Source organism: Kitasatospora sp. NPDC127111 (assembly GCF_042677465.1).
Classification (GTDB): Bacteria; Actinomycetota; Actinomycetes; order Streptomycetales; family Streptomycetaceae; genus Kitasatospora.
Map to the genome: position 1 here is coordinate 1 of NZ_JBHXTG010000065.1, position 52944 is coordinate 52944.

At 72.9% G+C, this 52944-nt stretch carries 46 protein-coding genes, 1 tRNA gene and 2 pseudogenes; 20 read left to right on the forward strand and 29 right to left on the reverse strand.

The features are described 5' to 3' along the window. Positions 1-367 precede the first annotated feature (367 nt). Together ACFVHB_RS30600 and ACFVHB_RS30605 are read left to right on the forward strand one after the other, a co-directional pair. A complete protein-coding gene (locus ACFVHB_RS30600) occupies positions 368-1639 on the forward strand; it encodes a hypothetical protein (RefSeq protein ID WP_380328705.1) in 1272 nt (423 codons plus the stop codon). 258 nt (positions 1640-1897) lie between these two features. Beyond that, positions 1898-2311: pseudogene (locus ACFVHB_RS30605) on the forward strand (AraC family transcriptional regulator ligand-binding domain-containing protein); the annotation flags it as partial. A gap of 298 nt (positions 2312-2609) precedes the next feature. On the opposite strand, the gene ACFVHB_RS30610 reads toward ACFVHB_RS30605, so the two are convergent. Continuing rightward, positions 2610-3113 (reverse strand): hypothetical protein, encoded by a 504-nt coding sequence (locus ACFVHB_RS30610; protein WP_380328785.1) that lies wholly within the window; start codon positions 3111-3113, stop codon positions 2610-2612. Between the two features lie 457 nt (positions 3114-3570). Then, complete coding sequence (locus ACFVHB_RS30615; protein ID WP_380328707.1) at positions 3571-7344, reverse strand: NACHT domain-containing protein; 3774 nt, start codon at positions 7342-7344, stop codon at positions 3571-3573. 115 nt (positions 7345-7459) lie between these two features. Here ACFVHB_RS30615 and ACFVHB_RS30620 point away from each other — a divergent pair. Beyond that, positions 7460-8347, forward strand: a pseudogene (locus ACFVHB_RS30620) (LacI family DNA-binding transcriptional regulator); the annotation flags it as partial. Positions 8348-8476: 129 nt separating this feature from the next. On the opposite strand, the gene ACFVHB_RS30625 reads toward ACFVHB_RS30620, so the two are convergent. The 4 genes from ACFVHB_RS30625 to ACFVHB_RS30640 all read right to left on the reverse strand — a co-directional run bounded on the left by ACFVHB_RS30625 (position 8477) and on the right by ACFVHB_RS30640 (position 10847). After that, a tRNA-Pro gene (locus ACFVHB_RS30625) sits at positions 8477-8550 on the reverse strand. Positions 8551-8650: 100 nt separating this feature from the next. Next, positions 8651-9592: a metallophosphoesterase gene (locus tag ACFVHB_RS30630; RefSeq protein WP_380328709.1), complete on the reverse strand. Its 942-nt coding sequence runs from the start codon at positions 9590-9592 to the stop codon at positions 8651-8653. A gap of 107 nt (positions 9593-9699) precedes the next feature. Then, positions 9700-10131, reverse strand: coding sequence for an SRPBCC domain-containing protein (locus tag ACFVHB_RS30635; RefSeq protein ID WP_380328711.1), 432 nt, complete (start codon positions 10129-10131; stop codon positions 9700-9702). Positions 10132-10136: 5 nt separating this feature from the next. Then, positions 10137-10847, reverse strand: coding sequence for a CGNR zinc finger domain-containing protein (locus ACFVHB_RS30640; RefSeq protein WP_380328712.1), 711 nt, complete (start codon positions 10845-10847; stop codon positions 10137-10139). An 89-nt stretch (positions 10848-10936) separates the two neighbouring features. Here ACFVHB_RS30640 and ACFVHB_RS30645 point away from each other — a divergent pair, with 89 nt between their 5' ends. Beyond that, a complete protein-coding gene (locus tag ACFVHB_RS30645) occupies positions 10937-11392 on the forward strand; it encodes a GatB/YqeY domain-containing protein (RefSeq protein WP_380328714.1) in 456 nt (151 codons plus the stop codon). Between the two features lie 169 nt (positions 11393-11561). Here ACFVHB_RS30645 and ACFVHB_RS30650 read toward each other — a convergent pair whose 3' ends face one another. After that, positions 11562-13781, reverse strand: a complete 2220-nt coding sequence (locus tag ACFVHB_RS30650) for a transglycosylase domain-containing protein (protein WP_380328716.1) — start codon at positions 13779-13781, stop codon at positions 11562-11564. Between the two features lie 522 nt (positions 13782-14303). Between ACFVHB_RS30650 and ACFVHB_RS30655 the strand changes: the two genes are divergently transcribed. Continuing rightward, positions 14304-14627, forward strand: coding sequence for a WhiB family transcriptional regulator (locus ACFVHB_RS30655; protein ID WP_030240986.1), 324 nt, complete (start codon positions 14304-14306; stop codon positions 14625-14627). Positions 14628-14810: 183 nt separating this feature from the next. Here ACFVHB_RS30655 and ACFVHB_RS30660 read toward each other — a convergent pair whose 3' ends face one another. Both ACFVHB_RS30660 and ACFVHB_RS30665 read right to left on the reverse strand, forming a co-directional pair. Further along, positions 14811-16007 (reverse strand): ArsA family ATPase, encoded by a 1197-nt coding sequence (locus ACFVHB_RS30660; RefSeq protein ID WP_380328784.1) that lies wholly within the window; start codon positions 16005-16007, stop codon positions 14811-14813. A 26-nt stretch (positions 16008-16033) separates the two neighbouring features. After that, the gene (locus ACFVHB_RS30665) at positions 16034-17164 is read right to left on the reverse strand and encodes an ArsA-related P-loop ATPase (RefSeq protein ID WP_380328718.1); all 1131 of its coding nucleotides are present in this window, start codon (positions 17162-17164) and stop codon (positions 16034-16036) included. Between the two features lie 231 nt (positions 17165-17395). Between ACFVHB_RS30665 and ACFVHB_RS30670 the strand changes: the two genes are divergently transcribed. The 5 genes from ACFVHB_RS30670 to ACFVHB_RS30690 all read left to right on the forward strand — a co-directional run bounded on the left by ACFVHB_RS30670 (position 17396) and on the right by ACFVHB_RS30690 (position 20169). Further along, positions 17396-17554, forward strand: a complete 159-nt coding sequence (locus ACFVHB_RS30670; protein WP_094743074.1) for a DUF4177 domain-containing protein — start codon at positions 17396-17398, stop codon at positions 17552-17554. After that, entirely contained in the window at positions 17551-18021 is a 471-nt protein-coding gene (locus ACFVHB_RS30675) for a RidA family protein (RefSeq protein ID WP_380328720.1), read from the forward strand. Before ACFVHB_RS30670 ends, ACFVHB_RS30675 begins: the two co-directional genes overlap by 4 nt. Before the next feature lie 155 nt (positions 18022-18176). Continuing rightward, entirely contained in the window at positions 18177-19043 is an 867-nt protein-coding gene (locus ACFVHB_RS30680; protein WP_380328722.1) for an NUDIX hydrolase, read from the forward strand. 131 nt (positions 19044-19174) lie between these two features. Continuing rightward, positions 19175-19351 carry a hypothetical protein gene (locus tag ACFVHB_RS30685; protein ID WP_380328724.1) on the forward strand — a complete coding sequence of 59 codons (177 nt, stop codon included), beginning with the start codon at positions 19175-19177 and terminating at the stop codon, positions 19349-19351. Beyond that, positions 19348-20169, forward strand: a complete 822-nt coding sequence (locus ACFVHB_RS30690) for an MBL fold metallo-hydrolase (protein ID WP_380328726.1) — start codon at positions 19348-19350, stop codon at positions 20167-20169. Before ACFVHB_RS30685 ends, ACFVHB_RS30690 begins: the two co-directional genes overlap by 4 nt. A gap of 63 nt (positions 20170-20232) precedes the next feature. Here the strand turns inward: ACFVHB_RS30690 and ACFVHB_RS30695 are convergent, their stop codons facing one another. Further along, positions 20233-20907: a Crp/Fnr family transcriptional regulator gene (locus ACFVHB_RS30695; protein ID WP_030240972.1), complete on the reverse strand. Its 675-nt coding sequence runs from the start codon at positions 20905-20907 to the stop codon at positions 20233-20235. A 186-nt stretch (positions 20908-21093) separates the two neighbouring features. Next, positions 21094-22101 carry an ArsR/SmtB family transcription factor gene (locus ACFVHB_RS30700; protein WP_380328728.1) on the reverse strand — a complete coding sequence of 336 codons (1008 nt, stop codon included), beginning with the start codon at positions 22099-22101 and terminating at the stop codon, positions 21094-21096. A 162-nt stretch (positions 22102-22263) separates the two neighbouring features. Here ACFVHB_RS30700 and ACFVHB_RS30705 point away from each other — a divergent pair, with 162 nt between their 5' ends. Next, entirely contained in the window at positions 22264-23193 is a 930-nt protein-coding gene (locus ACFVHB_RS30705) for an isocitrate lyase/phosphoenolpyruvate mutase family protein (protein ID WP_380328730.1), read from the forward strand. Between the two features lie 69 nt (positions 23194-23262). Here ACFVHB_RS30705 and ACFVHB_RS30710 read toward each other — a convergent pair whose 3' ends face one another. Then, positions 23263-23928, reverse strand: a complete 666-nt coding sequence (locus ACFVHB_RS30710; RefSeq protein WP_380328732.1) for a TetR/AcrR family transcriptional regulator — start codon at positions 23926-23928, stop codon at positions 23263-23265. Positions 23929-24020: 92 nt separating this feature from the next. Here ACFVHB_RS30710 and ACFVHB_RS30715 point away from each other — a divergent pair, with 92 nt between their 5' ends. Continuing rightward, positions 24021-24962, forward strand: coding sequence for a beta-ketoacyl-ACP synthase III (locus ACFVHB_RS30715; RefSeq protein WP_380328734.1), 942 nt, complete (start codon positions 24021-24023; stop codon positions 24960-24962). Between the two features lie 77 nt (positions 24963-25039). On the opposite strand, the gene ACFVHB_RS30720 is transcribed toward ACFVHB_RS30715, so the two are convergent. The 13 genes from ACFVHB_RS30720 to ACFVHB_RS30780 form a co-directional block, all read right to left on the reverse strand. Continuing rightward, complete coding sequence (locus ACFVHB_RS30720; RefSeq protein ID WP_380328736.1) at positions 25040-26014, reverse strand: DUF2332 domain-containing protein; 975 nt, start codon at positions 26012-26014, stop codon at positions 25040-25042. A gap of 170 nt (positions 26015-26184) precedes the next feature. After that, positions 26185-27492: an ATP-grasp domain-containing protein gene (locus ACFVHB_RS30725; RefSeq protein ID WP_380328738.1), complete on the reverse strand. Its 1308-nt coding sequence runs from the start codon at positions 27490-27492 to the stop codon at positions 26185-26187. A gap of 55 nt (positions 27493-27547) precedes the next feature. Continuing rightward, on the reverse strand, positions 27548-28378 hold the full coding sequence (locus ACFVHB_RS30730) for a phytanoyl-CoA dioxygenase family protein (protein WP_380328740.1): 831 nt from the start codon (positions 28376-28378) through the stop codon (positions 27548-27550). Positions 28379-28396: 18 nt separating this feature from the next. Beyond that, entirely contained in the window at positions 28397-29650 is a 1254-nt protein-coding gene (locus ACFVHB_RS30735) for a hypothetical protein (protein ID WP_380328742.1), read from the reverse strand. Between the two features lie 121 nt (positions 29651-29771). After that, the gene (locus ACFVHB_RS30740; RefSeq protein WP_380328743.1) at positions 29772-30758 is read right to left on the reverse strand and encodes a peptidogalycan biosysnthesis protein; all 987 of its coding nucleotides are present in this window, start codon (positions 30756-30758) and stop codon (positions 29772-29774) included. After that, positions 30755-31996, reverse strand: a complete 1242-nt coding sequence (locus tag ACFVHB_RS30745) for an MFS transporter (protein WP_380328745.1) — start codon at positions 31994-31996, stop codon at positions 30755-30757. Before ACFVHB_RS30745 ends, ACFVHB_RS30740 begins: the two co-directional genes overlap by 4 nt. Positions 31997-32147: 151 nt before the next feature. Further along, complete coding sequence (locus ACFVHB_RS30750) at positions 32148-33242, reverse strand: Gfo/Idh/MocA family protein (RefSeq protein WP_380328747.1); 1095 nt, start codon at positions 33240-33242, stop codon at positions 32148-32150. Between the two features lies 1 nt (position 33243). Continuing rightward, positions 33244-34224, reverse strand: coding sequence for an aldo/keto reductase (locus tag ACFVHB_RS30755; RefSeq protein WP_380328749.1), 981 nt, complete (start codon positions 34222-34224; stop codon positions 33244-33246). Then, a complete protein-coding gene (locus tag ACFVHB_RS30760; protein ID WP_380328751.1) occupies positions 34221-35045 on the reverse strand; it encodes an SDR family NAD(P)-dependent oxidoreductase in 825 nt (274 codons plus the stop codon). The genes ACFVHB_RS30755 and ACFVHB_RS30760 overlap by 4 nt, the downstream gene beginning before the upstream one ends. Further along, positions 35032-35715 carry an RraA family protein gene (locus ACFVHB_RS30765; protein WP_380328753.1) on the reverse strand — a complete coding sequence of 228 codons (684 nt, stop codon included), beginning with the start codon at positions 35713-35715 and terminating at the stop codon, positions 35032-35034. The genes ACFVHB_RS30760 and ACFVHB_RS30765 overlap by 14 nt, the downstream gene beginning before the upstream one ends. A 166-nt stretch (positions 35716-35881) precedes the next feature. After that, positions 35882-37321: an aldehyde dehydrogenase family protein gene (locus tag ACFVHB_RS30770; RefSeq protein WP_380328755.1), complete on the reverse strand. Its 1440-nt coding sequence runs from the start codon at positions 37319-37321 to the stop codon at positions 35882-35884. 69 nt (positions 37322-37390) lie between these two features. Continuing rightward, positions 37391-37567: a hypothetical protein gene (locus tag ACFVHB_RS30775; protein ID WP_380328757.1), complete on the reverse strand. Its 177-nt coding sequence runs from the start codon at positions 37565-37567 to the stop codon at positions 37391-37393. Positions 37568-37820: 253 nt separating this feature from the next. Continuing rightward, positions 37821-38888, reverse strand: a complete 1068-nt coding sequence (locus ACFVHB_RS30780; protein WP_380328758.1) for a LuxR C-terminal-related transcriptional regulator — start codon at positions 38886-38888, stop codon at positions 37821-37823. Positions 38889-39195: 307 nt separating this feature from the next. Here ACFVHB_RS30780 and ACFVHB_RS30785 point away from each other — a divergent pair, with 307 nt between their 5' ends. The 7 genes from ACFVHB_RS30785 to ACFVHB_RS30815 all read left to right on the forward strand — a co-directional run bounded on the left by ACFVHB_RS30785 (position 39196) and on the right by ACFVHB_RS30815 (position 47058). Beyond that, positions 39196-40497 (forward strand): DUF4147 domain-containing protein, encoded by a 1302-nt coding sequence (locus ACFVHB_RS30785; RefSeq protein ID WP_380328760.1) that lies wholly within the window; start codon positions 39196-39198, stop codon positions 40495-40497. Next, positions 40494-41411, forward strand: coding sequence for an ornithine cyclodeaminase family protein (locus ACFVHB_RS30790; protein WP_380328762.1), 918 nt, complete (start codon positions 40494-40496; stop codon positions 41409-41411). The genes ACFVHB_RS30785 and ACFVHB_RS30790 overlap by 4 nt, the downstream gene beginning before the upstream one ends. Further along, positions 41408-42466, forward strand: coding sequence for an HAD-IIA family hydrolase (locus ACFVHB_RS30795; protein ID WP_380328764.1), 1059 nt, complete (start codon positions 41408-41410; stop codon positions 42464-42466). The genes ACFVHB_RS30790 and ACFVHB_RS30795 overlap by 4 nt, the downstream gene beginning before the upstream one ends. Positions 42467-42666: 200 nt before the next feature. Continuing rightward, on the forward strand, positions 42667-43794 hold the full coding sequence (locus ACFVHB_RS30800; RefSeq protein ID WP_380328766.1) for a citrate synthase 2: 1128 nt from the start codon (positions 42667-42669) through the stop codon (positions 43792-43794). Between the two features lie 225 nt (positions 43795-44019). Further along, positions 44020-44982 carry an endonuclease III gene (gene nth, locus ACFVHB_RS30805; RefSeq protein ID WP_380328768.1) on the forward strand — a complete coding sequence of 321 codons (963 nt, stop codon included), beginning with the start codon at positions 44020-44022 and terminating at the stop codon, positions 44980-44982. Beyond that, positions 44979-45713 carry an NUDIX hydrolase gene (locus tag ACFVHB_RS30810; protein WP_380328770.1) on the forward strand — a complete coding sequence of 245 codons (735 nt, stop codon included), beginning with the start codon at positions 44979-44981 and terminating at the stop codon, positions 45711-45713. Before nth ends, ACFVHB_RS30810 begins: the two co-directional genes overlap by 4 nt. A 160-nt stretch (positions 45714-45873) precedes the next feature. Further along, complete coding sequence (locus ACFVHB_RS30815) at positions 45874-47058, forward strand: MarP family serine protease (protein ID WP_380328772.1); 1185 nt, start codon at positions 45874-45876, stop codon at positions 47056-47058. A 137-nt stretch (positions 47059-47195) separates the two neighbouring features. On the opposite strand, the gene ACFVHB_RS30820 is transcribed toward ACFVHB_RS30815, so the two are convergent. The 4 genes from ACFVHB_RS30820 to nhaA form a co-directional block, all read right to left on the reverse strand. Further along, positions 47196-47405 (reverse strand): hypothetical protein, encoded by a 210-nt coding sequence (locus ACFVHB_RS30820; protein WP_380328774.1) that lies wholly within the window; start codon positions 47403-47405, stop codon positions 47196-47198. Between the two features lie 171 nt (positions 47406-47576). Then, complete coding sequence (locus ACFVHB_RS30825) at positions 47577-48635, reverse strand: alpha/beta fold hydrolase (RefSeq protein ID WP_380328776.1); 1059 nt, start codon at positions 48633-48635, stop codon at positions 47577-47579. Positions 48636-48848: 213 nt separating this feature from the next. Then, a complete protein-coding gene (locus ACFVHB_RS30830; RefSeq protein ID WP_380328778.1) occupies positions 48849-49325 on the reverse strand; it encodes a phage holin family protein in 477 nt (158 codons plus the stop codon). Between the two features lie 183 nt (positions 49326-49508). Beyond that, the gene (gene nhaA / locus ACFVHB_RS30835; RefSeq protein ID WP_380328780.1) at positions 49509-51056 is read right to left on the reverse strand and encodes a Na+/H+ antiporter NhaA; all 1548 of its coding nucleotides are present in this window, start codon (positions 51054-51056) and stop codon (positions 49509-49511) included. Positions 51057-51374: 318 nt separating this feature from the next. Between nhaA and ACFVHB_RS30840 the strand changes: the two genes are divergently transcribed. Then, entirely contained in the window at positions 51375-52742 is a 1368-nt protein-coding gene (locus ACFVHB_RS30840; protein ID WP_380328782.1) for a serine hydrolase domain-containing protein, read from the forward strand. Positions 52743-52944 lie beyond the last annotated feature (202 nt).

Genomic DNA, 52944 nt, shown 5'->3' on the forward strand with positions numbered 1-52944 from the left:
GTACTGAACGGGCCCACCTCACCCACTGAGACCGGACCGGCCGCCCGCGCCGTTTTCCGGCCCCTGCCCGGTGCTCCGTGACCACCGTCGGAGGCCTGTGACCTGCGGTGGAGCGGTGCGGTGGCCGGCCGGACGGCGTGGTCGGAAAGTTTTTTGAATCGACCTGCAACCCCGGCGGGGGCCGCACGTCTAGTTCAGTGAGAGGCACGGAAGGGGGCCACCTTCCGAAGGCGGGGGGATCCTCCGTCCGTGACCCGGCAGGTTCGCGGGACGTCTCGGCCACTCACCCACTCATCCAAACGCTTCCAGTGTCGCCACACGCCCCTGTGTTCGGCATGTCCACGACAATTTGTTCCTGGGGGGAACCATGTCCAGCACCATCCGCATCCGTCGTCCGCGCCGCACCGTCGCCGCCGCCGCCACCCTCGGCGTTCTCGCGCTCGGCGGCTCGCTCGCCCTGCTGGCGCAGGCCGCCTTCGCCGACGCCGGGAAGGAGGCGACGTTGAGCGTCCAGGCCCCGGCGTCGGTGGGCTTCGCCGGGCAGCCGGTCGCGTTCACTGAGACCGTGACCAACACCGGCACCGAGACCGCCACCTTCTCGCTCGGGCTGGAGACCAAGACCGAGGCGGGCACGCCGTCGAACGCGATCACGATCGATTACAAGGACCCGGCGACCGGCCGGTGGACGGCGGTGCCGCTGGAGTTCCACGCGGACGCCGAGTCGGCCAGCTACCAGGGCATGGTGCACGACATCACCGTCGCGGCCGGCAAGGCCGTGAAGCTGGACCTGCGCATCGGCGCTCCGATGGGCCTGCCGCACCAGGGCGCGACCAACGGCGGCTTCCACTCGATCAACCTGCGTTCCGGCCTGACCGTGCCGGGATCGCGGGTGAAGGTGGCCGAGCAGTTCAAGACGATCAAGGTCGAGTCCATCCGCGGCTCGCTGGCCCACGTGCCCGCCACGGCCGTCGCCGGCGGGGAGCCGGTCGAGTTCGACGCGGTGCTGGCCAACCCCACCCCCTCCGCCTACGTCAACCTCGGCAACGTGCTCTTCACCGACCCCCACGCCACCGTGCAGGTCCGCAAGGCCGACGGCGCCTGGACCACGCTGAAGAAGGTCTCCGGGGACGCGGGCACGACGGGCGTCTACCTGCAGGGCCGCAACTCCGGCATCGGTGCCGGGAAGACCACGGTGACCCGGGTGCGCGTGTCGTACGACGCGGCCACGCCGCTGGGCGCGACCGAGATCAACCCGTGCGTCTTCGTCAACGAGGGCGACGCGCCGTTCTGGGGGACCACCCTCTGTGGCAAGGGGACCACCATCAAGGTCGTCGCCCCCGCCAAGGCCCCCGCCCCCGCCAAGGCCCCCGCCCCCACCAAGCCCGCCACCGACGTGAAGCCCGCCACCGAGCCGGTGACCGAGGCCGAGCCGGTCGCCGCCGCCCCGGCCGCGCCCGCCGCCCCGGCTGCCGCCTCCTCCGCCGCGCCCGCTACTGCGCCCGCTACCGCGCCCGTCGCGGGTGAGCTCGCCACCACCGGCGCCGAGTCCAACGTGATCCCGGCCGCGGCCGCCGCGGCGCTCGCCACCCTCGGCGCCGGCGCCGTCCTCCTCGCCCGCCACCTGCGCCGCCGCTCCTGAAGCGCCCGCCCGGCCCGCCCGCTCGGCGCCGGCCCAACGGGGAAGGCCTCGGAGAGCTCGCTCTCCGGGGCCTTCCCCGTACGCCGTCTGGCCGACGGATGTCGCCGGGGTCGCCCGCGTCGGCGCTCGACACCTTGCTACGACCTCGACCGTCAGCGTGGGCTGCCCAGGTCGAGGGTCCACAGCAGGCCGTTCGCGCCGGCGTCGGTGCCGACGCCGGTGTCGGTGAACCGGCAGTTCTGGCGAAGCGTCAGCCGCATGAAGCCCCTCACTCGCAACGCCGTGCTCAACGGCTACGTCGGGCTGGTCCGCTCACTGGGAACCGATCCGCGGCCTCTCCTCGCCTCGGCGGGCCTCGACGCCTCCGACCTCGCGATCCCCAACACGTGGATCCCCGTGGACGCGGCGGTCGACCTGATCGAGCTCTCGGCCGCGGCGACCGGCTGTGAGGACTTCGGGCTCAGGCTCGCCGAGAACGGACGCCTGGCCAACCTCGGCCCCATCGGCCTGGCCGCCCGCGAGGAGCCCGACGTCCGAAGCGCGCTGGAAGTGATCATGCGTCACCAGCACCTGCACAACGAAGCCCTGCGCGCAACGCTCACCGAGGCCAACGGACTGGCGACCCTCCAGCTCGGCCTCCAACTCAGTGCCGGGCCAGCCGGCCGCCAGTCCACCGAACTGCTGGTGGGCGCGGCGAGCCGCCACCTGCGCAGCCTCGCCGTCGCGCCGCCGCCGACCTCGACGCCCCCAACCAGCTCTCCGACCCCCTGCTGCTGCCCTACACCCGCCATTACCTCGAAGCGATCGCAGCCCCCGGCCCACAGCCGACGTCGACCGGATCCGGGACCTGATCGACGCGCTGCTCCCCCCGGCCGTTGCTCACTCCAGCAGGTCGCGCACGGCTTCGGCGTCGACCGCAAGACCGTCCACCGCCACCTGGCCCGGTCCGGCGAGACGTTCTCGTCGGTGCTCAACTCGACCCGGGCCCGGCCGGCGCGGCGGCGGGCACGACCGGCGGGACGCTCTTGTGGATGTCCACGCCCTCGGGAGCGGCATCGGGTCCGTGGGTGCACAGACCGTCCGCGGACTTGAGCTCGCCCGCGCAGGCGTCGTTCTCCGGCGCGACGACCAGCCCGGTGTACACCAGTCCCTTGGCCGGGTCGCTCTTCGGAACGGCCGTCAGCGGGACGCGGTTGCCGTTGTCGTGCGCGGGCTTCCCTGACGCGGTCGCGCCTCGGCCGGCCGGTCCCGCCGGCTTGGTGGCCGCCGCCGGATCACCGAGCTGCCCGGGCGGGCTCGCAGCCTCGGTGGCTGTTTCCACGGCCTCGGTGGCGGCCGCCGGGTGGGATTCGAGCGAACCGCTCGCCGCACCGATCCCGACGGCGACGGCTCCCGCCACGACCGCTGCCACCACCAGGGCGAAAGGACGCCGCTGCCGACGCCGGCGCTGGTGGACCGTTTGGTTCTGATCCACGATCACTCTCCCCGCTTCCCGCTTCCGGGACCGGCCCGGGCCGCGGCGTCCGGGCCGCCGCGATGCCGCGTTGCCGTACTTCCGTGCCGACAGACACGACAGAGGCCCTGCCGGATTTCTCCGGCAGGGCCTCTGCATTGGGTCGGGGTGGCGGGATTTGAACCCACGGCCTCTTCGTCCCGAATGAGATCCGGGCGTCCCGGCGGCCTGTGCGCATCCCCGGACTAGCAGGTGGATGCATTGGGTTCTGTTGGCTCCGCGCGGATGAGCAGGGCTAGTGCCGAATGATCCACTCCCGGCTCACTCCCCGCCCGGCGCTGTTGCTCCTGGGCAGTGAACCTGCCTCCCTGCGCGTATCGCACCCCAATGTCGGACCGCAGGGACCAGGGTCCGTCATCACCTACGACAAGGCGAGGAATCCACTAGGAACCGGCAATTCAGCTCTTTCTGTCTGCGGTCAGAACCAATTTTGCTCCTCGGCAATCCTCAGCACTGGCTTCACCGACTTACTCCGCCTTGAGAAATAAATCTCCGTCATCATGAGAATGTCAGACGGCATGTCCCAGGGCCTTTCCAGGACCCTTTCTGCAAGAGGCCGCATAGCCCTCCCAATTTTGAAATGGGAGCGCGGACCAGCTGCGAATGGGAATACTCCCGGCGAATACTGGCGGTCGACTACTGAAATGAAGTCAGAATCGCTGATTGCTCCAGCAAGATACCGCTCCCAAGCATAGTCGATGCATAGGCCAGCCATCTTGGGGTTGTCGCTCATCTTGCCCGCCCGGAGGATGAATGCATCCTTCTCGCTGCCCGGCTCAAGGCGCTCAAAGAAGAGTGCTTGCATCCGGCTGCCAGTGCTCGCAAAGATCTTAATCCCAGGAGCCAATGAAATGGACTTGCGGGAGCGAGGGGAGAATTGCGGAATTATCCTAACGAATCGACAGAGCCTATCGAAATCACCGATATCGAGACTCTCGACTGTAAATTGAATTAGCGGCCAAATCTCGGCGATTGTCTCGGCTTCGGCCCATGCGTATGCGGTAGCAATCGCTGTAAGCTTCTCTTGACCGGATACCGCTGCTGTCAGCTGAGTAGACCACCAGGCAGACTGCTTACCACGCCGCTTGGCGTTCCTCACACGGTCGATAAATGGGAACTTGCTGTCAAAAAGCCTATCAGCGCCAGCTCCGCGTTCCTGCGGGGCCCTCACAGCGCCCGAAACGATGCCAATGCAGAGACCTGCCCAGGTTTCCCCGAATTCGCCCTCCAAGATTTCTAGGAACCCCCTCCAAGGGGCGAGGCTGTTCTCAGACTCGGGCATCCCCATCTGCAGCATCTGCGCAGCCAAGCGAGAGATCGCAGGATACGGCTCCCGACGCTCTTCAGGGTGTGAGTCGCCTAGCACACTTTCCAAGAACCGAAGAACGGAAACAGACGATCGCCCTAGGACATACATCGTCCAGACTGTCGGGTTAACTATGAATGAAAGCCTGTTCAAAAGGCCACTGGGTTTGGCAGCCACAGGATCCGAGAGAACGTATTCAGCCGCCATGCGCCTGATCTCAGTATCGCAACTATCAAACGAGCCGCCGGATTCCACAAGGCTGGGAAGGAGCTCTAGGAGGACGTTCTCATCCTGGTCCAGACTTTCGATCGGAATTTCCGAGTAGACTCCAAGCCATCCACCGATTGTGATCCAATGGGATTTTTCAAAAATCGATTTCTTGGCTTCAAAGCCACGAGCCCACAGCTTGCTCACTGCAATAGATTCGTTCGAATTTTGGCGACGAATAATTTCGCACGCCGCGCGGACACGCTCGCTTGGTCCTTCGGATTCGATAATATGCCACAGCTTATCTACAAGATAGGAGCCGCCGGCCTTATCCACAAGGAAAACGTCCACATCCGACTCATCGAAAATGCCAACGCTAAAACCACGTGTACGGCGCTCTGCCCAACGGATTCCGGCGCGATCGAATAGACTGTCGATTAGACGTTCAGTCGCCGGCACTGACTGGAAGAACACCCAGTCTTGCAGAAGGGACAGGGCTAGTACGCGAGGGTAGTTAAGACCGTGGGATTGTGGCTTCTTGCAGAGAGTTGAGACACGTTCGGCGAGATCCAAGAGCTCGCCCATGGTGAAGCAACCGGCGAAGAAGCGTGTTACGTTCAGCCAGTAGGGGTTTGGGGCGATAGCCTCAAACCGGTCGGGCTTAGTGCCTGATGCTGATTGCGTGGCCGAAATGTAGGGCGCCGTGTCGTAGAGGTACCGGGCAGCAAAATACTCACGAAGTGGCTGCACCTCGAACTCAAAAGTGCCTTCGACTCGCGAGACAAGTGCAACTACCCGCTCGACTCCAGTTAGAAGATCATCGAGCAGGTTTTCAGGCTGCCGCAGAACTCTAAGCCGGTTTCGGATTACTGCGTGAAGGTCGTCTCGGTCGATGCGTCCTGTGGTGCGCTTTCCCTCAGCCCGAGCGTGAATATAGAAGGCAAGGTGCTGATGGATGGAGATGAGCAGGTTTCTATTCTCGCGAACTATCGGACTTTTCTCGACCTCGCGATTGAAGAATGAGTCGATGTATGCGTCGTAGAGTTCCGTCCGCTTATCGGGAAGGCTTGACCCCTTGTGATAGATCAGGCTCAAAAGAATGGAGAGCTGCATTGTATTCTTGGCAAGCTCGGCCATATGTGGCGCTGACATCTTCTGCGACAGAATGTCACGAATTTCGGCAATGTCAAACTCCTTGAGATTACGCGCCTTCCCCCATCGAGTGGCGTACTCAAGAGCGATCTCCTGGGTAATCGCAGCGAGTTTGAGGTGCTGGAACCGCTGACGGGAGAAAGCAGGTGCATTTGACACGGCCGTCGGGCGGCTTGTCGCGAGGAAACGGACACGACGCGCATTATGGCTAAGCCTCGCAGTCGCGGCTGTTACCTCTTCGACCACCTTATTCCGATCTTCGAGATCTGCCACCTCGTCAAGTGCGTCAAGGATAATCAGGACCGGATATTCCTCCACGATGAATGCGACATCGGAAACACTGAAGTCAAGTCCGCCAGAATATCTCTCTACATGCGCAGCAAGCGCCCCTTCGAGGGATTTCTTCCCCTGATGGGGAGTTCCTGCCTTTCCTGACCATGGGTCAAATCCGTTTAGCCAGGAAGCCAGATCGCGGAGTTCAATCTTAAAAGGCATCATGACAGCAGATGACGCGTGCCAGCTGGGCAGTTTTGTATCCGTGTGCTGAAGTAGGCGAGCGCGATGCACCTGGGCGATGTACTGGGCAAGGGTGGACTTTCCTTGCCCAGGCGCACCCTCTAGCACAATCTGGGGGAAGTCATCGATAAACTCTGCATCTAGCAGGAGGTCGGCGCCTCCTATTAGTGGCGATCGAAGCTCGCCCAAAGAGTAGTGCCTTTGCGGCAGGTTATCGGTGGTGTCGCCTCGAAGCGCGCGATAAACAGCTGAGGTGCTTACGGCCGCTCGAGCATCAGGTTGTCGCTCGTCAAACCGAACTCTGCGATTTACCGCTTCAACATAGCACCCGATAGTGTCATCGTTGTCGCGATCTGGGCTAAGAGTCGGTGCTGCTGGAACATCAACGAAGAGGTTGAAGAGTGAGCTGGGTAGAAGATCCGCCTGCTTGAACCTGATCGAGGAGTCCTGTTCAAACTGCTGTGCAAAGTATGAGTTCAGGGCGCGATGCCTGCGACGACGGTTCTCTTCAGGCCCCATTCTTTCGATCATGAGGCGCAGGAGGTCCGCTCCGGAAAGCAAAGACGGATACCTGAGCTTTAGGTCATAATTCGAGTCAAGGCGCCGATCGAGGTCGTCTCTCCACCAGCACTGCGCATCGATTGGGACATGCTCCCGAAGGTATCGATCAACCTTATCGATCGTCCCCGTGTCGAGATTCGCGCTTGCCGCGAGATTGGTTACTAGGAAGTACCTAGTGACGCCCCGTTCTTGGAGGCGCTTAATCTTTTCAAGCTCGCCTTCGATGGAATCAGTAATCCACTTAACCGGATTCTTGATCGAACTGGGCTTGGCTGTAAATTTGACCTGGAAAACTATGTCGGCATGGCCACTAGTGCGAGCGGTCGCATCTCGTCCACCATCAGCCATTCCTACCGGGAAGCACTGCACCCCCGGGTAATCGATCACCAGCAGTGACTGGCAAAGCATCTGGAATCGCTGATTAAGGAGTGACTCGTAGTTGTAGTCCACAGTGGCTCCGCGCTCGGGCTGCCTAAACGGGGCGATCCTACTGGTAACTGCTCTGGTCAGTAGGCAAGTTGACGAAAGATTGTGCAGGCAGGCGCGTACTGGATGGCGCCAGGCCACGGGCAAGCGGTGGGGCGAGCTGGTCGGGCTGGAAACGGAGTACGTCCGGCCCACGAGCGTGCGGATCGAGTGGCAGCTGTACGAGCTGGACAACGGGTAGTTGCACCGCTGCCCGCCCAAGGACGACTCGTACCACACGATCGACACCCCGCCCTTCCTCTCCGTCCTGCTGGCCAGGCAGATCGAGCGGAACCAGCCGAAGCCCTGCGCTTGCCACGGGCGGACCTACGTCTTCAGCGGCCACGGAGCCGCCAACGGCGCGGTGCGCCGCACGGGCGTGAAGCTTGTCGACGTCGCCCAACGTGCCGGGGTCTCTACCGGCACCGTCTCCAATGTGCTGAATCGGCCCGAGACGGTGCCGGAGGTCACGGGGCTGCGCGTCACCAAGGCCATCGCAGATCTCGGTTACCTCCGTAACGGCGCCGGCGGGGAGAACGCGGCGCACTGGCGGCGGAGCGGCTTCGCGCAGTGGCTGTTCCAGCCTGCTGCGACGGGCTGGTACCCCAAGAAGTCGCCGCAGCCTGCGCACCCGGTTCCGGTGCTAGCCGAACCCTGGCCCGGGGTCCCCGCCCGGGGACGAGGCGCGGCGGCACGGGCGGAGGCCTGCTGGCTGCCGATCGCCCGGGGGCTCACAGCGCACGGCGAGCGCCACGCGCACAAGGTGATGCTGGACTGGCTGAAGACGCCCAAGGTGCTGACCGACGAGCGGATGGGCCACCTCGATGGCTCTGTCGGGGCCCGCTACTCCCACGTCACGCAGGAGATGCGCGACGAACTCATGGAGGGGCTGACCCGGATCTGAGAGGAAGCGCTCGCCGCCCGTCGGCGGATGTGTTCCCGATCACCCGTGGCCGCGCTCGACACCCTGCTGAGGGAGAGTCAGTAGAAGCCGCGCCGGAGTGGCCTCCCATGATCCACTCCCCGGCTCACTCCCCAAGGGTCCGCACCAGCGTTGCGAAACCAGTCAGGGCCGGTCTCCCTTGCGGGAGACCGGCCCTGAGCTGGTCTTACTGGGTCGGGGTGGCGGGATTTGAACCCACGGCCTCTTCGTCCCGAACGAAGCGCGCTACCAAGCTGCGCCACACCCCGGTCTTTCTGTTTGTCGCTCCGTCTCCTTCGCGACGAGTAGAACTCTACCGGACGCTCGCCGAGAGACGAAATCCGATTCCCGGCGAGCGTCCGGGGCGGGTCAGCGGGCGGGGGTGAGGGTGAGGAGGGTGGCCTCCGGGGGGCAGGCGAAGCGGACCGGGGTGTAGCGGTTGGTGCCGCAGCCGGCGGAGACGTGGAGGTAGGAGCGGCGGCCGCCGGCCTGGTGGGTGGAGAGGCCCTTGACCCGCTTGGCGTCGAGGTCGCAGTTGGTGACCAGGGCGCCGTAGAAGGGGACGCAGAGCTGGCCGCCGTGGGTGTGGCCGGCCAGGATCAGCGGGTAGCGGTCGGCGGTGAAGGCGTCCAGGACGCGCAGGTAGGGCGCGTGGACGACGGCGAGCGAGAGGTCGGCGTCGGCGGACGGGCCGCCGGCGACCTCGCTGTAGCGGTCGCGGCGGATGTGCGGGTCGTCCAGGCCGGTGAACTCGATGTCGAGGCCGGCGATGTCCAGCCGGCCCCGGGTGTTGGTGAGGTCGAGCCAGCCGGCCGCGTCGAAGCCGTCGCGCAGCTTCTGCCACGGGTTGTGGACGGCGCCGGTGATGCCGCGCCGCGCGGTGCCGTCGGGGTTGTTCATGCCGTGGATGCCGCTGCGCATCGCCTGGAGGTAGCGGGCCGGGTTCTTGCGGGCCGGACCGTAGTAGTCGTTCGAACCGAAGACGTAGACGCCGGGGAAGTCCATCAGCGGCCCGAGCGCGTCGAGGGTGGCGGGGACGCCGAGCGGGTCGGAGAGGTTGTCGCCGGTGTTGACCACCAGGTCGGGGCGGAGACCGGCCAGGCTCTGCAGCCAGCGCTGCTTCTTGCCCTGCCCGCTCACCATGTGGATGTCGGAGACCTGCAGTACCCGGATCGGGCGGGCACCGCGGGGCAGGACGGGGACGTCGACCCGGCGGAGCCGGAAGGAACGGACCTCGTACCCGACGGAGTAGGCGAGGCAGGTGGCGCCGGTGGCGGCGATTCCGAGGGGGACGGAGTACAGCGGTCGCATCGCTCCATGCTCTCAGACGGCGGATCAGCTGGTGAACGCCCGGTGGCCGCACCGGGACACGCCGCCGTACTCCGGGCGCGCGGCGCGGCGGCCCCGGCCGGGCGGCCTCAGCGCGGCGCCAGCCCGGCGGTGACGGCGTCCATCACGGCCCGCCAGTGCTCGCGCTGCCGGGCGCGTTCCGCGGGGTCGTCGAGCCGCTCCTGGTGGAACCGGAGCACGGTGCCGCCGTGGGCGGGGGTGACCGTGACCTGCACCGTGGTGGCGCGGTCCCGGCCGGCCGGCTGCCAGGTGAGCCGGATCCGCGAGCCGGGGTGGAGGCTGCGCAGTTCGCCGGCGGAGCCGTCGGCGGCGGTGACCGGTCCGCCGACCCGTTCGGTGAGGCGGGCGCCGGGGCCGAGCCAGAGCGCGGCTCCGGCGGGCGAGGTCAGCAGCGCCCAGACGGCCTCCGGGGGGTGGGGCAGCGTCCGGGAGACGCCGATCTGGAAGCCGGCGTCCCGGGTGAGGCCCACCGGGCGGTGGCTGGGGGTGCGGTCGGGCATCCGGATCACTCCTCGGTTCGGGCGTTCGGGCCTGCGGGGCCCGCCGGGCCCGCCTGGCCCGCCGGGTCCTCCGGAGCGTCCGGCCGCTCGCGCCGGGCGCGCAGGGCCCGGACCTTGTGGCGGTTGCCGCACCGCTCCATCGAGCACCAGCGCCGCCGCCCGGGGCGCGAGGTGTCCACGAAGATCAGGTAGCAGTCGTGGGCGCCGCACTCGCGGATCCGGTCCGCGTACGGGCCGGTGAGCAGGGCGATCGCGTCGCGGGCGACGGTCGAGGCGAGCTGGTCCCCGTTGGCGGGCAGGGGAGGCGCGGTGGTGCCGTCCGGGGCGATCTGCGGCACCAGTGGCGGGTGGGCGGCGGCCCGGTTGAGGACGGCGTAGTCCCCGGCCGCCCCGGGCTCGCCGTGGGCCCGCGCAGCGGCGAGGCGCCAGAGCGCGTCCCGCAGGGTGCGGACGCCGGCCAGCTGGTCGGGGCTGATGGCGAGGCCCGCCGAGGTGGGATCCGGGCCCGTGCCCTCGCCGGCGGGCAGTCGCAGCCGGGACTGCCCGAGCCACTCGGCCAGGTCCTCCGGCCGGTGCAGCACCTCGTACCGCGCGTAGTCGCCGGGCCCGCCGGTGGTGAGCAGTTCCAGGCAGAGCGCCCCGGGGTCGAAGAGGTACCGCGTCCCCCCGGGCGAGTGCAGGACCAGCCCTGCGGTCGGCTCCTCGGTGGCAGTCACGTAACCACTATAAGGAGTTACCGACGCCCGGAGAAGCCCCCGGCGTTAATGCCGGGCGGCCGAACGCGCCAGGTGGGAGACTCGGGGCCATGACCACGCTCAAGGAGCAGCTGCAGGAGGACCTCACGGCTGCCATCAAGGACCGGGACGAGCTGCGCTCGTCCACCATCCGGCTCACCCTCGCCGCCGTCACCAGCGAGGAGGTGGCGGGCAAGGAGAAGCGCGAGCTCTCCGACGCCGAGGTGCTGAAGGTGCTCGCCCGCGAGGCGAAGAAGCGCCGGGAGGCCGCCGAGGCGTTCGACGGCGCGGGCCGGGCCGATCAGGCCGCGCGGGAGCGGGCGGAGGGCGAGGTGCTCGCCGGCTACCTGCCCAAGCAGCTGACCGACGAGGAGCTGGCGGCGATCGTGGCCGCCGCCGTCGCCGAGAGCGGCGCGACCGGCCCGCAGGGCATGGGCGCCGTGATGAAGCTGGTGAAGCCGAAGGTGGACGGGCTGGCCGAGGGCGGCCGGGTGGCCGCCGCCGTGAAGGCCGCGCTCGCCGGCTGACCGGAACGGCGGGACCGGGCGCTGGCCGGGCCCGGCCGGTAGGGCCCGGAGACGGAGACGGCAGAGCCCGCAGACCCAGGCGCCGTAGGGCCCGGAGGCGGCAGGAAAAGGAGGGGCGCCCACCCGAGCAGTCGCTCGGAGGGCGCCCCTCGTCGTCCGACCGGGCCGGCTAGTGCCTGCCCCCGTTGCCGTTCCCGTTGCCGTTCCCGCCGCCGATGATCCCCGGCGGGAAGGTGAACCCGCCGCCGATCATCCCGCCGCCGGGGTTCCCGCCGCCCGGGTTTCCACCGGGGTTGCCGCCCGCGGCGGCCGCGTCACCGCCCGGCGGCGTGGCCGGCGGGGTCGCGTTCGGGTCGACCTTCGGGGCCGGGTCCGGGATGTTGGCCGTCTGGATCTGCTCCTTCGGCGAGCCCTTGAGGGCCTGGTTCATCGCCATCTGCCAGATCGGGCCGGGGCCGTCGGCACCGAACACCTCCTGGTAGTACTTGCCGCCGATGGTGATGTTCTTCATCTTCACGCCGCCGGCCGGGCCGCCGAGCCAGACCGAGGTGGCGAGCGAGGGGGTGTAGCCGCTGAACCAGGCGGCCTTCTTCTCGTCGGTGGTACCGGTCTTGCCGGCGATCTGCCGGCCGTCGTCGAGGCCGAGCGCGGCCGCGGTGCCCTTCTCGGTCACGTTCAGCAGGACGGTGTTCAGGTTGTCCGCGGTGCTCTCGGAGAAGGCCTGGCTGCAGGTCGACTGCGGGACCTTCACGTCCTTGCCGTCCACCGTGGTGATCTTGTTGATCGCGACCGGGGTGCAGTACTTGCCGCGGGCGGCGAAGGTCGCGTAGACGTTCGCCATGGTCAGCGGGCTGAGCTCCAGCGTGCCGAGGACCATCGAGGGCACCTCCTGGAACGGGTCGCCCTTCGCGGACTGGGTGATGCCGAGCTTGTTGGCCATCTGCTTCATCGCGCAGAGGCCGACCTGCTGCTCCATCTGCACGAAGTAGGTGTTGACCGACAGGGCCATGGCCTGCTTCAGCTCGTACGGTCCGACTTCCTTCTCGGACTCGTTCTTCACCGTGGCCTTGGGCTTGTCGGTGTTCTTCCAGGTGCCCGAGCAGGTGGACATCGACGGGTAGTCGATCTTGTTCTCGGACGGGAACGGCTGGGTGGGCGCCATGCCCGACTCCAGGGCGGCCGCGGCCAGGATCGGCTTGAACGTCGAACCGGTCTGGAAGCCGTTGCCGCCGCCCATCGCGGCGTCGACGTTGAGATTGACCACGGTCTGGTTCTTGTTCGGGTCCAGGCCGTACGGGCGGGTCTGGGCCATCGCCAGGATCTTGCCGGTGCCCGGCTCCATCATGGTGGCGGCGGCCGAGACCTGGTCGGTGACCTTCACCTTGCTGGTCACGGCGTTCTGCGCGGCGGCCTGCTTGTCCGGGTCGAGGGTGGTGTAGATGTTCAGGCCGCCCTGGTCCCAGAACTTCTTCCGCTCGGCGGCGGTCTTGCCGAAGATCGGGTCCTGCTTGATCACGTGGCGGACGTAGTCGCAGAAGAAGCCCATGCCGGCGTTGGCGGTGATGCAGCCGTTCTGCGGGTCCTTGAACTTCAGGCCCAGCGGGGCGGCCTTGGCCTCCTTGGCCTGGTCCGCGGTGATGTGCTTGGCCTCGAGCATCTTGTCGATCACGACGTTGCGCCGCTTGACGGTGTTCTCGGGGTAGCGCACCGCGTCGTACTGCGAGGGGTTCTGCACCATGCCGGCCAGGGTGGCGGCCTCGGCGATGGTGAGGTCCTTGTTGCTCTTGCTGAAGTACCGCTGGGAGGCGGCCTCGACCCCGTAGGCCTGGTGGCCGTAGAAGGTGATGTTGAGGTAGTTGGTGAGGATCTGGTCCTTCGTCAGGTCCTCCTCCAGCTTGATGGCGACCTTCAGCTCCTGGATCTTGCGGCCCAGGGTCTTGCGCTGGGCCTCCAGGACGGCGGCCTGGTCGTCGCCGGCCTTCTCGACGTTGACGTTCTTCACGTACTGCTGGGTCAGCGTCGAGGCGCCCTGGGCGGCGGTGCCGCTCTCCGCGTTCTTGCCGACCGCGCGGAGCACGCCCTTGAGGTCGACGGCGCCGTGCTCGTAGAAGCGGGCGTCCTCGATGTCCACCTGGGCCTGGCGCATGTACGGCGACATCTGGTCCATGGTGAGGACGGTGCGGTCGCGCTCGTAGACCTTGGCCATCAGCTGGCCCTTGGCGTCGAAGATCTGGGTCGCCTGGGTGAGCGGCGGCGTCTTGAAGTCGCCGGGGATGTCCTCGAAGCTCTCCGCCGTGTCCTTGGCGGTCAGCCCGATGGCGCCGACGGCGGGCAGGGCGAGGCCGGCGAGCAGGACTCCGGAGAGCACGCTGACACCCAGGAACTTCACTCCGTGTCCCGCGAATTCCAGCGGTGACCCGCGGCGCTGGCCGCGCGGAGCTCCGGTGTTGCCTGGGGGCTGGGGTGCCTGGGGGCGCTTCGGTGCCATGGGGAGAACCCTACGTTGCCGAATCGCCTCCGGCGGGGCAGGTGTTCGCCTAGGCTTGTCACAAGCTTGCGACAGCTTCGGTGCGTCAGCATGACTCACTCTTGTGAGTGATGAGGATTGCCCGAATTGTCCGCTTCTCGGGCGGTTTTGAGGCAGCTGTTGCCAGCTGTACCCCTGTTTTTGGTGGCGCTCCGTGACGACGCGCGTGGCGAGAGTGGTGCCCGTGTTCTTGGCAAGGCTTGCGACCTGCGATCACTCCAACGAGTGAGCTGACCGATACCCATAGTCCAATCGGGTCATTCGAGATTGAGCCCGAAGGGGCTGTTGCAAGCTGTCGTTCTTCCGTAACGTCCTCAACTGGCAACGGTGAATATGCCGTTGCCGCCGTGGGGGAGCCTCGATTCGGGAGAGGACGGCGCCGGCATGGGCTGGGTAGACGACTGGAGTGCGCAGGCCGCCTGCCGCACTAGTGATCCGGACGAACTTTTCGTCCAGGGGGCGGCGCAGAACCGCGCCAAGGCGGTGTGCAGCGGGTGCCCCGTGCGCACGGAGTGCCTGGCGGACGCACTGGACAACCGGGTGGAGTTCGGGGTCTGGGGCGGGATGACGGAGCGCGAGCGCCGGGCGCTGCTGCGCCGTCGGCCGACGGTGATCTCGTGGCGGCGGCTGCTGGAGACGGCCCGCACCGAGTACGAGGAGTCCCTCGCCACCGGCGTGATACTGACGGACTACGCCCAGGCGGGCTGACCGTCCCGGGCGGTGCGACCGCCCCCGGCGCACCGGGCGTCCCACGCACGCCGGGTCGCCCGCGTACGGCCGGTACGCCCCACGTCCGGCCGATGAGCAGCACTTCTCCTCCGCGGCCCGCGCTCGTCGGCACCGCGCTGCACGGCGCCCCGCTCGACGACGCCCCGCGCGACGGCACCGCGCTTAGGCGGCACCGTTCCCGCTGAGGCGCTCGCCGATGGCGCGCAGCCCGTCCAGGTCGTGGACGTCCCCGGGCAGTGCGGCGACCTCGACGATCGGCACGTCGGGGTAGACAGAGACGAAGCGGTCGCGGGTGCGGCGCTCCCGCGCCATGATCTGCATCCGCTCCGCGTGCAGCCGCAGCAGTCCGGCGGCGAGCAGCTCCGCCTCGGGGGAGGAGTTCTCCGAGCCGTTCTCCTCCAGGGCCTCGGCCGCCGCCAGCGCCCGCTCCGCGGTGAGCTGCGGCGCGCCCGTCCCGTGCACCCGGTTGAGCACCAGCCCGGCCAGCGGCATCCGGTCGGCCGCCAGCCGGTCGACGAAGTACGCCGCCTCGCGCAGCGCGTCCCGCTCCGGCGCGGCCACCACCAGGAACGCCGTGCCCGGGGCCTTGAGCAGCTGGTACGTCCGGTCGGCGCGCTCGCGGAAGCCGCCGAACATCGAGTCCATCGCGCTGACGAAGGTCTGCACGTCGGTCAGCAGCTGGGCGCCGAAGATCTTGCCCAGGGTGCCGGTGAACAGGCCCATGCCGACGTTCAGGAACTTCATCGCGCTGCGCCCGCCGACCTTGGCCGGCGCGGTCAGGATGCGGATCACCTTGCCGTCCAGGAAGGACCCGAGCCGGTTCGGCGCGTCCAGGAAGTCCAGCGCGGAGCGGGACGGCGGGGTGTCGACGACGATGAGGTCCCACTCCTCGGCCGCGCGGAGCTGGCCGAGCTTCTCCATCGCCATGTACTCCTGGGTGCCCGCGAAGCCGGCCGACAGCGACTGGTAGAACGGGTTCTCCATGATCGCCCGGGCGCGTTCCGGCTCGGCGTGGGCCAGCACGACCTCGTCGAAGGTCCGCTTCATGTCGAGCATCATGGCCTGGAGCTCTCCGTCACCGGTGACGCCCTTGACCACCCGCGGGGTGTTGTCCAGCTCGCTCAGGCCCATCGACTGGGCCAGCCGGCGGGCCGGGTCGATGGTGAGCACGACGACCTTGCGGCCGCGCTCGGCGGCCCGCAGCCCGAGCGCCGCGGCGGTGGTGGTCTTGCCGACGCCGCCCGAGCCGCAGCAGACGATGATCCTGGTCTTCGGATTGTCGATCAGCCCGTCCACGCCGAGCCGGCGCCCGCTGCCCCGCACACCGCTCCCGTCGCCGTCCACGCCCTCGCCGCGCAGGCCTCCGCCGCGCACGCCTCCGCTGCTCACGCCGCCCCCTGACGCTTCAGTTCGGCCGCCAGCCGGTACAGCCCGCCGAGGTCCACACCCTCGCCCAGCAGCGGCAGTTCGTAGGTGGGGAGCTTCAGCTGCTGGATGTCGGCGCGCTGCTCGCGCTCCAGCTCCACCCGCTCGGCGTGCTCCCGGGCCTGCTCCAGCAGTGGGTCGAGCAGCGGGTCCACCGCCGCCCGCACGGTGTCCGGCTTGCGGGACCGCCCGCCGAGGCCCGCCTCGCCGAGGGCCAGCGCGACCTCCTCGCGGTGGTTCCCGTCCACCGCGGCCACGGCGGCCGCGTCCAGGACCGGCGGCCGCACCATGTTCACCATCACCCCGCCCACCGGGAGGGCGGCCTCGCGCAGCTCGGCGATGCCGTCGACCGTCTCCTGCACCGGCATCTCCTCCAGCAGGGTGACCAGGTGCACCGCGGTCTCCGGCGACTTCAGCACCCGCATGACGGCCTGCGCCTGGGTGTGTATCGGCCCGATCCGGGCCAGCCCGGCCACCTCGGAGTTCACGTTCAGGAACCGGGTGAGCCGGCCGGTCGGCGGCGCGTCCATCACCACCGCGTCGTACGCCCGCTTGCCGTCCTGGCCCTTGCGCCGGGCGGCCTCGCAGGCCTTGCCGGTGAGCAGCACGTCCCGGACGCCGGGGGCGATGGTGGTGGCGAAGTCGACGAAGCCGACCTTCTGCAGCGCCTTGCCGGCCCGGCCGAGCTTGTAGAACATCTCCAGGTACTCGAGCAGCGCCTGCTCGGTGTCGATGGCCAGCGCGAAGACCTCTCCGCTGCCGGACTCACCGGCACCGGCCCCCTTCGAAGGCCCGCCGTCCGACGGTCCGCCGTCCGGAGGCGCACCGCCCGGCAGTCCCAGCTGGGCGCGCGAGACGGAGGCGATCCGCCGCTCCTCGTACGGCAGCGCGGCGATCCCGAAGAGCTCGGCGATGCCCTGGCGGCCCTCCACCTCGATCAGCAGGGTCCGCCTGCCCTCGGCGGCGAGCGCCAGCGCCAGTGCCGCCGCCAGGGTGGTCTTCCCGGTGCCGCCCTTGCCGCTGACCACGTGCAGCCGGACGCCCTCCCAGTCGGGATCGCGCCGGGCCGCCTGGCCGGGGGTGCGTGCCACGCTCCGTCTCCGTCCGTTTCCGAGGGCCGACCGCGGGCGGCACGCCCAGGTGCCCTCCCACAGGTGCTCTCCCGCGAGCAGGTGCTCTCCCCGCGAGCGTAACCAGGGACCGGGCCGGATGCCGGGAGCATCGGGTGGACCGGGCCTGAATCATGCCCGGTTTGTGGGCCACCTCACACCCGCGCGCGCGGGCCGCGCGGCTCGCCGGGGCAGCTCGTCTAGAGTCTGGCCATGACCAAGTGGGAATACATGACGGCGCCGCTGCTCGTGCACGCGACCAAGCAGATCCTGGACAACTTCGGCGAGGACGGCTGGGAGCTCGTCCAGGTCGTGCCCGGGCCGAACCCGGAGCAGCTGGTGGCCTACTTCAAGCGGGAGAAGAACGCATGAGCAAGGTCGAGGAGAAGCTCGCCGAGCTGGGTCTGACCCTGCCGCCGGTCGCCGCGCCGGTCGCCGCCTACGTGCCGGCCCTGCGTTCGGGCGAGTTCGTCTTCACCTCCGGCCAGCTGCCCGTGGTGGGCGGCAAGCTGCCGAGCACCGGCAAGGTCGGCGCCGAGGTGTCCCCGGAGGAGGCCAAGGAGCTCGCGCAGATCTGCGCGCTGAACGCCCTGGCCGCCGTGAAGTCGGTGATCGGTGACCTGGACAACATCGAGCGGGTCGTGAAGGTGGTCGGCTTCGTCGCCTCCGCCGCCGACTTCACCGGGCAGCCCGGTGTCGTCAACGGCGCCAGCGAGCTGCTCGGCCAGGTGCTGGGCGACGCGGGCGTGCACGCCCGCAGCGCGGTCGGCGTCACCGTGCTGCCGCTGGACGCTCCGGTCGAGGTCGAGCTGCAGGTCCGGGTGAAGGCCGGGGCCTGAGCCCGGTCCGTCCCCCGGGGCTCCGGAACCCTCCTCAGGGCGCCGGGGCTCTCCGGAGCCCCCGGTGGGCTCCGAAGCGCTACGAAGCGCTACGAACCGTCGCGAGGCGGGGTTGGGCCTGTCCAACCCCGCCTTCGTGCGCTTAGCATCCGGGCATGGACCATCGAGCAACGACGCTCCCGATGCCGCCCGGCTGGCCTGCCCGGATCCGGGCGGTCGAGTCCGGCGCGGTGATCCCGCCGGTGCCCAAGCCCGCCGCCACCGTGGTGCTGCTGCGGGACACGGCCGACGGGCCGGAGGCCTACCTGCTGCGCCGGCGCGCGTCGATGGCCTTCGCGGGCGGCATGTACGCCTACCCGGGCGGCGGGGTGGACCCGCGCGACGCCGAGGCCGAACTCGGCTGGGCCGGGCCCGGACCGGAGGAGTGGGCCGAGCGGCTGGGGGTGGACGCCCGGACCGCCCAGGCGGTGGTCTGCGCCGCGGTCCGCGAGACCTTCGAGGAGGCCGGCGTCCTGCTGGCCGGACCGGCCGACGGCGGTACCGCCGAGCCCCGGGACTGGAGCGCCGAGCGCGCCGCCCTGGAGGCCCACGAGCTCTCCTTCGCCGACTTCCTCCGCGAGCACGGCCTGCTGCTCCGCAGCGACCTGCTGGCCGGGTGGGCCCGCTGGATGACGCCGGAGTTCGAGGAGCGCCGGTACGACACCTGGTTCTTCGTCGCCGCCCTGCCGCCCGGCCAGCGCGCGGCGCTGGAGGTCGGCGAGGCCGACCGGGTCACCTGGCTGACCCCGGCCGACGCGGTCCGCGGCCACGAGGAGGGCAGGTTCGGCATGCTGCCGCCCACCGTCTCGGTGCTGCGCGAGCTGCTGCCGGTGGGCAGCGCCGCCGAGGCGCTGGACGTCGCCGCGCGCCGGTCGCTGGACCCGATCCTCGGCAGGGCCGAGGTCCGGGGCGACCGAATGACGGTTCGATGGCCGGGGTATGAAGAGCTGACCATCGACGGAGACTTTCCCGAAGCCGACTGACCGCCTGACCGCCTGACCGGCCGACCGCCTGACCGGCCGACCCGACTGACCAGCGGACCGGCCGACCGCGGCGGCAGCGACCCACGACCCCCGAGTTCCACCACACCGACCCGAGGAAGGACCGACGCCCGATGACCCACAACGACGTGGCTCGCCGGACGGCAGCCGAGATGCCCGCCCGCAGCCTCCAGCCCCGTGTCCCCGCCTGCGACAGCGGCCCCGTCCCCTTCCCCGAGGTCGTGCAGCGCGCCCTCGTCCGGGCCCTTCCGCTGCGCGCGCTGCACCGCGCCTGCGAGGGCGGCCGGTGAGCGGACTCCTCCCGGGTGACCCCGCCGCCACCATCGGCGGCGAGGCCACCCCCCGGGCGCTCTGCGTGCTGGCGCCGAACCCGTCCCCGATGACGCTGGACGGCACCAACACCTGGCTGCTCTCCGAGCCCGGCTCGGACCTCGCGGTGGTCATCGACCCGGGCCCGCTCGACGAGGGCCACCTGCGCCGGGTGATCGAGACCGCCGAACAGCGGGGCAAGCGCGTCGCGCTCACCCTGCTCACCCACGGCCACGCCGACCACTCCGAGGGCGCGGCCCGGTTCGCCGAGCTCACCCGGACCGAGGTCCGCGCGCTGGACCCGGCGTACCGGCTCGGCTCCGAGGGGCTGACCAACGGGCAGCGGCTGGACGTCGGCGGCCTCGACCTGCGGGTGGTCGCCACCCCCGGCCACACCTCGGACTCGCTGACCTTCCACCTGCCCGCCGACGGCGCGATCCTCACCGGCGACACCGTCCTCGGCCGCGGCACCACGATGGTCGCCCACCCCGACGGCCGGCTCGGCGACTACCTGGACTCGCTGCGCCACCTGCACACGATGGCCTCCGAGCACGGCGTCCGGACCGTGCTGCCCGGCCACGGGCCGGTGCTCGCGGACGCGCTCGGCGCCGTCGACTACTACCTCGCGCACCGGGCCGCGCGGCTCGCCCAGGTGGAGACGGCCGTCGAGGCCGGCCACCGGACGGCGCCCGAGGTGGTGGCGCGGGTCTACGCGGACGTGGACCGCGCGCTCTGGCCGGCCGCCGAGCTGTCGGTCCGGGCCCAGCTGGAGTACCTGGAGGAGCACGGGCTGATCTGATCCGCCCGGCGCGCGCAGGGCCCGGACACCAGGCGGTGTCCGGGCCCTGCGGCATCACACGCGTCAGCGCGACCGACGCGACAGCCGCTCGACGTCCATCAGGACCACCGCGCGGGCCTCCAGCTTCAGCCAGCCACGGCCGGCGAAGTCGGCGAGCGCCTTGTTGACCGTCTCGCGCGAGGCGCCGACCAGCTGGGCCAGCTCCTCCTGGGTGAGGTCGTGGGCGACGTGGATGCCCTCCTCGGACTGCACGCCGAAGCGGCGGGAGAGGTCGAGCAGGGCCTTGGCGACGCGCCCGGGCACGTCGGAGAAGACCAGGTCGGACATCACGTCGTTGGTCCGGCGCAGGCGGCGGGCGATGGCGCGCAGCAGCGCGATCGACACCTCGGGCCGGGCGTGCAGCCAGGGCTGGAGGTCGCCGTGGCCGAGGCCGAGCAGCTTGACCTCGGTCAGCGCGCTCGCGGTGGCGGTGCGCGGGCCCGGGTCGAACAGCGACAGCTCGCCGATCATCTCGCTGGGGCCGAGGACGGCGAGCATGTTCTCGCGGCCGTCCGGCGAGGCGCGGTGCAGCTTCACCTTGCCCTCCGCGACGACGTACAGCCGGTCGCCCGGGTCGCCCTCGTGGAACAGCGACTCACCGCGGGCGAGGGTGACCTCGGTCATGGAAGCGCGCAGCTCGCCGGCCTGTTCGTCGTCGAGTGCCGCGAAGAGTGCGGCGCGCCGCAGAACGTCGTCCACGTGCTTCCTCCTTCTCGGCCGGGCCGGCGGTCAAGCCGGTCGGCGCAAGTTCCGTACAGTGCTCTGCATCACCAAGCATGGCGCATGTCGCTCCGATCATATGAGGAGGGGGTGCGCCGAGGTGTGCTGCGCGGGGCCATTCGTACCGTCCTTCGGCCGACGGGAACTGCCGCGGAGCCCGGGCCGTCAGGCCTGTGCACCCGCCGGGGTGGCCGGGTCGAGCAGCAGGTCGGCGACGGTGGTACGGGCGTAGAGCACGGCGTGACCGGCCCGGTGGGCGGTGGTCAGCCCGGCCGCGCGCAGGGCGGTGAGGTGCTGGGAGACCGCGGCGGCGGACAGGCCGGTGCGGCCGGCGAGCTCGGTGGTGGAGGCGGGGGAGTCCAGCTCGGCGAGCAGCCTGGCCCGGGTCTTCCCGACCACGGCGGCCAGCGCTTCGGTGTCGGCGCCCGGGCGGGGCTCCCACAGGGTGGCGAGGCCGCGGGCCGGGTAGACGAGCTGCGGCGGGTCGGGCGGCAGGACCCGGGTGAGCACCCGTGGCCAGGCGAAGGCGGAGGGGAGCAGCAGGAGCCCGCCGCCGGCGTTCAGCCGGTCGACCGCGCAGTGCCGGTGCTCCAGCCGGAGCGACCGCCCGTCCCAGCGGACCGTCTCGTGCAGGTCGTCCAGGACCCGGGCGGTCCCGTGCTCGGCGGCCTGCCGGGTCCGGTGGAACACGTCCGCCTCCAGCAGCGCCCGGATCCGGTCCCAGTACGGGGCGAGGGCCACCTGCCAGTACGTCTCGATCTCGGTGGCGAGCAGGGCGAGGTGGGCGGGCGGGTCGCGGTACAGCGGCTCCAGCGGGGCCGGCAGCCGGCCGCCGCGCTCGGCGGCCAGGAGGTCGAGGTCGGCCCGGACCTGGGCGGCGTCGGTGGCGGTGATCGCGGCCAGTTCCTCGGCGAGCGCGGGGGCGGGGCCCGCGGGGGCGGGGTTGAGGAAGTCGGGCAGGTGGCCGGTGGGCGGGACCATCGTGGCCAGCGGGCCGCGGTCGAGCCCGGCGGCGGCCAGCCGGGGCCGGACCCGGTCGGCCCAGCGGCGGTGCAGCGCGGGGACGGGGGTGTGGGCGAGGGCGCGCAGGCCGGTGACCACCTCCTGCATCGGGGAGACGGCGAAGCGGGTCAGTGCCACGTCGCTCGCCGAGAACGTCAGCGCCGTCCGCACCCGGCCCCCTCCCTCAAGATTCGGCCTCAGCTTAATCACTGGAGGCCGCCCGGGCCGGGCCGCACGATGCCGGAGGCTACTCGCCCCACTGCCCGGCACTCGCCGCAGCGCCCGCCGCCGCGCGAGAACGGCACGACCACGGCACGAAAGACGGTGACCCGCATGTCCACCCAGCCCACCGGCACCACCGACGCCACCTCCACCGACCCCACCTCCACCGACGCCACCTCCGACACCACCTCCGGCACCCCCGCCGCCGCGCTCCGCGAGCGGGCGCTGCGGTTGCGGAGGCTGGTGGCCGAGGGGGAGAGCGGCCGGGTGCTCGTCCTGCCGAACGCCTGGGACGCCGGCAGCGCCGCCGTGATCGCCTCGGCCGGTGCGGCCGCCATCGCCACCACCAGCGGCGGCGTCTCCTGGTCGCTCGGGCGCGGGGACGGCCAGCGGCTCGGCCGGCCGGAGACGGTGGCGGCGGCCCGCCGGGTCGTCGCGGCCGTCGACCTGCCGGTCACCGTCGACGCCGAGAGTGGCTACGGCCCGAAGCCCGTCGACGTCGCCGAGACCGTCCGGGAGCTGATCGGCGCGGGTGCGGTGGGCGTGAACCTGGAGGACTCGGAGGCCGTCGGCGGACCGCTCTTCCCGGTCGCCGAGCAGGCCGCGCGGCTGCGCGCCGCCCGGGAGGCGGCCGCCGCGGCGGGCCTGCCGGAGCTGGTGCTCAACGCCCGCACGGACGTCTTCCTGTTCGGGGTCGGCCCGGCCGAGGGGCGGCTGGACGACGTGCTGGCCCGCGCGGCGGCGTACGAGGAGGCCGGTGCGGACGGTCTCTTCGTCCCCGGCCTGCTGGACCTCGACGCGCTGGCCCGGCTCTGCGCGGCCTCCCCGCTGCCGGTGAACGCGATGGCGGTGCCGGGCGGACCGACCGCGGCCGAGCTCGCCGCCACCGGGGTGCGGCGGATCAGCGTCGGCACCGGCCTGGCCCAGGCGGCGTACACCGCCGCCCGCCGGGCCGCCGCCGAGCTGCTCGGCACGGGGACGCTGACCGGGCTCGACGGCGCCCTGGGCTTCGGCGAGCTGGACGGGCTGTTCCAGCGCTGAGCCACGCCCGGTGCTGAGCGACGCCCGGTGCCGCGCGCGGCCCGGGTGCGGCTCCGGTGCTGCTCGGCCTCAGCGCTCCTCGGGCTCCGGCAGCGCGGCCAGTTCGGTCCGCCCGTCGGGCGATGCGGGCAGTCCGAGCAGCCGCCGCATCGCCCGTCGGCTGCGGTCGCCGGCGGCCCCGTCCCGGTAGAGCCGCCGGGCGTGGTTGAGGGCGAGCACCTGTCCGGTCAGCTCGAACACCACCTGCTCGGCGTCCGGCTCCGCGGGCAGCTGCCCGGCGGCGATGGCGAGCTCGGCCTGGCGCCGCAGCTCGCGCTGCCAGGCCGCGTTCTTGACGGCCACGGCCGACCGGACCGGTCCGCTCTCCCGGTCGTCGAACTCGGCGGTCACGGTGGTGAAGAAGCAGCCGCCGGGCAGCAGGTCGCGCTCCAGGTAGGAGATCCACGCCTCGCACTGGACGAGCAGCCGGGGCAGTCCGGGGGCGGCGTCGGCGGCGGCCGCGCGCCGCACCACCTCGCGGACGAACAGCTCCACTCCCTCGTCCACGACGGCGAGCTGCAGGCTCTCCTTGGTGCCGAAGTGGCCGAGGACGCCGGACTTGCTCATCGACAGTTCGGTGGCGAGCCGGCCGATGGTCAGCCCCTCCAGCCCCTCGACGGAGGCGAGGTCCAGGCCCCGCCGCACGATCGCGGTGCGGGTCCGGCGGGCGTCGGCGACGGATCTTCTCGGGCTCACCGCGCCAGTGTAGCCAGCGGTAGCCCTATAGCGTCCGACCGTTCGGACGCTATAGTCCCGGCGTGACGCCCCATCACCACGGAGGAGCAGACATGCCGGGATCGCGCATCGCCGCCCTGGGCCACCACCAGCCCGCCAAGGTCCTCACCAACGACGACCTCGCCCGGCTGGTCGACACCAGCGACGAGTGGATCCGGCAGCGGACCGGCATCGTCACCCGGCGGATCGCCGAGGCCGAGTCGGTCACCGACCTGGCCTCCGTCGCCGCCGGCAAGGCGCTCTCCTCGGCCGGCCTGGCGCCCGAGGAGATCGACATGGTGGTGGTCGCCACCTGCTCGGCCATGGACCGCTGCCCGAGCATCGCCACCCAGGTGGCCGGCCGGCTCGGCATCCCCGCCGCCGTCGGCTTCGACGTCAACAACGGCTGCGCCGGCTTCTGCACCGCGCTGGCCACCGCGGACCACGCCGTCCGGGCCGGTGCCGCCCGGCACGCCCTGGTGATCGGCGCCGAGCGGATGAGCGACGTCACCGACTGGACCGACCGCTCCACCTGCGTCCTGCTCGGCGACGGCGCGGGCGCGGCCGTGCTCAGCCACGACCCGTCGGGCGCGGGCGTCGGCCCGGTGGTCTGGGGCTCCGACCCGACCCGCGGGAACGCCGTCCGGCTGGACGACGGCTGGCAGCCGAAGTTCCGTCAGGAGGGGCAGACCGTCTTCCGCTGGGCCACCACGGCCCTCGCCCCGATCGCCGAGGAGGCGTGCCGCCGGGCCGGGATCACGCCCGCCGACCTGGGCGCGGTCGTCACCCACCAGGCCAACCTGCGGATCATCGAGGCCGTGGTCAAGCGCCTGGGCGCCGACCGGGCCGTCGTCGCCCGCGACGTCGTGGAGTCGGGCAACACCTCGGCCGCGTCCGTCCCGCTGGCGCTGTCCAAGCTGGTCGAGCGCGGGGAGGTGCCCGGCGGCGCCCCCGTACTGCTGCTCGGCTTCGGCGGCGGCCTCTCCTGGGCCGGCCAGGTGGTCCGCTGCCCCTGAAGCATCCGTTGACGCGGTCAGTCCCTGAAGCGTCCCTTGACGCGGTCAGTCCCTGAAGTGGTCAGCCCCTGCAGTGGTCAGTCGGCCCGGCCCCGGTCGGTCAGCCACTCCAGGGACTGGCCGTGCGGGCCGGTGCGGGCGAGCGGGCGCTCGTTCAGGGCGAGGGTGAACAGCAGCCGGTCGGGGGAGGGGCCCGGAGGGAGCCGGCGGTCCACGGCGGGGAGCACGCCCGGGGCCTCGTTGGAGATCCAGGGGCAGCCCAGGTCCCGCATGGTGGCGGCGAAGGACTCGCGCTCCCCGGGCGACAGGTACGCGATGACGGCGCTGTGCAGGACGACCGGGGTGGCGCCGGCCGGGACGGCGGCGACCAGGTCGCGGATCGTCTCGTTGAGGTCGCCGCGGACCAGCGCCGGGGGTTCGGCGCGCGCGATCCGCACGGCGTCCCGCAGCCGGGCCAGCCGCTGCCGCTGCTCGGGCCAGACCAGGCACTCCAGCCAGTGCACGTCCCGGGGGTCGGCCACGTCGAGCGGGTTCAGGTCGACGCCGGTCCGCCCGACGACCTCCGGCAGCCGGGCGGGCAGCGGCACGGCACCGGCCGTGTCGCACTCCAGGACGACCGGGCTCTCCGCCGGGCCGAGCGCGGCCCCGCCGTCGTACCGGTACCGGTAGCGGTCCGGGTAGAGGCAGAGCCCGGCCGAGGCGCCGACCTCGATGAGCGCCAGCGGCTGGGGCAGCCGGGCCAGCACCGGGAGCAGGACGGCGCACCGGCCCGGCTCGTTGGTCTGGGTCCGCCGCTCCAGCATCGTGGCGCGCACCGTGTCCCAGTGCGTGGCGGTCCAGGCGCGGAAGGCGGCGTAGTCGTCGATCGGGCCGTCCAGGAAGCGCACCGCGGCCAGCAGCAGGTTGGGCTGCCGCTTGGCCGGCGGGAGTTCGTCGATCAGCGCGAGCAGGCCGGGATCGTCGGCGATCGCCCCGGTCAGCCGCTCGTACGCCGGGGAGTGCCCGCGCGCCTCCATGGTCGTGAACCGCCGGTACCGGCCCGCTGTGTCCACCGCCGCGCCCCTTTCCGATGGCCGAGCGGCAGTCTAGGGCCTGTCCGGCCCCGGGCGGAGACCGCCGAACCCCGCCACCGGGCCCGGGCGTTGCCCGGGTCGGCGGCGGGGCGAAGGGGTGCGGGGAAGGCGGCGGGGCCGCGCCGGTTCAGGAACGGTTCGGGGCCGGTTCAGGGCCGGGCGGTCAGCTCGCCGAGCGGCAGGAAGGAGAGGTCCTCCCTGCGGCGCTCCCGGAAGGCCCGCCGCAGGGTGCTGGCCGCGGCCCGCGGGTCGCTCAGCGCCGAGGCGAACAGGTAGTCCGTGACCAGCGGCTTCGAGCGGCCGTACGACTCCCAGTAGGCCCGGGCCAGGGTGCCCCAGCCGATCGTCGGGCCGCCGCGCAGGCCGACGGTGCGGCGGTGGCGGGCGAAGCTCTCCACCGCCAGCAGGTCCTCCACCGGGGAGACCGCGGCCCCGGACTCCGGCCGGTGGGTGGCGCCCTCGTAGCGGCCCGCGCCCTCCCAGGCGGCGACGAAGTGCTCGATCGCCCGGTACCCCTGACGGCGCAGCAGCGGCAGCAGCATCCGCGAGTTCGCGCCCCACCGGGTGTTGGACTCGATGAACAGGTGCTCCCCGGTCAGCGGGTTCTCCCGGACCTGGATCGCGGCGAAGCCGACCGCCCCCACCGCGTCCAGGAACCGCAGCGCGGCGTCGGTCTCGGGCAGCGCCGGGACGATCCGGATGCAGGTCGAGACCGAGGTGTTGAGGTAGCGCTGCTTGCGGAGCGACAGCACCAGGCGGAAGCCGCCGCCGGCGTCCCGGATCGCGTTGATCGAGGGCTCCCGCTCGCCCGGCACGTACTCCTGGGCCATCGCCGGGCTGCCGGCGAAGTCCTCGTACGCCCGGTCGAGCTGGGCGGCCGAGCGGATCACCCGGACGCCCTTGCTGCCGGAGGAGACCCGCTTCTTGAAGACGAACGGGTACCCCTGGTCGGCCGCGAACGCGCGCAGGCCGGCGAGGTCGTCGACGCGTGCCGTGCGCGGGGTCGGGATCCCGGCCGCGGCCGCGGCGGTGACGGCCAGGTACTTGTCCATCATCGTCCGCGCGGTCGCCATGGCGGGGACGGTGCAGAGGATCCCGGCGTCGGTGAACTCCTCCCGGTGGCTCGCCAGCGCCACCACCTCGTCGTCGTCGGTGGGGATCACCACGTCCGCCCCGATCCGCCGGGCGAGGTCGAGCACCGCGCCGGCGAACGGGTCCGGCAGTACCGCGGAGCCCTCCGCCGTGAGGTGGTCGTAGGCGCGGCGCGGTGGCGGTACCGGGTGCGCGCCGGCGATCAGCCGGGAGACCGCCACGTCCTGGGCCCGCTCGGAGTGCGCGACGTGGACCTGCGCGCCGGACTCCACCAGCGACCGGACGATTCCGTAGGCGCTCTCGTACGTGCCGTTGGCGACGAGCACCCGTCGGGGGCGGCTGGGGGTGGATGGGTCGTGGATCACCTGGGACTCCCGTCGGTGGCCGCTGTGGTCGGCGTGGTCGGTGTGGTCGGTCCGGTCAGAACGAGGCGAAGTGGACACCGGCCTCGTCGGCGCGCGCCCGCACCCGGTCGGGGTAGCTCTCCGGGTACCGGATGTCCAGGACCTGCCCGTGCCGCTCGTAGACGACCGGCTCGCCGCCCTCCAACTGGACCCGCTTGGCGGTCAGGTGGGAGAGGAAGCGGTTGTTCTCGTACGCGTCGTGCCGGCCGGCGCTGAAGAACAGGCCCAGCTTGGTGGGGGCGTCGTTCTCCTCGGGCAGGGCGGCGGGGGTGCTGGCGTGCATCAGCCGGGCGTGCCAGAGCACCAGGTCGCCGGCCTTGCTGTCGACCCGCACCGGTCCGCGGCCGGACGGCGGGTTGGCCAGGGCCGCGTCGTAGTCCGGGCGGGAGCGGCCGTAGCCGTCCACCGAGGCGAGGTGGGAGCCGGGCAGCACGTCGATGCCGCCGCCGCTGCGCCCGTCGTTGTCCTGGAGGTAGATCGCGCCCTGGACGTGGGCGAACCCCGGCGTCCAGACGTACTCCCGGCCGGCGCCCGCGAAGGCCTCGTCGATGTGCCAGCCGATGTAGAGGCTCTTGCGGATCGTCAGGTTGGGGTAGAACGCCACCCGCGGGCCGAGCACCTGCGCCAGCGCGCCGGTGATCTCGTCGCGCAGCAGCACGTCGGTGAGCTCGGGGGTCTCCAGGAAGGTGCGCGGCAGCAGCTCCTGCTTGCCCGCGCCGGTCAGCAGCAGGCCGCAGAGGTCCCGCAGGCCGGCCACCGCCTCCGCGTCGAGGACGCCGGGCACGATGGCGTAGCCGTCCCGGGCGAACGCCTCGGCGAGGGACTCCTGTGCGGTCGGTTCCGTCATGTCGTTGCGTCTCCTGTCCTAGGGGCGGGCCGCGCCCGCCGTCGGCCGGCCGGGACGGACGGGGCCGTCCTCGATCCGGATGGTGAACCTCCGGCGGATCCGGTCGAGCAGACCGGGGATCTCGTCCACCCGGTCGGTGCGGCCGACGATCAGGCCCGCCATGGAGGTCGAGTAGAGCGTCCCGGCGACGGTGTCGCCGGGGGCCACGGCCATCTCGACGTGCAGCACGCCGGGGAGGTCGCGGAAGTCGTCGGCGGTGGACACCTCGGCCACCGTCCCGTGCCGCACCGGCAGCACGCACCAGTAGTGGACGCCGTCGGCGGTGCGGACCTCGTGGTCGAGCGGCCGGCCGAGGGCGGAGGTGAGGAAGAGGCCGCGGGTGTCGATGCCGTACTTGCGGGCGAGCACGTGCGGCACCCCGCCGCCACCGGGCCGGCAGGCGATCTCGCCGACCAGGAAGCGGCTGTCGGTGGTGCGCAGCACCTCCAGGTGGGTCACCCCGTCGCGCAGTCCGAGCGCCGCGACGGTCCGCTCGTTCAGGGACCGGACCACCGGCACCTCGGGAGCCTCCTCCGGCACGGTGTGCGAGCCGAAGAGTGCTCCGAGCGAGCGCAGCACCGGCTGGAAGTACCGGGAGACGGACGCGAAGACGACCGTTCCGTCCACGACCAGGGCGTCGCAGTGGTACTCGTCGGCGACGTCCAGGTACTCCTCCACGACGAACGGTCCGGGAGCCCGGTCGAGCGAGGCGCGCAGCGGAGCACCGGTCAGTTCGGCGGCGTCGGCCACCCGGTGGGTGAAGGCGGTGCCGTTGCCGAAGGCGGGCTTGACCACCACCGGCAGGCCGGTGGCGCGGGCGGCCGCGGGCAGTTCCGCGACGGTCGGCGCGAGGGCGCCGGCCGCGACCGGGACGCCGTGGGCCCGCAGCCGGGCCTTCATCGCGTACTTGTTGCAGAACAGGTTCGCGGTGTCGAAGGGCAGCCCGGGCAGGCCGAGGTAGGAGCGGAGGTAGCCGCCGGTCGGCAGGGACCGCTCGGACGGTGCGACCACGGCGTCCACCGGTCCGCGGGCGGCGATGACGCCCAGGGCGGCGGTGCGGACCTGCTTCAGGTCTCCGATGTCGTCGACGGTGGTGACGTGTTCGAGGTCGGGGTAGAGGTGCCGGTGGCCGGGTTCGGTGATCATGGAGATCCGCAACCCCCGGTCCTGCCGGAGCAGTTCGACCGGCTCGACCTTCCCGCCGTTGACCACCAGTACGTGTTCGCCGGCCATCGTGGTGACCGCCTCCTGTCTGTTTCGGCCCTGTGGGCTCGGTGGCTCTGTGGCCCTGTGCGCTCGGTGGGCTCGGTGTCGGCTGTGGCTGTTCCTGGCGGCCCTGGCGGCCCTATCGGCCCTAGCGGCCCTGGTGGCCCGGCCGGCTCGGGAGGCCCGTTGCCGGCCGGACCGGGTGGAGGGCCACGCCGGCGAGGAAGCCCGCCCGGTACTGCGCCAGGTCGGGCCCGGGCGCGTCGGCCGCCCGGGCGTCGTCGTCCTCGGTCAGCACCAGCAGCCGCAGCGGTGCCACCGGGTCCCCCGCGGAGTACGCCAGCAGCAGCGACGGGTCGGACAGGCCCCGCAGCCCGAGGAACAGGTCCGCCTCGTCCCCGCCGACGCCCGGGTCGACCAGGTGCGAGGGCGTCGGGGTGAAGCCCGACCGGGCCTTGAACCGGAACAGGCCCGTCCCGGCCACGTGCCCGTACAGGGACGGATCGTTGCCCAGCGACATCACCGCCAGGCCGCGCTCGCGCGCCGCCCGCATCGCCGCCAGGTACAGCGCGCGCTGCAGCCGGGCCTGCCGTTCCTGCGGCGCGGCGGCCGCGAAGCGCAGCTGCAGCACCGACTCCTCGGGCCGGACCAGGCAGAGGCAGCCCGCCACCAGGGCGTCGCCCCGGTGCGCGTACACGGCGACGTAGTCCGCGCGCCGCTCCCACACCTGCTCCTGCTGGCGCCGGGCGTAGGCGACGCCGTGCGGCATGGTCGCGATCTGCGCGTCGTACACCGCCAGGAACGCGTCCAGCTCGTGCGCCGTCAGGCCGTCCCGGACGACCACCGCGACGTCCTGCTGCTCGGCGAACCGCCGGCCGAGCCGGAAGTTGCGGCGCTCCGAGGCGGGCAGCGCGGCCAGGTACTCCTCCTCGGAGGCCCGGAGCGGCGCGCGCCAGTTCACCCAGCCGGGCTTGACCACGAACCCCGCCCGCTCCAGCTCCGGCCAGCGGGCCCGGTCCGGGCGCTTGACCCGGACCACGTCGGCGGCGGGCGGCCGGGCCCGCCAGTCGTGGGCCAGCGCCTCGTCGGCCTCGGCCACGGCGACCCGCAGCCCGTCACGGTCCTCGAACTTCACGCCCGTTGCTCCTCACTCCGGCCGGCGGCGGCGACGGGCTCCGCGGCCGGCTCCGGTCGTACGGCCGCCCAGACCGCGCAGGCGGCGGCCGCGCCGACCAGCGCGGGCGCGAGGCGCAGCAACTGGTCGGAGAGGTCCACCGACCACCCGAGCAGCACCGAGGAGAGCACCGTGGCCCCGACGATGAACGCCCGCATGATGGAGTTGACCCGGCCGGTCAGCGCGTTCGGGATCGCCCGGAACCGGTACTCGTTGGTCGTCACGTTCATGCCGCCCTCGCCGGCCATCAGGGCGAAGAACCCGAGGACGGTGAGCGCCGGCCACGGCGGCACCAGCAGGGCGCAGGCCACCGCGCACACCCCGAACCAGCAGCCGACCCGCCGCGCGGTCGACGCCCCGGCGAGCACCCGCGGGCCGAGCCAGGCGCCGAGCGCGCTGCCGGCCGCGCCCGCCGCCAGCACCAGCCCGGCCCGGCCGGACGACCAGTGCCAGGCGTTCTCGGCGAGCACCACCACGATCGCCGGCATGCTGCCCGCGCCGAGGTTGTAGAGCGCCAGGACGACGGTGAGCCGCACCACGCCGGGCAGTCGGCGGAAGCTCCGGAAGCCCTCCGACAGCATGGTCAGGAAGCCCGCCGATGCCGGGGCGGGCGGCTGCTTCGGCAGGGTGACCGCGACCGCGGCGGTGACCAGGAAGGTCGCCGCGTCGATCCACAGCGCCCCGGCCGGGCCCATCGCGGCGAGGACGCCGCCGGCGACCGCCGGCCCGACGCAGCGCGCCACCGAGACGGTCGAGGCGTACGCGCTGTACGCCTCGGCCAGCCGTTCCGGCGGGGAGAGCGCGGGCACCAGGCTGAAGTCGCTGGTCAGGTTGGACACCACGCTCGCGCAGCCCACCACCAGCAGCAGCACCAGGATCCCGGCGATCCGGTGGGCCGTCAGCAGCAGCGGGATGAGGGCCACCGCCACGCCCTGGACCAGTTCGGAGACCAGGAAGACCTTGCGGCGCTCGTACCGGTCGACCAGGCCGCCCAGCAGCGGCGAGACGACGTACGGCAGGTTCTGCACCCCGAGGCTCAGGGCGGCCAGCAGCGGTGAGCCGGTGTCGGCCAGCAGGGTCCACGGCATGGCCAGGTTCAGGAAGGTGTTGCCGAGCTTGGAGACGGCGGCGGCGAGGGTGAGCAGCCAGAACCGGTGCATGGTGGCGGCGGGGCGCGGTGACGGTGGGGTGCCGTCCACGGGACTCCTCTCGGAGCGGTCGGGCGCGGGGTGCGGGGTGCGGGGGCGAGCGTGGTCGCGTGCGGGGCGGTGCCTGCCCGGAGGCGGTGCGGGTCCGGGGCGGTGCGGGTTCGGGGCGGTGCGGGCGCGGTGGCCCGCACCGCCCGGGGGCTCAGTGGGCCGCCGCGAACAGCTTGTCGAGCGGGTGCTCCCGGTTGACCAGCGGGAACGCGACGGGGCCGCCGGCGAGCTCCGACCGGTACGCCGCGTGGATCATCTCCAGCGCGGCCAGGCCGTCCTCGCCGCTGCAGGCCGGCGGCCGGCCCTCCTGCACCGCGTCGATGAAGTCGGCCGCCGCGAGCTGGTGATAGCGCCCGTAGAACGGGATCTCCTCGGTCTCCAGCCGCTCCCACGCCGGTCCGCCGGGGATCACCTCGGGCAGCGGGTAGTACCAGAGCGAGTGGTCGGCGTACGGCGCACGGATCGTCAGGATGCCCTCGGTGCCGCGGATCTCCAGCCGGTACGGCTGCAGCGGGCGCTCCTCGATGCCGACCCGCCAGGACTCGATCGTGCCGATGAGCCGGCCGCCGAACTCGTACGAGGCGTGGATGGCGTCCCCGGCCACCAGGCCGGCCGCCTCCGGGCCGGACTCGACGTGCTCGGGGGAGAGCGGACGCCCGCCGGCCGAGACCCGGGCGAAGCAGTTGACCGGGTCGCCCGCCAGGCGGCGCAGCATGTCGGCGAAGTGCACGCCGAGGATCAGGAAGTCCTGCCCGCCGCCGCGGTGGTCCCACTTGCACACGGCGCGGTACTGCACCACGTCGCCGATCCGGCCGGACTCCAGGAGGTCCCGGACCTGCCGGAACCGCGGCTCGTGGACGAAGGGCAGCGCGTTGCCGAGCCGCAGGCCGGCCCGCTGCGCGGCCTCCACCATGGTGTCGGCCTGGGCCAGGCTCTGCGCGATGGGCTTCTCGCAGTAGACGTGGGCGCCCGCGGCGAGGGAGTCCAGCACCAGCTCCTGGTGGCAGTCCAGGTGCCGGGGCGCGACCACCACGATGTCGGGGCGCTCCCGCTCCAGCATCCGGCGGTGGTCGGTGTAGTGCTGGGGCGCGCCCAGCTCGGCGGCCTTGTCGCGGCCGGCCGCCTCGTCGGCGTCGGCGACCGCGACGATCCGCGCCCGCGGGTCCACGGCGAACGCCCGGTCGAGCTGGTGGCCGTAGTTGCCGCCACCGGTGCGGCCGATCACGGCCACGCGAAGTCCGGACACGTCAGGCCTCCCACGAACCGGGCTCGATCGCGCGCAGACCGGCGATCTCCTTGAGCAGCGCCTCGTCGAGCGGCGGCTTGGCGGCCCACTCGACGTTCTGCTCCAGCTCCCGCACGTTGCGCGGGCCGACCATGACGGTGTGCACCCGCGGCTGGGAGAGCAGCCAGCGCAGCCCGAGCTCGGGCATGGAGAGCCCGGCCTCGGCCGCGATCCGTTCCGCCTCCTCGATCCGCCGGACGATCCCCGGGGGCACCGAGGCGCGGCGCTCGGCGCGCAGCCGGGCGGCCTGCTCGGGGCCGCCGCCGAGCAGCAGGCCCTGGCGGTACGGGGCGCCGATCGCGACGCCCATGTCCTGGGCCTCCGCGTGCGGGAGGATCCCGTCCACCGACTCCTGCCAGACCAGGTTGCAGTAGTGCACGTAGAGGATGGAGTCGAACCGGCCGGTGTCGCAGAGCCGCCTGGTCTCCTCCGGCTTGCGGGCGGACAGGCCCACGCCGCCGATCCGGCCCTCGGCCTTCAGCTCGTCCACGAGCTCCATGACGGGCCCCCGGGCGGCGGCGAGGTCGTCCCACCACTCGGCCCAGTCGCTCTCGTGCAGCAGCAGCATGTCGAGCCGGTCGCGGCCGAGCAGGCGCATGCTGTGCTCGAACTGGGCGCGGATCAGCTCCTTGGAGCGGTAGCAGGCGTCCCCGTGACGGGCGAGGATGCTCTTCTCGAACCGGCCGACCTTGTTGATCAGGAAGACCTCGTCCTCGACCGGGCGCAGCGCCTCGCCGACGATGAACTCGGCCTCGCCGAGCCCGTACAGCGGGGCGGTGTCGATCGCGGTGACGCCGAGCCGGACGGCCTCGCGGACCATCGTCACGGCCTCGTCGTGCGGCACCGAGCGGTCGGAGGTCAGGTGGTAGGTGCCCAGGCCGATCCGGCTGACGGCGGCTCCGGCCCGGCCGAACCGGCTCTTGGGCAGGACGGTTGCGTTCACGTGTTCATCTCCGTAGTCATCGTGGTGGGCGAGGCCAGGGACGAGCCGCCGTCGATCCGGATCACCTGGCCCGTCAGGTAGCCGGCCGGGGCGCCGCACAGGTAGGCGATCAGCGAGGCGACGTCGTCCGGCTCGCCGACCCGGCGCAGCGGGACGGCGGCCGCCTGCCGGCTGAGCGACTCGGGCGTCCGGCGGCCGCCGCGCAGGGCCCGCGGGGTGGCCACCTGGCTCGGCGCGACGGCGTTCGCCGTGATGCCGTACGGCCCGAGTTCCAGGGCGAGTTGGGCGACGAGCCCGTGCAGGGCGGCCTTGGCGGCGGCGTACGAGGCGCTGCGGCCGAAGGTGCCGCGGAAGGCCGCGCTGGAGGAGACCAGGACGATCCGGCCGGTTCCGCGTTCGATCATGCCGGGGGCGACGAGGCCCACGCCGTTCAGCGCCCCGCCGAGGACCGGCTCGACGTCGCCGCGCCAGTCCGCGGGGGACAGCAGGTGGACCGGCCGGTGCGGCAGCGAGGGCGCCGCGTTGTGGACGAAGGCGTCCACCGGGCGGCCGGCCAGCGCGGCGCGCAGCCCGTCGCGGTCGGTGACGTCCGCGACGAGGGGTTCGGCGCTGCCGCCGGCCGCCCGGATCGCGGCGGCGAGCTCTTCGAGGGCGGGGAGGTGCCGGGGCGCGCCGTTCAGCAGGACGTGGTGCGTGCGGGCCAGGCGGTGCGCGACGGCGGTGCCGACGCCCCCGCCGCCGGCGCCGGTGACCAGCGCGGTCCGCGGGACCGCGGGGGCGCCCCCGGCGGACCCGTCCGACGGGGGGTTACTCGAAGACATATCCGCGCTGCTTCAGCTCGTCCACGACGTCGAACGGCTCGTAGCCGGTCCAGGAGCCGCGCACCTCGCGCTCGGCGGCCAGCTTCGCCGCCACCTCGTGCCGGATCTCCGGGGCCAGCGCGCGCGGCACCACGACCACGCCGTCGTCGTCGCCGAGGACCAGGTCGCCCGGCTCGACCAGGACGCCGCCGCAGATCACCGGGACGTTGACGGCGCCCTCCTCGGCCTCCATCGGGTAGTGGTAGTTGCGCGGGGTGACCCCGAGGCAGAAGGTCGGGAAGCCGAGCTCGCGCAGCCCCGCCGCGTCGCGGACCGCGCCGTCCACCACCGCTCCGGCCATGGACTTCATGGTCATCCGCTTGGCGGTGCCGTCGCCGAAGCAGGCCCGGTCGCGGATCCCGCCGGCGGCCACCACCAGGACGTCGCCGGGCTCGGCCAGGTCGATCGCCATCCGGCGGATCGACAGGTCGGCCCCGAAGCAGGTGACGGCCGGGCCGCAGACCTTGGTGCCGGGGGCGAGCGGGGCGAGGTCGACGCTCATGGCGCCGCTCTTGCGCATCGAGTCGAGGACGATGCCGGTGTAGTAGCCGGCGAAGGCGGCGACGACCTCGGCGTCCGGCCGCTCGATGCGCTGGACGATGCGGCCGGCGGCGAGTTGGTACTGGCTCATGCTGTGGGTCTCCGTGTTCGGGCAGGCCGTGGCCCGTGGCGGCCGGAGCGGGCCACGGGGACGGTCGGAAGGGCTGGTCGGTCCGGAGGTGCGCGGGTCACCGGCCGGGCGGTGGGGGTCCGGCGGGGTCACCGGCCGGGCGGTGGTGGTGCGGCGGGTGAGCGGGTCACCAGCCGGTGCGGGGGAAGTGGATGGCCTTGGGCGCCGTGAACTCCTCGACCCCGCGGCGGCCGCCCTCGCTGCCGAACCCGGAGGCGCGGCGGCCCCCGGAGGCGAGCGGGATGGCGTCGATGCGGTGGTAGGAGTTGAGGTAGACGGTGCCGACGGTGAGCTGGTCCCAGATCCGTTCGGCGCGCTCGACGTCGCCGGTCCACAGGCCGGCCGCCAGGCCGTAGTCGCTGTCCTCGACGGCGGCGACCAGGTCGTCCTCGTCGTCGAACGGGACCACCACCGCGACCGGGGTGAAGAGTTCGCGGCGGGCGAGCGGAACGTCCGCCGTCCGCTCGGCGGTGATCAGGGCGGGCGCGCGGTAGCTGCCGGTCCGGCCGGCCACCTCGACGCGCTCCCCGCCGATCACCGTGACGCCGGACCGCAGCCGGCTCCCGGCGAGGGCGGTGTCCATGGTGGCGGCGAGCTCCGCGTGGCGCAGCGCGCCGATCTCGGGCCCGGCCGTGTACGGGTCGCCGACGCGCAGGTCCTTCACCGCGCGGGCCAGCCGTTCGACGACCTCGTCGTACACCGGGCGCTGGATCAGGATGCGGGTGGCCGCGGTGCACACGGCTCCCTGGTTGCGGGTGAAGCCGGCCACCAGGCCGTCCACCACCCGGTCCATCGGGGCGTCGGCGAACACCGCGTTGGCGCTCTTGCCGCCGAGTTCCAGGACGACCTTCTTGAGGCCGTCGGAGGCGGCGGCCATGATCTCCCGGCCGGCCGCGTCGCCGCCGGTGAAGGAGACCACCCGGACCTCGGGGTGGGCGAGCAGCGACCGGGCGGTGTCGGCCCCGCCGTGCAGGACGGAGAGCACGCCGTGCGGCAGCCCGGCGGCGTACAGCGCGTCCGCGAGGCCCTGGACCGCCGCGGCGGCCAGCGGGGACGGCTTGAGGACGGCGGTGCAGCCGGCCGCCAGGGCGGCGCCCACCTTGTGCGCGGCGAGTTGCAGCGGGACGTTCCAGGCGCTGATCAGCGCGGCGACGCCGAGCGGCTCGGCCACCTCCACCCCCCACACGCCGGGGGACGAGCGGTTGATCACCCGGCCGGACTCCGCCAGGTCCACCTGCGCGTACTGGTCGAGGATCCGGGCGGCGCCGTCGACCTCGCGGATCGCCTGGCCGGCGACCCGGCCGGTCTCCCGGACGAGCAGGGCGCCGAGTTCCTCGCGGCGCTCCCGCAGCCGGGCGGCGGCGCCGCGGAGCACGGCCGCCCGTTCCGCCTGCGTCGAGCGCCGCCAGGCCCGGAAGGCTTCGGCCGCCAGGCCGGCCGCCCGGTCGATGTCGGCCTCCGTCGCCTCGGGCACTTCGTAGAGCGGCCGGGCATCGGGGGCGTCCAGCACCTCCCGGTGCCCGGTGCCCTCGGCCGCCCGGCCGCCGATGTCGTGTCGCAGACGCACGTCATGTCCTTTCCTGTTGCGACGGGTGGAATGACGGGTGCGGAACGCCTTCGCTCCGCGAGCGCCGGGTCAGCCCCAACCGAGGTCGTCGTCGGCGTTCGCGTCGCTCGCCGCGGAGGCGGCGGCCGTGACGACGGGCGCGGCCGCCTGGTGGCCGGACCCGGCCGCGAGAGCGGCACCGGGAATCGCCAGCGCGAACAGCAGGGCGGCGAGCTTGGCGACGACGGAAAAGCGCGTGGTGTGCATCGTGTGTTCTTTCTGTACGGGCTCGGTGGGGCGAACTCCGGGGTACACGAGAACTCTGCACGGTGGATCGGGATAGCCAAATGAGTTCCAGGTGTCGCAGGTATGACTGGCGCAACTGCGCGGGGGGAGAAATCACCCATCCGGGATTTCTGTCGCACCTCGACGGGAAGTACGGGCGAGGCCGGCCCGCGATGCGGACCGGCCTCGGGACGACGGGTGCGGGCGAATCAGCCCGCCATGTCCGACCTCGGGTTCATTGCGGGCGGGAGATTCCGGATCGCCCCACCCGTACCGGTTCCGACCGCCGCTCCGCCGGCCGGGACGGCCCGGTCGGCTCCGGCCGCCCGAGCTGTTCGGCCTGCTCCAGCTGCTCGGCCTTGTGCAGCAGGTAGCCGGCGTGCGCCCGGCTCCTGGCGCCGATCCGCCGCATCACCTCGGAGAGGTGGCGCTGGTAGGTGCGCAGGGAGATGCCCAGGCGCTTGGCGATGACCCGGTCCTCGTACCCCTCCACCAGCAGGCGGACCAGCGCCTGCTTGACCTCGTCCGAGGTCTTCACCACGTTGTCGCGCTCGTAGGCGGTGGGGAACTCGGTGGCCTCGGCCCAGGCGCGCTCGAAGGACTGCACCGCGAAGTCGACGATGCTCGGTTCGCGCACCACCAAGGCCCCCTGCGGGTGGTTGTGCAGGGAGAGGATGGCGGTCACCCGGTCGAAGACGATGAGCCGCATGAAGGCGTCGCTGACGGTGCGGACCTCGGCGCCGAGCTCGGCCAGCATCCGGACGTGCTCGATGGTGGGCCGGCTGAACTGGGCGGCGTGCTGGTACAGCGTGCGCATCCGCACCCCGCGCTCCAGCAGCGTGGTGGTGCGCTCGACGGCCTCGTCCAGTTCGGACTCCGGCCGGGCACCGCCGGGCTGGGAGGTGAGCACCTCGCTGGTGGCCCGGGCGGACAGTTCGGTGATGATCTGGCGCACCGCCGCCAGGTCGGTGACGTACTGCATGCGCTGGTTCTCGAAGCTGCCGAGGGTGTTGTCCTCGTACACCGCCATCAGGGTGGTCAGCTCGGAGTAGACCCGGCTGATCTCCTGCTGGCGGTCGTGCAGTTCGCGGATCGCGGGGATCAGCACCTGGGCGCCCGCGGTGGCCGGCGGGACCGCCACCAGCCGGTCGGCGCTCTCCACCGTCGCCCGCAGCAGTCTCAGGTCCAGCAGCTGGGCGACGGCGGCCCGGGCCTCGTGCTCGGGCCCCCCGGCCACCATCACGAGTTCGTCGATCGAGACCGAGTCCCGGCCGACGGCGTACGCGTAGAGCGCGGTTCCCACGCTCTTCTCCGCCCAGGACCCGGCCGCACCGGTTCCCTCGTTCTTGTCCGAGTTTGTACCCCTCGCGATTGCGCCAGGCACGAACACGACCCCCTTGTTCTGTTCTGGACCGCCGGTGGATTTGGCAGGCTTCAGCGCAGTGCACACGACGGGTGCGTTCGGACCGGTCGGACGAAATGCACTCGCTTTGCCCACAAATCTAGCCCGGCCCCCGGTCCCGCCTTCAGTCGATTTCCTGTGACCTGGCGCACAGGGGGGCCGAATTCACTCCGCGCCGCAATTCGGCGCTATGCCGCCGGGAGGACACGTGACCACGGTCGATCTGGCGCCGGCGGACTCGCTGGGCATCGCCGACGCCGGGCTGACCGCCGCGCACGGCGGCCGGCTGGTCCGGGAGGCGCTGCGCCGCGGCCCCGCGGCCGAGCTGCTCGCGCAGGCCCGCCGGGTGCACGTGGTGGCCGTCGGCAAGGCCGCGGTGGAGATGGGCGCGGCCGTCCGGTCCGCCGCCGGGACCGCCTTCGCCTCCGGGGTGGCGGTGCCCGCGGCGCCGGCCGGACCGGTCGCCGGGTTCACCGTCGTCCCGGGCGACCACCCGGTGCCCGGCCCGGGCAGTGTGCGCGCCGGCCTGGCCGTCCAGGAGTACCTGCGCGGCCGGGACTTCGACGAGCGGGACCTCGTCGTCCTCGCCGTCTCCGGCGGCGGGTCGGCGCTGGTGAGCCGGCCGTCGGCGCCGGTGGGGCTGGACGACCTCCGGTCGCTGACCGCCGCCCTGCTCCGGGCCGGGATCGACGTCACCCGGATCAACGAGTTGCGCAAGGCGGTCTCCGGCATCCACGCCGGAGCGCTGCTGCCGCTGGCCGGCCGGGCCCGCCTGCTGGGGCTGGTGCTCTCCGACAACGTGCAGCTGGGCGCCCGGGCGGTGGCCTCGGGGCTCTCCTACCCGGGCTCGGTGCACTTCGCCCGGGCCGCCGAGGTGCTCGCCGAGGTCGCCCCGGCCCTGCCGCCCGCCGTCGTCGACCGGGTCCGCGCCGCCATGGCCCGCCGCGCCGCGACGGCCCAGGGCGCCCCGGCGATCCTCAACGTCGAGATCGGCAGCCCGCGGACGGCGCTGGACGCCGCCCTGGCCGCGGCCCGCGTCCAGGGCTACCGCGCGTTCAGCCTCGGCGACGGCGTCCAGGGCGAGGCCCGCGAGGTGGCCCGCCGGATCGGTGCGGCGGCCCGCCGGCTCGCCGAGCGCACGCCCGGCCCGGTCTGCCTGGTGGGCGCGGGCGAGGTCACCGTCTCGGTCCGCGGCCCAGGCCGCGGCGGGCGCTGCCAGGAGCTCGCCTGGGCGATGCTGCCGGAGCTCACCGGCCTCCCCGACGCCTCCTTCACCGCCCTCGCCACCGACGGCCAGGACTTCCTGCCCGGCGTGATGGGCGCCCGGGTCACCGGCGAGTCCCTCGGGCGCGCGGCCGACCTCGGCCTGGACTGGCGCGCGCTGCTCGACCGCAACGACACCCACGACGCCCTGTCCGCGATCGGCGGCTGCCTGCCCGGCCGGGCCACCGGCACCAACGTCTGCGACGTCTACGCGCTCTCCTGGGGCAACGGGGCGGTGCCCCGGTGAACCCCGCCCCCCGCCTGCTGACCGACCGCGACGTCCTGGCGGCCGCCCCGCTGACGGCCGTCGAGGTGATGCACGAGGCCCTCACCGCCCACGCCGCCGGCCGGCTGCACGCACCGCCGCGGGCGCGGCTGCCACTGGCCGACGGGGACCTGGTGGTCACCGCGGGCCGGCTCGCCGGATCCGTCCACGGCTGCCGGGTCTACGACACCGTCGCCGACGGCGACCAGCTGACGGCCGTCTGGGACGGCGGCCGGCTCACCACCCTGGTGCACGGCCGGGCCCTCGGCCCGCTGCGCACCGGCGCGATCGGCGCCGTCGCCGCCCGCGCCCTGGCCCGCCCGGACAGCGCCGTGCTCGGCGTGGTCGGGACGGGCGAGCAGGCCTGGGCGCAGGTGCGCTGCCTCGCCGCGGTGCTGCCGCTGCGCTCGGTCCTCGTCCACGGCCGCACCCCGGCCGGGCGGGAGGCGTTCGCCGCCCGGACCGTCCGGGAGCTGGGGCTCGCCGCCACGGCGGTGGCCGACGCGCGGGCCGCGGTCGAGCCCTGCGACGTCCTGGTGACGGCGACCTCCAGCACCACGCCGGTCCTGGACGACGCCTGGGTCCGTCCCGGCACGCACGTCAACGCCGTCGGCCCCAAGGGCCCGGACCGGTCCGAACTCCCCCGCGCGCTGTTCGAACGGGCCGCGCCGGTGGTCACCGACGCCCCGGAGCAGGCCCGCGACCAACCCGGCGGCCTGGTGCTGCCACCGGAACGGCTGCTCGGCCTGGGCGCGGTGCTGACCGGCCGCGTCGCCGGCCGCACCGAGCCGGAGCAGCTCAGCGTCTTCTGCTCGCTCGGCCTGGCCGGCACCGAGGTGCTGCTCGCCCGGGCCGTCGCCGCCACCTCCCCCTCCTCCCCCCGGAGCCCGGAATGACCGCCCCCGCCATCCCCGCCCACCTCCTGCCGGCCGGCTGCCCGCGCGCCCCGGCCGAGGAGTACGACACCGCCCTGCTGGACCTGGACGGCGTGGTCTACGCCGGCCCCGCGGCCGTGCCGCACGCCGTCGACGCGCTGCACCTGGCCGGCCGGGCCGGGATGCGCCTGGCCTACGTCACCAACAACGCCTCGCGCACCCCCGGGGACGTCGCCGACCACCTCACCCGGCTCGGCGTTCCGACCGGCGCCCACGACGTGGTCACCTCGGCCCAGGCGGCGGCCCGGCTGGTCGCCGAGCAGGTGCCCGCCGGATCGGCCGTCCTGGTCGTGGGCGGACGGGGGCTCGACGAGGCGGTGCGCGAGCACGGCCTCCGGCCGGTCGGCTCGCTCGCCGACGGCCCGGCCGCGGTGGTCCAGGGCTTCGACCCGGGCGTCGGCTGGCCGCAGCTGGCCGAGGCCTCCTACGCCGTCGCGGCCGGACTGCCCTGGATCGCCTCCAACACCGACCTCAGCCTGCCCACCGACCGCGGCCGGGCGCCCGGCAACGGCGCCCTGGTCGGCGTGGTGCGGGCCGCGACCGGCGCGCAGCCGCAGGTCGCGGGCAAGCCGATGCCCGTGATGCACCGCGAGTCGATGCTCCGGACGGCCGCCCGCCGGCCGCTGGTGGTCGGGGACCGGCTGGACACCGACATCGCGGGCGCCGTCAACGGCGGCGTGGACAGCCTGCTGGTGCTCACCGGCGTCACCACCGCCCGGCAGCTGCTCGCCGCCGGGCCCGGGGAGCGCCCCACCTACGTCGCCGCCGACCTGCGGGGCCTGCTCGCCCCGCACCCGGCGGTCACGGCCGCGGCCGCGGAGGAGGCGTTCCGCTGCGGCGGCTGGCTGGCGCGGGTCGCGGACGGGCGGCTGCTGCTGGAGGGCCACGGTCCCGACCCGGTGGACGCCCTGCGGGCGCTCTGCGCGGCCGCCTGGACGGCTCTCGACCGCACCGGCGCCGTCCCCGCGCTGGACCCGGCCGCGGCGGCGGCCGAGGCCCTGCTCCGGACGCCTTAGCCCTTAGCCCTTAGCCCTTAGCCCTTAGCCCTTAGCCCGCGACCCGCCCCGGGCCGCCTGCCCCGGGCCGCACCCGCGGGCCGCACCGGCCCCGGTCCGCAGGGCGCGCAGTACTTCGGCGGCCGCTCCGACCCCACTGGCGAACGGCCGTCGCCACCGACCACGTTGAATCCGAATCAGTGCATGCGAGGAGCAACACCATGGCAGATGTCAACCCGGGACTCGCGGGCGTCGTGGCCTTCGACACCCAGATCGCCGAGCCGGACCGCGACGGCGGCATCCTCCGCTACCGCGGCATCGACGTCGAGGACCTCGTCGACAAGGTCTCCTACGGCGACATCTGGGGCCTGCTGGTCGACGGCGACTTCGACCGCGGCCTGCCGTCCGCCGAGCCGTTCCCGATCCCGGTGCACTCCGGCAACCTCCGGGCCGACGTCCAGGCCGCCATCGCCACCATGACCCCGTACTGGGGCACCCAGCAGCTGATCGACATCGACGACGCGCAGGCCCGTGACGACCTGGCCCGGACGTCGGTGATGATCCTCTCCTTCGTCGCCCAGGCCGCCCGGGGCCTCGGCCGGCCCGCCGTGTCGCAGCGCGAGATCGACCGCTCGGAGAACATCGTCGAGCGGTTCATGATCCGCTGGCGCGGCGAGCCCGACCCCCGGCACGTCAAGGCGGTCGACACGTACTGGATGTCCGCGGCCGAGCACGGCATGAACGCCTCCACCTTCACCGGCCGCGTCGTCGCCAGCACCGGCGCCGACGTCCCCGCCTGTCTCTCCGCCGCCATCGGCGCCATGTCCGGCCCGCTGCACGGCGGCGCCCCGTCCCGGGTGCTGCACATGCTGGACGAGGTCGAGGAGGCCGGCGACGCGCGTCGCTACGTCAAGAACCTGCTGGACGGCGGCAAGCGCCTGATGGGCTTCGGCCACCCGGTCTACCGGGCCGAGGACCCGCGCGCCCGGCTGCTGCGCCGCACCGCGAAGGAGCTCGACGCGCCGCGCTACGAGGCCGCCGCCGCCCTGGAGGCCGCCGCCCTCGCCGAGCTGCGGGAGCGCAAGCCCGACCGGGTGCTCGCCACCAACGTCGAGTTCTGGGCGGCCGTCGTGCTCGACTTCGCCGAGATCCCCGCCGAGCTGTTCACGCCGATGTTCACCTGCGCCCGCACCGCGGGCTGGAGCGCGCACATCCTGGAGCAGAAGCGCCTCGGCAAGATCATCCGGCCCTCCGCCGCCTACGTCGGCGAGATCGGCGTCCAGCCGGACCGGCTCTCCGGCTGGGACCAGGCCCTCAAGCGCCAGGACGACCGCATCTTCCGCGGCTGAGCCCGCAGCACCTCGCCCTGTCCGGGGCCGCCCGCCCGTTGACGGAGGGCGGCCCCCCGGGCGCGTCCGCCGCCCCCGGGCGCTTCCCCGTCCGCCGTCCGCCGACCGGGGCTCCCCGGCTCTGCCGACTCCCGCCCCGGGCGTGCTGCCTCCGGCGTCCGCACCGCCGCCCGGCCGCTGGGCGAAAGCGGCCATCGGGTGGGCTGTTCGGCGTAGCCTTCGGGCATGGCAGAGAGCAAGGTCCGGAAGGCCGCGGCCAAGCCGGCGGTGGAGGCGGCCGTGAAGAAGCCGGCCGTGAAGCAAGCGGCCGTGAAGAAGCCGGCCGTGAAGCAAGCGGCCGCGAAGAAGCCGGCCGTGAAGCAAGCGGCCGTGAAGCCGAGGAAGCCGGAGTCGCACCTGGCGATGGTGCGGCGGGCCCGGAGGATCAACCGGGAGCTGGCGGAGCTGTACCCGTACGCGCACCCCGAGCTGGACTTCGAGAACCCGTTCCAGCTGCTGGTGGCCACCGTGCTGTCGGCGCAGACCACCGACCTGCGGGTGAACCAGACGACGCCCGCGCTGTTCGCGAAGTACCCGACGCCGGAGGACATGGCGGCGGCGGTGCCGGAGGAGCTGGAGGAGATCATCCGGCCGACCGGCTTCTTCCGGGCCAAGGCGAGGTCGCTGATCGGCCTCTCGATCGCGCTGCGGGACGGCTTCGGCGGCGAGGTGCCCGGCCGGCTCGCCGACCTGGTCACCCTCCCGGGCGTCGGCCGCAAGACCGCCAACGTGGTGCTGGGCAACGCGTTCGGCGTGCCGGGGATCACCGTCGACACCCACTTCGGGCGGCTGGCGCGCCGCTTCGGGTGGACGGCGGAGGAGGACCCGGAGAAGGTCGAGGCGGCGGTCGCGGAGATCTTCCCGAAGTCGGAGTGGACGATGCTCTCGCACCGCGTGGTCTTCCACGGCCGGCGGATCTGCCACTCCCGCAGGCCGGCCTGCGGAGCCTGCCCGATCGCGCCGCTCTGCCCGTCGTACGGGGAGGGCGAGACCGACCCGGAGAAGGCGAAGAAGCTGCTCAAGTACGAGATGGGCGGCCAGCCCGGCCAGCGGCTGCGGCCGCCCGCCGACTTCCCGGGCGAGGCGGCGGCGCGGGCCGACGCCGCCGCGCACCAGGGCCACGTCGCGGACCTGGCGGTGGCCGAATGACCGCGGCGATCGAGCGGGACGGCCTGCCGGCCTGGCTGGAGCCGGTCCGGGACGCCGCCGAGCGGGTGCTGCCCGAGCAGCTGAGCCGCTTCCTGCCGCCCGCCGAGGGCGGACGCGCCGCCGCCGTCCTGATGCTCTTCGGCGAGGGCGCGGACGGCCCGGACCTGTTGCTGATCGAGCGGGCCCGCTCGCTGCGCTCGCACGCCGGCCAGCCGTCCTTCCCGGGCGGCGCGCTGGATCCGGAGGACGGCGACCCGGCCGGGCCCGGCCCGGTCGCGGCGGCCCTGCGCGAGGCCTGGGAGGAGACCGGCCTGAACCCGGCCGGCGTGCAGGTCTTCGCCACCCTGCCCGCCCTGTACATCCCGGTCAGCCGCTTCGTGGTGACCCCGGTGCTCGGCTGGTGGCGCGCCGAGTCGCCGGTCCGGCCGGTGGACGCGGGCGAGACCGGCGCGGTCTTCCGGGTGCCGATCTCCGAGCTGACCGACCCGGCCAACCGGGCCCGGCTGCGCCACCCGTCCGGCCACCTCGGCCCGGCCTTCACCGTCGGCGGCCGACTGGTCTGGGGCTTCACCGCCGGGGTGATCGACCGGGTGCTGCACCACAGCGGCCTGGAGCTGCCCTGGGACACCGCCCGGACCGTCGACCTCTCGGAGGAGGCGATCGAGCTGGCCCAGGGCGGCGACCGCGACCGCTTCCGGGCGCTGCTGGGCGGCGAGGCAAGGAAGGCGTGACGGGCGGGCCGGGCGGGCCGGGCGGGCCGGGCGGGCGTCGGCAGGGCCGTCCGCCCAGGTGTCCGTCCGGCTGCCCGTCCGGCCGTCCGCCCGTCGGTGTGCCCGGGCTCCCACCAGGACGTTTGCGCGGTGGCCCGGCCGGTCGTGGGAGGGTGTCCGGGTGAACGTCCTGGATCTGCTGCTCATCGCCGCCGCCGTCGGTTTCGCCGTGTCGGGTTACCGGCAGGGCTTCGTGGTCGGCGTCATGTCGGTCCTCGGCTTCCTCGGCGGCGGCCTGATCGCCGTCCAACTCCTGCCGCTGCTGCTCGACCACCTCAGCCCCGGCACCACCGCCTCGGTGATCGCCGTGGTGGTGGTCATCGTGCTGGCGGCGGTCGGCCAGGCGATCACCACGCACTTCGGCTGGAAGCTCCGCGGTCACATCGACAAACGCCCGGCCAGGGCGCTGGACGCGGCCGGCGGCGCGGTGGTCAACGTGATCTCGATGCTGCTGGTGGCCTGGCTGATCGGTTCGGCGCTCGCCGGCACGTCCCTGCCGACCGTCTCCAAGCAGGTCCGCAGCTCCACGGTGCTCGGGGCCGTCCAGGACGCCCTGCCCTCGGACGCGCCGAACTGGTTCTCCGACTTCTCCAAGGTGCTCGCCCGCAACGGCTTCCCGCAGGTCTTCAACCCCTTCGAGCACGAGCCGATCACCCAGGTCGACCTGCCCGACCAGGCGCTGGCCGCGAGCCCGGCGGTGGCCAAGGCGAAGCAGAGCCTGGTCAAGGTGGTCGGCACCGCGACCGCCTGCAACAAGACCCTGGAGGGCAGCGGCTTCGTCTACGCCCCGCACCGGGTGATGACCAACGCCCACGTGGTCGGCGGCGTGGACGAGCCCACCGTGCAGATCGGCGGCGCCGGCCAGCTGTACGACGCGACCGTGGTCCGCTACGACTGGCAGCGCGACATCGCGATCCTGGACGTGCCCAAGCTCAACGCGCCCGCGCTGTCCTTCGCGGGCGAGGCGAAGACCAACGACAGCGCGATCGTGGCGGGCTTCCCCGAGAACGGCGCCTTCAACGTCCAGCCGGCCCGCATCCGCGGCCGGATCCAGGCCAACGGCCCGGACATCTACCACCGCGGCGCGGTGGTTCGCGACGTCTACTCGGTGCGTTCGCTGGTCCGCCAGGGCAACAGCGGCGGACCGCTGCTCACCCCGGACGGCCAGGTGTTCGGCGTGGTCTTCGCGAAGTCGCTGGACAGCGCGGACACCGGTTACGTGCTGACCGCCGCCGAGGTGCGCGAGGACGCCGTCCAGGGCAGCACCGCGAGCGGCCGGGTGGACACCCAGGGCTGCGCGCTCTGATCGGAGCGGGCCCGGGGCAGGCCGGGGGCGGGTCCGGGGGCGGGAACGGACGGGCTCTGGACGGGCTCTGGACGAGCTCTGGACGGAGCGCGTCTCCGGCCGGCGCGCCGCGCCCCGGCGGCGGGTGGCGCGGGCCCTCAGGTCTCGCGGCGCAGCCGGGCGCCCACCCAGCGGGCGCGGCGGCCGAGGATGCGCGGGATGCCGAGCTGCCGCTGCGCCGACCGCTGACGGCGGTCCACGCCGTCGTACCCGAGGTCGTCCGCCCAGTCGGGGCGGTGGCCGGACCTCTGCGAGCTGTTGTGGCGTCGGCCGCGCGGAGCGCCGCCGCGATCGGGCATCCAGGTCATACCGCAATGGATGCCCCTGGGCCGGTCGGCGTAACCGCTCCGGCGGGCGGCAACTTGTCCTATGCGTTTGTCATATGAGCAGAACATGAAGGGAGTTGGGTCCCAGGTCCCGGACCGTCGGACCATTGGACGCTGGACGCTGGACGCCGGACCGGCCGCGGGCCCCGGGGCTCAGTCCTTGTGCCGGCCGATCCAGTCCAGCAGCTCCGCGGTGAACTCCTCCGGCGCCTCCTCGTGCGGGAAGTGCCCGATCCCGGGCATCAGCCGCCAGCGGTACGGCGCCGCCACGTACTCCCCGCCGCCGAGTGCGGTGTGCGACAGCAGCACCGGGTCCGAGGCTCCCTGGACGTGCAGGGTCGGCGCGGTGATCGGCTTCTTCATCCGGCGCGCGAACTGGATGCCGTCCGGGCGGGCCATCGACCGCAGCAGCCAGCGGTACGGCTCGATCGAGCAGTGCGCGGTGCTGGGGATCTGGATCGCCTGCCGGTACGCGGCCACCGCCGTCCGGTCCAGCTGGTTGCGGCCGGTCCAGGCGTCCAGGTAGCGGCCGACCAGCGCGGCGTCGTCGGCCACCAGCCGGCGTTCCGGTATCCACGGCCGCTGGAAGCCCAGCACGTGCTCGAAGGCGGCCATCTGGCGCCGGTCGGTCAGCAGCGCCCGGCGCAGGTCACGGGGGTGCGCGGCGGAGACCACGGTGAGGCTCTGGATCACCGACGGACGCATCACCGCCGCCACCCAGGCCAGCGTGCCGCCGGAGGCGTGCCCGACCAGGTGGGCCCGGTTCTCGCCGAGCGAGCGGATCACGCCGGTGACGTCCAGCGCGAGGTTGCCGGGGTCGTAACCGCGCGGGGTGCGGTCGCTGCCGCCGATGCCCCGCAGGTCGAGCGCGACGGCCCGGTAGCCGGCCTCGGCGAGCGCGGTCAGCTGGTGGCGCCAGGCCCACCAGTACTCGGGCCAGCCGTGCACCAGCAGCACCAGCGGGCCCGTGCCCAGCTCGGCGATGTGGAACCGGGCGCCGTTGGCCGCGAGGTCGCGGTGCGTCCAGGGGCCCGCCTGCCGGACGTCCCAGGCGCCCGGCCCAGCCACCGGTTCCCGGGCGTCGTCCGCGGCGCCCCCGGTCGCGGCCCCGGCGGCGCCGGCGGTCTCGTCAACGGCGTCCTGACCGCCCGTGCGGTCGGGTCCGGAGTCGGCGGACGGCTGCGCGGGCAGGGGCTTCTGGTCGAGCGGCATACCGAGAGCGTGTCACATCCGTACGCCGGACACGCGCCCGGCACTCGTTCTCGGTGCGTCCGGACGCCACGGACTGCCGCCGGGTGTACCGCCCGGCGTGCCGCCGGGCCACCCCGGCCGGGGCGCCCCGGGGCTGCCGTTCAGGACCACGGGACGCCGTGCCGCGGACCGCGGGACGCCGTGCTCCGGACCGTACGACGCCGCGGCGCGGGGCTACGGGATGCGGCCCAGGGCGCGGTCGATCTCCTCCTGGGTGGCGGGGCGCGGACGGGCGTTCTTCAGCACGTCGGCGGTCTTCTGGGCGCCCTCGATGGTGCGGACCGGCTTCTCGATCCGCTTGAACGAGCGCAGCGCCAGCAGCCCGAGGATCGCCGCGAGCAGCAGGTAGGCGCCGGCCACGATCAGGAACGACCAGCCGAGCGAGAGGCCCAGCGCGTGGATTCCGTACGCCGCCGCGGCGCTCAGCATCGGCACGGCGGCCAGGGCCACCACACCGGCGACCGTCAGTGAGACACCGCCGGAGACGCCGCGCTTGACGTCCGCGCGCAGCTCGGCCTTCGCGAGCGCGATCTCGTCGTGGACCAGGGCGGACAGGTCGGCGGTGGCCGCGGCGAACAACTGCCCCACCGAACGCTCGCCCTCGTAGGGCGCCCGGCCGTTGCTGGACGGGTCTGCGGCTCCTGCGGGCATCAGCTGTTCTCCTCTGCGGCTGTGCGGCATGACGCCGCCGTGCGGTGTGGTTCCGGGTGCCGGAGGGGGCCCGGAGGCGTCAGTGGACTGTCGACAGCTCAGAATCATGCCCCCAGCGGTCAGTCGCACACCACTCCGGGGCCCCGCCGGAGGGAAGTGTTCTCCTACGGAGGGGCCGGGCCGTCAGCGGTGCGTGCCGGGCGGAGGTCCGTCCGGGCCGTCGGTGACGCTGTTCGCCGGGCGGTTGACCGGCTTCGCCGTCCGGGCCCGCCAGGCCGGGTCGTCCTGCTGGTAGACGTCGGGGACGCCGTCGGCGTCGAGGTCGCGGTCCTCCTCCTCGCACAGCTCGCGGTAGTGCCGGTTGCGCAGCTTGAGCAGCACGGTGGCGACCAGCGCGCAGAGCAGCGAGCCCACGAGCACGGCCGTCTTGGACAGGTCGGCCAGTGCCGGGTCGTCCGTGAAGGCCAGCTCGCTGATCAGCAGGGAGACGGTGAAGCCGATGCCGGCGAGTACCGAGACGGCGAACATGTCGGCCCACGTGAGCTGCGGGCTCAGCTCGGCGCGGGTGAAGCGGGCGACCAGCCAGGTGCCGCCGAAGATGCCGGCCGTCTTGCCGACCAGCAGGCCGAGGATGATTCCGAGCGGGGTGGCCTGGGTGAACACCTCGCCCAGCGCCGGCCCCGAGATGGTCACCCCGGCGGCGAACAGTGCGAAGACGGGGACGGCCAGTCCGGCCGAGAGCGGGCGGACCAGGTGCTCGATGTGCTCGCCCGGGGACTGCTCCTCGTCGCCGACCCGGTGGCAGCGCAGGATCAGACCCATCGCGACGCCCGCCACCGTGGCGTGCACGCCGCTCTCGTGCATCAGCGCCCAGATGACGAAGGCCAGCGGCACGTACAGGTACCAGCCGTGCACCCCGCGCCGGTGCAGGAACCAGAACAGCACCAGGCCGGCGAAGGCCAGCCCGAGCGCCCAGAACTTGATGCCGGAGCTGTAGAAGATCGCGATGATCAGGATCGCGATCAGGTCGTCCACCACGGCGAGGGTGAGCAGGAAGGCGCGCAGCGCGGACGGCAGGTGACTGCCCACCACGGCCAGCACGCCGAGCGCGAAGGCGATGTCGGTCGCGGTCGGGATCGCCCAGCCGCCCGGGTGCCCGCCGCTGCCGGAGTTGGTCACGGCGAAGAGGATCGCCGGCAGCGCGACGCCGCAGACCGCGGCCATGACGGGCAGCACCGCGGCACTCGGGCTGCGCAGCTCGCCCGCCACGAACTCGCGCTTGAGCTCGATGCCGGCCACGAAGAAGAAGATCGTCAGCAGCCCGTCCTTGGCCCAGGCGTCCAGGGTGAGGTCCAGGTGGAGCGGGGTGGACGGCCCGACGGTGTAGTCGAGGACGCTCTCGTACGCGTCCGGCCAGACGTTGGCCCAGATCAGCGCCGCCACGGCGGCGACGAGCAGCAGGACGCCGCCGACCGTCTCGGTGCGCAGCGCGTCGGTGATGAAGGTGCGCTCAGGGAGGGACAGCCTGCCGAGGAGCTGGCGGCGTCGGGTCGTCGGCTCGTTGACGGGCGGCTGGCTGGCCACGCGTGACCTCCTGGGGCGGGGAACGGTGTACGGATGCACCCGTGGTGCAGTGCCGACCAGACTTCCCGGCGCGCCCTGTGACGCGGGACCTCGCGAGTCCTCAAGGGGCTTGAGGCGGTCCGCGGGATCTTGATGCGTCTTTGACATTCTAGCCGGTCGCACAGTGAGACATCCTGATTGCCATATTTCAGGACTTAAGCCTCGGCGGCCTCTCCTCCCTCCGCACGTGGCACCCGCCGGCACCCGAACGGAGCCGGCCGCATGCAGACGGGTGAACGCCTCCCTATCGTCGATCGCAGGCACCGCCCCGTCCGGACGGGGCGGATTTCCATGCCCACTGCGTCGACCGCACGGCAACGCGCCTTGCGTTGCCCCCCTTGCGTTGTCCCCCTTGCGTCGTGAAGGAAGCCCCATGCCCAGACCGCCCCTCTTACCACTCCGTCCGCCCCTTCGGAGCGCGGCCCGATGAACGGTTCGGCCCCCCGCCCGGCCCAGGAGCCGGGCCCGGATCTGGAGCGCCTGCTCCGCCCGTTGTTCCACGCCGCCGCCCCCGGTGGCGGCGCCGCCGTCGTGGTGATCCGCGGCGACGAACGGACCGTCGCCTGCCGCGGCCACTCCGACCGCTCCAGTGAACTGCCCGTCCGGGCCGACACCAGGTTCGAACTCGGCTCCGTCACCAAGACCTTCACCGGCCTGCTGCTCGCCGAGATGGCCGCCCGCGGCGAGGTCGGCTACGACGACCCGATCGACCGCTACCTGCCGGCCGACGCCGCCCCCGGGTACCCCCACGAGCGGCCGATCACCCTGCTCCACCTGGCCACCCACACCTCGGGTCTGCCCCGGCTCCCGGTCGGGCTGCTGCCCGCGCTGGCCCCCCGCTGGTTCACCCACCCGTACGCCACCTTCGGACCGGCCCACCTGCTCAGGGCACTGCCCCGGACACCCGTGCGCGGGACCCCGGGCGTACAGGTGCGCTACTCCAACCTCGGCTGCGGGCTGCTCGGCCTGCTGCTGGCCAACGCGGCCGGTCAGCGCTACGACGACCTGCTGGAGGCCCGGGTCTGCCGACCGCTCGGCCTGGTGGACACCTCCTGCGGCCCCGGCCGCGAGGACGCCGCCGGCTACCGGCGCGGCCGGCACGTCCCGTCCTTCCGACTGCCCGCGCTGCCCGGCGCGGCCGCGCTGCGCTCCACGGCGGACGACATGCTCCGCTACCTGCAGGCGCACGTCGCACTGGACGCCGTCCCGCTCCCCGCGCGTGCCGACACCGACGCCCTGCGGACGGCGCTCGGCGAGGTCCGGCGCCCGCGCGCCGGCCGCCGGCGCGGCGGGCCGCGGATCTGCCTCGGCTGGAACCACCGCTCGGTCCCGGTCGGGGCGCGCCCGGGCGACGCGCTCCGGTGTGACGCGCCTCAGGGCGATGCGCTTGCGGCCGGGGCGTCTTCGGTGGGGGCGCTCTCGGCGAGGGCACTCTCGGCGGGGTCGCCGGTCGAGTCGATCCCGTTCGGGTCCGTCCCCTTCGGGCCAGGTCTGTTCGAGCCGGTTCCGTTCGGGTCCGTCCCGTTCGGGTCGGTTCGGGGTGGGGCGGTGGCCGGAGAGGGGGAGGCCGGAGAGGTGGCTGACGAGGGGTCCGGTGAGAGCGCCGACGAGGTGATCTACCACGCGGGCGCCACCCGGGGGTGCACCACCTTCGTCGGGTTCAGCCCCCGTGCGCGGGTGGGGCTGGCGGTGATGTCCGGCACACCGCCGCGGCGCGGTCGGGGCTTCGTGCGGAGCGCGTACGACACGCTCTGCACGCTGGTCGCGGAGCGCCGGGAGCCCATGGCGGTCTGACGCGGACCGCGCCCGCCGCGGCGGCATCGGCTGCGGACGGCCGCGGACAGCGGTGCCCCGGATGGTCGCGACCACCCGGGGCACCGTGCTGTCAGGGCGTCAGCCCTGGCTTCCGGTGGGCGGGAGCTGGGACTGGATCAGGTTCATCACGGTGCTGTCGGCCAGGGTGGTGGTGTCGCCGACCTCGCGGCCCTCGGCGATG

Bases quoted from the DNA above. Each gene is read 5' to 3' on its own strand.
- ACFVHB_RS30830 (WP_380328778.1), bottom strand. From the start codon at position 49,325: ATGCCCGCAGGAGCCGCAGACCCGTCCAGCAACGGCCGGGCGCCCTAC.
- ACFVHB_RS30645 (WP_380328714.1), top strand. From the start codon at position 10,937: ATGACCACGCTCAAGGAGCAGCTGCAGGAGGACCTCACGGCTGCCATC.
- ACFVHB_RS30600 (WP_380328705.1), top strand. From the start codon at position 368: ATGTCCAGCACCATCCGCATCCGTCGTCCGCGCCGCACCGTCGCCGCC.
- nth (WP_380328768.1), top strand. From the start codon at position 44,020: ATGGCAGAGAGCAAGGTCCGGAAGGCCGCGGCCAAGCCGGCGGTGGAG.
- ACFVHB_RS30840 (WP_380328782.1), top strand. From the start codon at position 51,375: ATGAACGGTTCGGCCCCCCGCCCGGCCCAGGAGCCGGGCCCGGATCTG.
- ACFVHB_RS30685 (WP_380328724.1), top strand. From the start codon at position 19,175: ATGACCCACAACGACGTGGCTCGCCGGACGGCAGCCGAGATGCCCGCC.
- ACFVHB_RS30655 (WP_030240986.1), top strand. From the start codon at position 14,304: ATGGGCTGGGTAGACGACTGGAGTGCGCAGGCCGCCTGCCGCACTAGT.
- ACFVHB_RS30760 (WP_380328751.1), bottom strand. From the start codon at position 35,045: ATGTCTTCGAGTAACCCCCCGTCGGACGGGTCCGCCGGGGGCGCCCCC.
- ACFVHB_RS30715 (WP_380328734.1), top strand. From the start codon at position 24,021: ATGCCGGGATCGCGCATCGCCGCCCTGGGCCACCACCAGCCCGCCAAG.
- ACFVHB_RS30735 (WP_380328742.1), bottom strand. From the start codon at position 29,650: ATGGCCGGCGAACACGTACTGGTGGTCAACGGCGGGAAGGTCGAGCCG.
- ACFVHB_RS30630 (WP_380328709.1), bottom strand. From the start codon at position 9,592: ATGCGACCGCTGTACTCCGTCCCCCTCGGAATCGCCGCCACCGGCGCC.
- ACFVHB_RS30775 (WP_380328757.1), bottom strand. From the start codon at position 37,567: ATGCACACCACGCGCTTTTCCGTCGTCGCCAAGCTCGCCGCCCTGCTG.
- ACFVHB_RS30675 (WP_380328720.1), top strand. From the start codon at position 17,551: ATGAGCAAGGTCGAGGAGAAGCTCGCCGAGCTGGGTCTGACCCTGCCG.
- ACFVHB_RS30810 (WP_380328770.1), top strand. From the start codon at position 44,979: ATGACCGCGGCGATCGAGCGGGACGGCCTGCCGGCCTGGCTGGAGCCG.
- ACFVHB_RS30800 (WP_380328766.1), top strand. From the start codon at position 42,667: ATGGCAGATGTCAACCCGGGACTCGCGGGCGTCGTGGCCTTCGACACC.
- ACFVHB_RS30795 (WP_380328764.1), top strand. From the start codon at position 41,408: ATGACCGCCCCCGCCATCCCCGCCCACCTCCTGCCGGCCGGCTGCCCG.
- ACFVHB_RS30680 (WP_380328722.1), top strand. From the start codon at position 18,177: ATGGACCATCGAGCAACGACGCTCCCGATGCCGCCCGGCTGGCCTGCC.
- ACFVHB_RS30705 (WP_380328730.1), top strand. From the start codon at position 22,264: ATGTCCACCCAGCCCACCGGCACCACCGACGCCACCTCCACCGACCCC.
- ACFVHB_RS30670 (WP_094743074.1), top strand. From the start codon at position 17,396: ATGACCAAGTGGGAATACATGACGGCGCCGCTGCTCGTGCACGCGACC.
- ACFVHB_RS30765 (WP_380328753.1), bottom strand. From the start codon at position 35,715: ATGAGCCAGTACCAACTCGCCGCCGGCCGCATCGTCCAGCGCATCGAG.
- ACFVHB_RS30635 (WP_380328711.1), bottom strand. From the start codon at position 10,131: ATGCCCGACCGCACCCCCAGCCACCGCCCGGTGGGCCTCACCCGGGAC.
- ACFVHB_RS30730 (WP_380328740.1), bottom strand. From the start codon at position 28,378: ATGACGGAACCGACCGCACAGGAGTCCCTCGCCGAGGCGTTCGCCCGG.
- ACFVHB_RS30825 (WP_380328776.1), bottom strand. From the start codon at position 48,635: ATGCCGCTCGACCAGAAGCCCCTGCCCGCGCAGCCGTCCGCCGACTCC.
- nhaA (WP_380328780.1), bottom strand. From the start codon at position 51,056: ATGTCAAAGACGCATCAAGATCCCGCGGACCGCCTCAAGCCCCTTGAG.
- ACFVHB_RS30820 (WP_380328774.1), bottom strand. From the start codon at position 47,405: ATGACCTGGATGCCCGATCGCGGCGGCGCTCCGCGCGGCCGACGCCAC.